Genomic DNA, 57,671 nt, shown 5'->3' on the forward strand with positions numbered 1-57,671 from the left:
TGCCTGTTTGGACAAACTTATTTCTTCTGTTCACGGCATCGGGGTTATCTGCGGGTTTGTGGATAAAAATCCTCGCGAGGAGGGAAATTCTCTTTATAATGCAGCGGTCCTTTTTGAAGACGGCAAAAAGCTGCATCAGACTCATAAAAGACTCCTTCCCACTTATGATATATTTGACGAAGCACGGTATTTTGAACCCGGCAGGGAAGTGAAATCCTATCCTTACAAAGGGCGTAAAATAGGCATTACAATTTGTGAGGATATATGGAATGATAAAGATATATTCAGAACTAGATTCTATCATACGGATCCCGTTCCCCTGATTATAGAGGACGGGGCTGATCTCCTCATCAATATATCCGCGTCTCCTTTTCATCTGGGCAAAAAGGAACTCAGATGGAATATACTCGGCGCGATTTCAAAAAAATACAATGTTCCTTTGGTCTATGCCAACCAGGTGGGCGGTAATGACAGTGTTTTGTTTGACGGGACAAGCGTCGCGTTTGATGCTCATGGAAACATGGCCGCCAGAGCTTATGATTTTGAGGAGGATATTGTGTTTTTTGACACGGAATCCTCAGAGGGCGTGGTTCATGAAGTTACAGATTCAGACACGGAATCTGTTTTAAAAGCGCTGATCATGGGAACCCGTGACTATGTGACAAAATGCGGTTTTTCAAAGGTTGTCATCGGGTTAAGCGGGGGGATTGACTCTGCTCTCACAGCATATATTGCTGTAAAGGCTCTGGGACCGGAAAACGTCCTGACTGTGTTTATGCCCTCACGTTATACTTCCCGGGAAAATTTCGAAGACACGGAGAAGCTTGCGGAGAATTTGGGGACAGAGCTGATGCAAATTCCCATTGACGGCATGTTTAAAGAATTTTTGAAATTTCTTTCCCCTGAATTCGAGGAAAATGAACCCGGAATTACGGAGCAGAACATTCAGGCCAGGATCCGGGGAACGATTCTTATGGGATTATCCAACAAGCATGGTCATCTTGTTCTTTCCACGGGAAATAAGTCAGAGATGGCTATTGGCTATTGCACGCTTTACGGCGATATGAACGGGGGGCTGTCCGTGATTTCAGATGTCCCCAAAACCGTAGTGTATGATATTTCACGGTTTATTAATGCAGAAAAAGAATATATTCCAAAAAGAATTATTGAGAAAGCGCCTTCTGCCGAACTTAAACCGGAACAGACGGATCAGGATGATCTGCCGCCATATGAGGTGCTGGATATTATATTAAAAGGATATGTCGAAGACTTGAAAAGTGTGGACGAACTGGCAGAGATGGGATTTGACAAAAAGCTTGTCGCGGATATTATTTCAAAAGTCCATCGGAACGAATATAAACGGTATCAGGCTGCCCCCGGGCTTAAAGTGACATCAAAGGCGTTTGGTTATGGCAGACGGTATCCGCTTGCCCAGCGATACAGACCTGATTGCTTGTAGATTCTCATTTTCACTCATATTCAGCATGAGAGTAAGAAGAACTTGGGAGTCCCGGAGGGACGGCTGAAAATAGCCCGGCAATTTATTGCCGGGGTTCTGAAAATAGCCCGGCAATTCATTGCCGGGGGTTGGAGAAATATATATTAATGAGATACAATCGTACAAGATTATCATATGGATTTGGTTCCGGATTAACAGTTCTTGGAAGAAAGCTTTTAATCATTTACGGAGTCATTTATGTCTCAGAACTGCTTTTAGAGCATTGGCTGAACATTCCGGTTGTCCGGCATGTTATGCTGTGGCCTTTTGGCGACTCAAATTTTCATATCTGGCAGGTGCTTACTCATCCTTTCATCCACGATCCGCGGTCGCCGATAAGTTTCCTGATAGACTGTATTGTTCTTTATTTCTTTATCGGGCCTGTTGAGAATGCCTTCGGAACCAGACGGTTTCTGATTCTTTTTTACACGGCCGCACTCGGCGGCGCGTTATGCGGACTGGTTTTCAGCAGTGTTTCAGGTCTTAACGCACCGTTTTCAGGGATGATGCCCAGTCTTTTATCGCTTATTGTGATCTTTGGCCTGTTGAATCCCGAAGCAACAATACTGCTCATGTTTGTTTTGCCCATAAAAGCGAAATATCTGAGCTACGGCACGATCATTATCACCTTGCTGACTTTTTTGGCAAAAGCCAATCCTTATGGCGCGTATCATCTCGGGGGCATTCTTTTTGGCTATGTTTTTTTCAAAGGACCGAGAACTCTGTTTGATCCTGAATTTATTCGCTTTAAATATCTTGAATGGCAGTTTAAAAGGAAACGGTCCCGCTTTCAGGTCATAGACGGAGATAAGAACAAGAAAAACAAGGATAAACCAACATATCATTAAATTAATGATATAAAAAAATTTGTTATCATTAGTTTTTTGCCGGACGAAGTTTGCAACCCCGTCCGAAATGTTTACCGACGGTGATCCGGAAAATATCCCGAACAGGTGTTGCAAATCCGACAAAAAAGTTACATGGGGTTCTGCCCCGCTAATTCTGATTTTAAAGGAGGAAAAATGATCGGCGCGATTGCAGGAGATATTATTGGTTCTGTTTTTGAGAGACACCCTGAAAAGACAACAAAATTCAGGCTGTTTAGCCCTTATTCAACATTTACGGATGACACGGTTCTGACAGTGGCGATAGCGTATTCAATTTTAACAGGGAGGGATTATACAACTGCGCTGAAAGCTTTCGGGTCTAAATATCCTGACGCGGGTTACGGAGGTTCCTTTTATGTGTGGATGCTTTCCTGTCACAGCAAACCTTACAACAGTTGGGGAAACGGGTCTGCCATGCGGGTCAGTCCGGTGGGGTTTGCATTTGATTCTGTTGAACACGTATTGGCCGAAGCAAAGAAAAGCGCACAAGTGACACATAATCATCCGGAAGGCATAAAAGGCGCTCAGGCAGCCGCGCTGTCAGTATTTCTGGCCCGCAGCGGTGAGACCAAAGACAGCATCAGAGAAGAGATCAGTGATCGGTTTGACTACGATCTGAATCGGACCATAGAGGAAATAAGACCTGACTATTATTTTGATGTGTCCTGTCAAGGCTCAGTTCCGGAGGCCATTATTGCTTTTTTGGACTCGGAAAACTTTGAAGATGCTCTCCGAAAAGGAATATCCCTTGGCGGAGACAGTGATACCATCGCCTGTATCGCGGGAGGGATTGCCCAGGCATATTATAAAACAATACCCCCGGAAATTATAGCGAAGGTCAGAAACAGACTGCCTGAGGAGTTTTTATCGGTGATTGATGAATTTAACGAGAAATATAAAATCGAATTTACAAGCTGAACCAGACAGGCGACTAACTTTCAGAGGAGGGGTTGCATTTTTCGTGAATGCAGCTTTTGGAAAATATAATGGAAATAAAACAGAGAGGAGTTTGAATTTATCATGGATATCAGACCGACACACGCGTCGGAAAGAAACCTCGGGGGAATGGATTATTTTCTCCTGTGGGCAGGCGTCGCAATATCACTGGCTGAAATATGGGCAGGCGGTTTTCTTGCGCCCATGGGATTCTGGATGGGTGTTCTGGCAATTATTCTGGGGCACATTATTGGCAACACATTTATGGCCTTAGGCGGTGTGATCGGCTCGGACCATGGCATCATGTCCATGGTGTCTGTGCGCCCTTCTTTTGGCATTCGGGGGTCCAATCTGGCTGCGGTTTTAAACATCATTCAGCTTGTGGGATGGGCATCCATCATGCTCATTATCGGTGGTCGTGCAGGGGCCGTATTGGGACAGCCTGTGGGCGGAATTCTGGGCATGAGCCAGTTCTGGATTATTATCATCGGCTTGGGAACCCTGTTATGGGCGCTCTGGACGGGAAAATCTGTCTGGAAAATCATGCAGACAATCGCTGTGATTGCTTTGCTGCTGGTGATTGCAATGATGACCTGGGTATCGTTCGGAGAGTTCGGAACCGGTGTTCTGGCAGTAAAACCAACGGAAATGCACTTTATGACCGGCCTTGATCTGGTCATTGCCATGCCAATCTCATGGCTGCCGCTGGTCGCGGATTACTCCCGTTTTTCAAGAAAAACAAGGCCGGCATTCTGGAATACCTGGTGGGGGTATTTCATTGTTTCATGCTGGATGTATGTCCTGGGGCTGATGGCAACGCTGATGACAGGGGAAACTGATCCGGGGATGCTGATATTGGAGATGATGGGAAAAATCGGTTTTGCCGTTCCCGCACTTATTATGGTGGTTTTTTCCACAATCACCTCAGATTTTCCGGATGTCTATTCCGCGACCTGTTCGGTAATGAATATTTCTCAGAAAATAGGGGCAAAAGCCTTTATGTGGATTGTGGGCATTCTTTCCATATTCGTGGCCCTGGTCTTTCCCATAGACCAGTATGAAAATTTTCTTCTTTTTATCGGAGCCATGTTTGTGCCGCTTTTCGGCGTGGTCCTGACTGATTATTTTGCCATCCGTAAACGCAGGCTGAACACGGAGGAAATTTATAAAACCGGCGGTGAATACTGGTATTTCAAGGGCTTTAATATCACAGCCGTGATCGCGTGGGCCATTGGTTTTATTACTTTTGAACTTATCACGATCATGGAATATCCTGTCGGCGGTTCGCTTCCCTCCATGTTTGTTTCAGGAGCATTGTATTTTTTATTTATGCAGTCGGGAAAAAAGGAGAAAATGAGTGGTGCAAGATAATTACGCAAAAATTGTTCAGGATAACATCGACAAACTTTATAGCAATCTTCCGGAAAATCTCGCGGATTCTTTATCTGCCACGCGTGAGGGAGAGGGATTTGTGTTTGAGGCATTTGGCGAAAGATGCGAGATTCAGCCTGAGGGGATCATGCTCGGAGAGGAAAGACAGACCGGGGTTCCTGGTATCCTGATTTCTCTGTATGCCCTTCATGTTCAGCCGGAGCCGTGCGTGTCAGAGCCGTTGAAAGCGTTCAAGGATTTCCCAAACAGTATGCCTTACGCGGGGGCTTTTGTCACGCATACAGAGCAGATTCTGGTTCCGCATGTGGAGAAAATTCAAAATGCTTCAGAACATATCATGGAACAACTCCGAGGCCAACAGGCTCCCGCAGATGTGGGAGGAGATTTTTCCTTCATGGTCCGTCCGTTGCCCAAAGTGGTTCTGTGCTATATTTTCTATATGGCAGATGAGGATTTCCCGGCATCCGTGACCTGTCTTTTTTCGAACAATGCCTCGTCATTTTTGCCCATAGACGGGCTGGCCGATGTGGGAGAATATACATCAAAGAAGATATTGAGCATACCTGACCGCATAGCGTAACAAGGAGGAGTGCAAAAATTTTATTTTTGCAAAAGCCGCAGGCCCCATGATATGCGAAAATTTTATGGAAAAACTTTTTTTTAAACTCTATATCTGATTTTTCTTATCAGATCATTTGGTGAACATTCGGTGTTCATCAAAAGCGTCACCGTGCTGTTTGGCTGTGCAAAAGGTAAAAATTCCCCGTCTTCACTGACAATCTCATCAATTTTATCTGTTTGCACAGGTCCTTTTTTTGTCAGAATCTCGATTTCATCTCCTTTGAAAATCTTATTTCGAACATTAATGATGGCACGTCCCGGGCCCGCGTTTTCAATCACTTTTGCGACAAAAACATGCTCAGCGGCCTGATAGTTGTTTCCAGTGTAATTCGGGACAACCTGATCAGGGTCTCCGCCGAGATAAAAACCCGTACAATATCCCCTGTAATTCATTTTGGCAAGTTCTTCGGCCATATGTTCTTTTATTTTGTAGTGTTCAGGATTTTTATAATATGTGTCAATGGCTTCCCTGTAAACTTTGACTGCTGACCCCACATAATTGATTCCCTTCATTCGTCCTTCTATTTTAAGAGAAGTTACGCCAGCTTCGATCATTTCAGGAATATGTTCTATCATGCAGAGGTCTTTTGAATTAAAGATATAAGCGCCACGGTCATCCTCTGCTATGGGGAAATATTGGCCTGGTCGCTTTTCTTCCATAAGCGTGTAGCGAAATCTGCACGGATGGCAGCACATCCCCCGGTTACTGTCACGCTTTGCCATGAACGTGCTGAGGAGGCATCGGCCTGAATAGGAAATACATAAGGCACCGTGTACAAACGCTTCTGTTTCCAGTGAACAGTTATCGACAATTTCTTTTATCTCTTTTAAGGATAACTCTCTTGCCACATTGACCCTTTTGGCTCCGAGGCTTTCCCAGAACTGTGCGCTTTTATAGCTGGTTGTATTTGCCTGGGTGCTGAGATGCAGGGGAATTTGCGGTATGAGCTTACGTGCTTCCATGAAAATTCCAGGATCAGCGACAATCACAGCATCCGGATGCATTTCACCTAACATACCAAGATGATCTGCAATGGCTTTTTGTTCATAATTTCTTGGATATATATTACACGCCACATAAACCTTTACGCCGTGTTTATGGGCAAATTTTACAGCCTGTCGCATTTCATCAGGGGTAAAATTTTCGGAAAAATTTCTCAGGCTGAAATCTTTACCTGCGAGATAAACCGCATCTGCCCCGTAGTGTACGGCGATTTCAAGCTTTTCAAAATTGCCTGCCGGTGCAAGAAGTTCTGTTTTTTTATTTGTTTTTGTCATTTTTTTGTTTTTGAAGAGTAAAAGGAAAATGAGAGATCGGTCTTCAGACTAAAGGTAAAAGTATCCTGCCTGAAATATATCTGACATCTGATTTTAATATATTAAAACGAAATCAGATATAAAAAATCTGATCATCAGCTTATATGCTATGGCATTTATGATATAAAATTTAATTGGAAAATAATGTAAATATAAGCAACTATCAAGAAAATTTTTTGCTTTTGTCAGTGATATTTTTTTAACTTCTTATTATAATTAATGATATTATTATAATTTGGGAAAGCTTGTGATTTGCAATTTTCAGCAGTGTTCTAAAAGTGGAGCTAAATTTTGTAACTTTTTGAATTAACTTGACGGATATCGGAAAAAGTCCAGTTTTGGAACATCACCATGTTTCAGATCTGCTGAATATTACTGTCCACATGTTCGGCTGTTTCAATTTCTAAGTAACTGGCCAAAAGTTTTCCGGGATTTCCTGCCATAAGCAGTACAAAATGTCATTCCGCTGAGACTTTAAAAATTAGGGCCAGCTACTCATCATAAAAAGGAATTAACATTATGACCTTGTCATCCGTTAAATTATTTGATTTGGTGAACAGTCTGTCCGTGGCTATGGATATGATAGATCAGGCTGTCAGGAACCATCATACCAGAGTAACGTATATAGCCGCCAGTATTGCTTCAGATATGGGTTTGGACATCAAGGTACAACGAGATTTGATATTAGCGGGCTTGCTCCATGACATAGGGGCATTTTCTTTAAAAAACAGAACAGAGATTCTCCAATTTGAATTCCCAAATCCCCATGAGCATGCAGAAAACGGATTTCGTTTATTGAAAAATTTAAGCGGTTTTTCCGACGCAGCGGCACTTGTCCGATGCCATCATGTGCCATTCAGTCAGGCAGATAGAAAAAACGGTATATCCGAGGCGTGTCAAATTCTTCATCTGTCGGACCGGGCGGATTCACTGATCCATCGCAAAAAACCCATACTCACTCAGATTTCCCGAATCTGTGAAAGAATTCGGAAAGAAGCGGGGAAAGAATTTGCGCCGCATATTGTTGAATGCTTTTTGGAACTGGCATTAAAGGAATATTTCTGGCTGGATATTGTTTCATTATCTGTAAACAAGAGGCTCAGTGAACAGTTTCAATCATCTGATATAATATTAAATTCAGATGAAATACTCATCTTTTCCCGGGCGTTTTCCCGAATAATTGACTTTAAAAGCCGGTTTACGGTCACTCATTCAAGCGGTGTATCTTATATTGCTTCGGCCCTTGGAAAACTGCTGGGATTTTCCAATGAAAGATGCCGGATGCTCGAAATTGCTGCTGATTTGCATGATCTGGGCAAATTGGCTGTCCCGTCAGAACTCCTGGAAAAACCAGGAAATCTGACAGATGAGGATTACTGTGTTATCAAAACTCATCCGTATTATACCTATCAGATTCTGAAATCCATTGAAGGATTTGATGAGATCGCAAAGTGGGCCGGATTTCATCATGAACGTCTTGACGGACGGGGCTATCCGTTCCATCTGACTGCTGAAAAATTGGATCAGGGTTCGCGGATTATGGCTGTTGCAGATATTTTTACGGCAATAACAGAAGATCGTCCTTATAGAAAAGGAATGAAGCAGGATATGGTGAAAAGTGTTTTAAATAATTTTGTGAATGTTTCTGCTTTGGATGGAGAAATTGTTTCTGTTCTGCTATCCCATTATTCCGAAATTGATGAGGGACGCAGGCTTGCCCAGAAAGAAGCATTGCAGGAATATGAAAAATTTCAGTTTGCTGACAAAAACGGATCTGCGAGTTAGCGAATGCTTTTTTTCTCGTTTATATAGGAAATTATTCACTACCGTACACTTTTTATAAGTATCTAAATTTATATTTTAAAATTATACACAACTCAGAGTTGCTTAATATTAATGATTAGCCGGAGGAATCAGATATTTGAAAAGCTACAGGAACAGCTATGTCGTAATCTAAAAAATAGTCTGATAATTTTAAACCTAACTGAAACAAACTTAAATCACAACGGTCAGTGCGATGAATAATTTTATCCCATCCCTGTCTTATGGCCAGTGTCCCCAGAAAAATAATCCGGATATAGGCCAGCAGGCTCCCGTCATAAGACGGCGCAGTCGGTCAGGGTCGGAAAGATGACTTTTATGGATATTAAATCCCCGGCTTTTCTGATCGGAAAAAAATGTTTCGATACGGAATCGCTTGGAATAGTAACGGATGGCCTCCCGGGGTATCCTCATATTCGTGACCAGATATATGGGTTCTTTATTTTTCTCTCCCCACCAGAGGACAACCATCACAGGACCGTATTTCTTATCTGTAAACAGAACGTCCCGTATATATCGGTAACCTCCCGGCGCGCTGAAAGCTCCGAGAATATTAAGACGATGTTCCTCATTGTCCCAAAAAATTTTTACATTATGTGCCGTCCGGCACACATACTTCCAGCCCTGCCCGGACAATGTTCTCTGCAGCTCGGTTCCGTCAGACTCTCCGTCTCCCAGAAAAATCACCTCTTTTGCGGATTCCGGCATAATATTGTAAACTTCCTTAATCAGTTCAATATGAGTTTTCTCCGGAAAATGTCCCTTTTTACCTCTGACCACTATATAAGCAAGGGGCAACGCACGTTTTTTATAAATCACACTGACCATCAGTGTCACGCATCCCCTTCCCACCGTACTTCCGTCCGTCGCCAAAACAACTTCCGCAAGTCCCAGGGTGAGCAGCAGGGCATGTGCGAACGGCAAAAAAAATATCTCCCGTTCAGCCTCCTCATTAATAAGCCATCGTTTTATACGCTTTTCCACACTTGCAGGCACGGCGTTCTCATCCGGCACCTTGCCGGCGATTTTCGGAAGCTGACAGCTTCCGCTCCCTACGATACCGCTTATTATTGCAGCCAGCGTATTCAGATATCGGGCATGGTTTCCTTTCGGCTGGGTCGGGTAAATGTTGTCCAAAGCTTTTCTGATTTCGTTGTATCTTGTTTTATTATCCCCCATGACGGCCTCCTTATATGTTATTTTTTGAAAGCTGTCATATCATTACAACATTATTTTGTCGATATTTTTTATTAATTTCAAATAGTAATATTTACTTAAAAAAGTGTACGGTAGTGAAGTTCTGAATTATAATCAGTTAAGTGGTTCCATCCCCGATTTAAGTGCCCTGACAAACTTGAAAGGTCTTTCCCTGTCTGGTAATCGGTTAAGTGGTTCCATTCCTGATTTAAGTGCTTTGAAAAATTTGGGAACTCTTAGTCTGGGTGGCAATCAGTTGAGTGGTTCTATCCCCGATTTAAGCGCTTTGACAAATTTGGAATCTCTTAGTCTGGATTACAATCAGTTGAGTGGTTCCATCCCCGATTTAAGTGATTTGACAAATTTGAAATTTCTTAATCTGGGTGACAATCAGTTAAGTGGTTCCATCCCCGATTTAAGCGCTTTGACAAATTTGAAAAATCTTGGTCTGTCTGGTAATCAGTTATGCAGAGATAATAACATCGACTATTCTCAATGGTCTGAAGCAATGGAATATCCGATTTGTTCAGAGCCATCAGAGCCATCGGAGCAAATGAAAAAAGTTGATGTAAGATTCTTTGCTTATGATATTGGTCGAGTTACAAGCAATCCACCCGGAATTGACTGCACCAGAGAACCTTGTTCAGCGCAATTTGATGTTGGCACGACAATAACATTGACAGCAACTCCCCTTAGTGGATCTGAAACGGGAAATCATTTTGTCGGTTGGAAATGGAAAAAAGATGGGAAAGAACGAAGAAATACTGAGCCCATACTCACTCTAAATGTTCAAGACTCTATGACTGTTGAGGCGACTTTTAAAATTGAGCGTTGTTTTGGGGCGGTGGGAGCCGGTTGTGGCTTCGGGTGGGATGATAGCTTTGGAAATAAGCAATACGGTCAATATGGACCTGATAATGATAGTAACATAGCAGTGGGAAGTATTCTCCACGATAGCTGTTGCTATGAAAATCCGAATGGGTATAAGTGTGGCTTTGGTGAAAGTGAGCCAAACTCTTGTAGAGCTGAGTGGGATAGGGCTCAAAACAATTGGCTGGGAGGACGAACTTGGTATCCGACCGATGGAGATGGAGAACTGAAGAACTTTTCCGAATGGTGTAAGAAAAACAGACATTGCAAGATGACAGAACTCTTTGAAAAGCTGAATGCGAAGCTCCGGGAATATTACAATTACTACGGAGTCAGAGGAAATTATAAGAGCCTGTCATCCTTTTTCTTTCATGCCATGCGGATTCTGTTTAAGTGGCTGAACAGGAGAAGTCACCGGAAAAGTTACAACTGGGAAGGATTCAGAGAACTGCTGAAATATTTCGGCATTGAAAGACCCCGTATCACGGAGAAAACGGTACGGATTCAGTATAAGCTGTTCAATGCGGCGTAGTGCGCCAAAGCGAGTAATACTGAGGAACCTTGTGCGGTAATTCCGCACGCAGGGGTCTGTGAGGGGGCAGTCGGGTAACTGGCTGTCCTACCTCGATGCTGGTTGAAATTAAACTGATTATAACGGATTTAGGGGAGGGCAGTTTTTTCCATTGACAACCCTCCGTATCTGTTGTAAATTTTCCTCCTTAACTCAGCATTAAGGAGGAAATTCTCATGAACAAAAAAACATCGGAATCTGCCCCGGGGCGGAATCGCACGATCTGCCTCCCTTTTGACCGGGAGACTTATGACGGAACAGTTTCGGACGATTTTCAGTTCAGATTATATATTGATGAGATGTTCTCATCGCATCCGGAACTGTTTCCTCCCGAAACCGGACGCGGCTGGCGGATGAAGGATAAATACATATCAAAGAAACAAAATGTTATGATCCGTCGCATAGAAATTTCCGGAATCGCCCATACAATACGTCCGTGGCGGAGGAATGCGTTCTCGGCGTTTCCGTCACGGACAGCGCCGCTGAGGAATCCCTGAAAGAAGCCTGCGGAACATACAGGGAGGAAGCCCGCAATGTCGCTCCCGATTATTCTCCCGAAACCGTGAACACCGACGAATGGCAGGCCACCATGAACGCATGGAAAAGCCTTTTTCCGTCCGTCACGCTGATTCTGTGCTTCCTTCATATGTTCATCGGCATCCGGGACCGGGCGAAAAAGAAATTCGGAGAAATTTATCAGGAGGTCGCCACGAGGCTGTGAAAATGCTACGGAGCCCCGACCGGAGACTCTTTTTCGCAAAGAGTGAGACGTCTCGCCGAATGGGCGGAAAAAATCTCCGTCCCTTCCGCCATCGCTGACAAAATCGTTAAAATACGGAAGAATATTGATGCGTTTGCGAGGGCATACGCCTTCCCGGGTGCGCACAGAACGAGCAATATGCCCGACCGTCTGATGCGGAGGATGGATCGTCATCTTTTTAACACACAGTATTTTCATGGTTTTATCTTTTCCGCGGAACTCGGCATCCGGGGATGGTCCCTCATTCTCAATTTCGCTCCCTCAAATCCTTATACTGTAAAGAAGTACGACGGATTACAAAGTCCGGCGGAACGTCTTAACGGATTCCGCTATCATGAGAACTGGCTGCACAACCTGCTGATATCGGCTTCATCAGGAGGCTTTCGGGAGCCTCCCCTAAATCCGTTATAATCAGCACAATGTTTTGGATGACCGGTTTGCAAAAGAGGTGAAACCCCGTATGAAAGGGCGGTGTTTCATTATCCGATGGGCGGATGACTTCATCCTCGGGTCTGAGGCAGAATCAGACGCATACAGGGTAATGGATGTCCTGCCGAAACGGTTTGAAAGGTTCGGTCTTTCTCTGAATATGAAAAAGACGAAACTGATAATGTTCGGCAGACCGGACAAAGCCGGGAAATACAAACCCGGAACATTCGACTTTCTCGGATTCGCATTCTGTTGGGCAAAAACCCTCCGGGGGTACCGGGTGATAAAGAAGAAAACAGCAGGGAAGAGACTGTCCCGTTTCCTGAAATCACCGTGGGGCTGGTGCAGAAGGAACCGTCACAAACCGTTGAAAGAACAATATGGGGCATTGTGTGAAAAGCTGCGTGGATATTACCGATATTACGGAGTACGAAGCAACTGCAAAGCACCGGCTGTTGTTCATGAACATGCGGTGAAAGCCTAGCGGTGCTGGCTGAGTCGCCGGAGCCACAAGGGCGGGATAACATGGGAAAATTTCGTGAAGATCAAAGCAGGATTCCCGTTGCCTTTACCCGGGATAATCCATAACATCTGAGAGAAAAAAAAAGGTCTGTGGGCAGCAAAGTCATGCGCCGGACGGGGTGTCGCCTGTCCGGTTTCCGACCCGGTAAAAAGGATCAGAACCGAGGAACCGGATGAGGGAAACCTTCACGTCCGGATCTGTGGGGAGGGCGTCAGGTAACTGATGCCTTTACCCGAAACTTCGGACACGCAGGGTTCCGTTCCGCTACGCTCCGCTCCACCCTGCATGCCGGTGAGCTTATTGGGAAGTGTTCTAAAAATGGAGCTAAACTTTATAACTCTCTGAATCAATTCTGTAAATATTGGGACAAGTCCGATTTTAAAACACTACCCGGAATATTATGTTGTCAAGAAAAAAACTTGAACATCGGGTGACAGGAAATTAAGGCCGAATAAATAATTGGACTTTGGACAAAATATCAACCTAAAATGAAAATGTTATATATCACACTGATTTAATAACATAAAACATTAACTATTTAAAATAATTATAAAATATTATTTATCATTCTATTATATTGATATTTTTGTTAATTATTTATTTGGGAGTTTGAGCAACTGCTGATTTTCCCAAACTCCCGAATAAATATATTTCAATAAAATCAGACCATTATAGCTAAATACAGAAAAATAGCTATAACCGTTTGATATTATTTGCATTTAATGACAATTAAAAATAATGTAATTATTTTAGACAATTGTTTTAAAGCAAATTTGTTTGTCCAAAGTCCAAAAATAAGGGTCTGTAAAAAAATAACCTCCGCAGTTTCCATATTTCTCATTTATCCCTTTGGGAAATGTGAATCTGACTATTTGTTCAAGTTATTTTTTTACAGACCCTAAGTATTGTGTCCTCTGAATTTCTGTGTCCCCTGAATTTCTCGGCTGTCACAGGGCGGACACATTCATCATGCCGGGCGGCATATTTGTAGCAAATCATGCTGGGAATGTGCCGCTCTTACGGGGGACCTGCAAACCTGTTGCCGCAAGTAAGCCGAACTTACGGGCTTGCTCTGCCCTCCCCCTGAATCCGTTACAATCCAATATCGTTCGGCATGATTTTTGCATAGCCGGACGGAAATGCCCGGCATTTCCGCATTTTGGAGAAATTGTTTCCGAAAAACGCCCGGCGGACATTTCGGGATTTCAGTTTTCCGGATATATGAATTCAGTTAGTTACAAATGTATGCAAAAATCGTGCCGAACGGTATTGGTTACAATCAGAAAAATTGTAATAAAATAACTTGAAAATCCTAATGAATTTTATTATGATAATAAAAATTACCCGACCGCCGGATGCCGGACCTTTTCGTTTACAGAGGAAATTGTGAAATCATCATCTAAATATTACAGTCTTCAGCGAACCATGATCATTTATTTTTTGCTGATCGGGTTTGCTTCCTTACTCGTGGGCATCGAATTCATTGTCGAAACCCACGGAAGTGATTTGAAAGAGGAACTCCTTTCCAATTTTGAGATGTATTCAAAAGGTGAAATCGGAACTGACTCGCTTTTCGCTCCCATTGACAAACTGAGAAGCAAAGCCATACTGATGATCTTCATTATCCTGTGCGTTATGATTATCGTTCTGACCATGTTTATCAAAAACATCACAGGCCCCTTGCAACACATGATTGAAATCTCTAAGGAAATATCCAGAGGTGATCTGAGTTATACCGTAGCTGTTCGCTCCAATAACGAACTCTCGGAACTTGGCAATGTTATTAATGAAATGTCGAGCAATTTGCAGGAAATTATTCTGCTTTCCAAAAATCTGTGTTCATCAGGTGATAAATTTGTTGAAAATACATCCGCCATACTGAATGATAAAAAAACGCTGGCTGTTGAAGATATTGAGAATCTGAAGGAAAAAACAGACTATTTGAAAACCGAACTTGAGATGCTGAGTGAAGTTATTGAATATTTCAATTTTTATACGATAAAAAATGATACATGAAACTTGGCTGGCATTTCCCGCAGGAATTCTGATCTCCACGGTAGTATCGTCCATCGGACTTGGGGGCGGTATTTTATGGATGCCTTTTTTTCTGATTATATTAAAATTACGTCCTGAAATTGCCGTGCTGACATCTTTGCTCATACAAACAGCCGGAATGGGATCAGGTGCGCTTGCTTTTTTCAGGCAAAAAAGAGTGGATCACAGGCTTGCGCTGTTTCTGCTTCTGATCGCAGTACCGGGCATTACAGCAGGCGCTCATCTTGCAAAGCGTGTGGATGCTTCTCATATCGAAATCATCTTGGGAATACTGGTCATGACAACCGCGTTTTTATTTGTCTCATCAAATGAAAAATATGATGATCTGGGAGAACCGAAAGCGGAAATCAGAAAAGCTTGGCGATATTCCTGGGTGACAATGCTCGCGTCCGTTGTCAGTGGAATGCTGAGTATCAGTATGAGTGAGTGGCTGATACCGATGATGAGAAGCAAACTGTCCCTGCGGATGAGCATTGCCATCGGAACTTGTATTTTTATCACCTTCGGAACCTGTGTGATCGGGTCGTCTGTGCATCTGCTTATCGGAGGAAAAGCAAATTTTTCAGTTGTATTATGGGGCGTTCCGGGTGTCATCATCGGGGGACAGATCGGGCCGAGAATTACCACAAAAATAGATGAAAGGCTGTTAAAAGAAATTTTTATCTTCCTGCTTACGCTTGTGGGGATCCATCTGATTTATAATTCATATTAAAATAATTGAGAATTAATAACTGAGAATTGAAATCAGGGCTATACGGCCGGGGGGATCAATTCTCCGGTCAATAGCTAAAGCAGCGGTCTCAGTCAACTCAGGCTGAAATCTCATGAAACTCTGAAGGCAGCTTCGGACTGACCGTTTAAGCCTGTTCTCGCTTTAAGCCCCGGATATGATTCCGGTGTGCCGAGCTTAACACCTGACACTTAACACCTAACACCTAACACCTAACACCTAACACCTAACACCTAACACTTAACACCTAACACCCCAAAGGAGATATCCATGAAAGAAAGCATTTCATCCCGGGTTCGGAGGATTATCAGTGGCGGTATTCATCAACTGATTGACGCGTTCGAGAACAGCGCACCCGAAGCTGTCATGGAAAGCGCCATCCTTGAAGTTGACGGTGTCATCGAAGATGTGCGTGCTGAGTTGGGAAAAACTCTTGCCAGTAAGCATATGGCATCAAAACGCCTTTCCGAAGCCAATCATCAGCACAAGGAACTAAGTACTCAGATTGAACTGGCAGTCAGGGAAAACCGGGAAGACTTGGCAGAGGCAGCCATTTCCCGCCAACTTGACATCGAGGCCCAGATTCCGGTTCTGGAATCCGCTCTCGGCGAACTTAATCAAAAAGAAAAAGAACTGGAAGGCTTTGTCAGAGCGCTCCGGGCCAAGAAACGTGAGATGAAACAAGAACTCCGTCAGTTCAGACAATGCCAGGCGAAATCCGAAGTGCCTGCGTCAGCGTCCCCCGGAGAAAATCAGGGTGATGATGTTCAGGCTCGTCTTTCCCGGGCAGAGTCCGCTTTTGACAGAGTGCTGGAAAAACAGACCGGTCTTCCCGGGGAGTCAACGGATTTGAAAACCGCTGCCCAACTTACGGAACTTGAAAAACTTGTACGGAAAAACCGTATTCAGGAGCGCCTCGCGGCAGCCCGGACACGCATGACGGACAAGGTATAAATCACATATGATTGCTTTTATTCTTGCCACGGAAAATATACCCTTTGCCATTGCCCTGGGGCTGATGGTGGGTATCGGCCTGCTTGAAGGTGTGACCACACTTCTGGGATTCGGGGCATCCTCTTTTATTGATTCGTTTTTGCCGGACATGGACGTTGACGTTGATGCGGATATGGATATTGACGCTGACGTCGGAGACATAGGCGCGCCCAATGCGCTGTCAAATTTACTGAGCTGGTTCAATATCGGAAGAGTCCCTGTCCTCGTACTGATGGTGCTGTTCCTGTTCGGCTTCGGGATGACAGGTCTGATCATACAGTCCGCCGCACACGACATTACGGGACAACTGCTTCCGGGTCTTCTTTCGTCTGCCCTGGCATTCGGTGTCGCCATCTTCTTCGTGAAGTTTTCCGGAATGGCAGTGGCAAAGATTATTCCCAAAGATGAAACCGAGGCGGTCTCGGAAACCAGTTTTATCGGGCGGATAGCAGTCATTACCCTGGGCACGGCAAAGCAGGGGCATCCGGCCCAGGCCAAGCTCAGGGATCAGTACGGTCAGACCCATTATGTCATGGTTGAGCCGGACACCGAGAAATCCATCTTTGAGACCGGATCGGAGGTGCTGCTGGTCAGGCAGGCAGGGGCGGTGTTTTATGCTATTCCTAATACCAGCAGTGTTCTCGCGGAATCATCAGAGTGAATTAAAAAGCCGGGTACGCGTGACCCTTACCATTCCGATAAACGGCCATGAGCTGCCTGTCACAACGAAACATGAAAGTTTTACAGTTTTTCCTAACACTTAACACCTGACACTTTCATATAAACGGCCATGAGCGGTCCGCTCACAACGAAACATGAAAGAACTTTTAACTTTATTAACTATAGTCACTTCGGACACTTTCATATAAACGGGCATGAGCGGTCCGCTCACAACGAAACATGAAAGAACTTTTAACTTCAGTCACTTTATTAACTTTAGTCACTTCAGTTCACTTCAGACACTTTCATATAAACTTTGACAAACACACAGGAATCCGTCACCGTGGTTCCGTCCGGCATATGAACAACTGAGGAATGTTTCGGAGGAAGCCCGAATATCCTTCTCTCCATAATCCTGACAGCTTTGAGGAAGATCAATGTTCAGTCTCGTTTTCCTGATTTTTTTTCACAAGCGCGGCCAGTTCCTTGCGGAGCGGGGCAACCATTTCTTCAAACTGTTCTTTTGAGAGCATTTTTTTTATATACATGTTCTCCAGCATCTCAATCTTTCCTTCGATCTTTCCTTCGATCTTACTTTCATGCTGAATATGCTCGGTAATTGTCGTTGCGATGAATTCCATGCTGACCTCCTTTTTTATCCTGTTGCTTGTCTGTTTCGGTACTTTTTTGTAGGCATCCACCCACCGTTCGACAAGGAGATGCTGATCATTTGTGAGAATGTCTTTCATTTCCGAAGCCGCCCGGTAAATCTCACGGATCAGGTGTTCCGGGTCTGTTCCCCTGTCATTGGCCTTCAGTGCGAGGAGCTTGCAGAGAAGGGAATGTTTTTTTATGAGATCGCCGCTCTTCTCGGCTTTCACCTTTATCACGTCAAAATGGTGGGTCTGCTTTCCGTTTATGGCATCAAAACCATACCAAAACGCATCCGGAACCGGCTTTCTCCACACCGCATCGTCCGTATAAATCACAATGCTCCAGATCGGTTTCTGTCTCAGCAGCCAGGCATAGCAGGCATACTCGAACACCCGTCTTGAAACATCCTCCTTTTTGCTCTGATGCTCAATCTGGATGACGATTTCCCGGAGTTCTCCGTCAATTTCCGTCTCCATGATCAGAAACAGATCGCCCCGGATGCTTTCCTTCAGCCTCTCGTACTTTTTCACAAATTCCTTGTCAATGAACTCCCATTTTCCAATTCCGATATCGGGAAAATAATGGGCAAAAAACTCCCGGGTGAACGAAGCAATCAGCCATTTGAACAGGGAGTCATGGGTTTTCGGGTTCGGTTTCAACTTTTTATTTTCCTTAAGAAGATCAAGATTTTCCGGCTTTTTCAGGCTGTTTTCAAAGCGGCACCCTTACCGTCGGAAACAGTGTCTTAACGACTAAATTCTCGTTCATTTTTATTTTATTAAACAATGACACACTGACCTTATGATGTTAAGAGCAGTATATCGCTGGCTTCAGCCCGTTTTCACTTTCAGCATCGGTATTGATTATGGAAGGACAACTGAAAATACTTCGACAATTCATTGCTGGGTGAGTCAAATTGGTAAGTCCCGGAGGAAAGACTGAAAAGTCCGGATTTCTCAGCCATCTCTCCGGGACGGAGGAGAGCTGGTGTCCAGCTTTTTAGGACTGTTTTCAAAAATTCGCTTTCAGTTGGATTTTCTCATTTTTCATCTGCTGACAGTTCTCCAAATTTTAAACAAAGAAATATCGGGCTTTTGTGATGCCGTGACTACCTACAGGTCTTTATTTATTTTCACATCTTTGGCAATTTTTATTGTTTTTGATCTTTGGTTCCCTGATTTCACATCTTGTGCTGTAACATGCAACTCTCGATTTTTGTCAAACGCAAAAGTGACTTTAACTTTGGCTTTTCCAGATCTGATATCCGCAATCCCTCCTAAATTGAGACGTCCATAGAAGGCATTTTTAGCGCATAATTCATCTTCTCCCTCATATATATCCAAAACAAACTTATCTGGGTTTCTGCCAGGGTAGGGAAAAACTCTAGATATTGTTACAGGATAGAATTCATTCCTCTTTAATATTTTGTAAAATCTTCCGCCAAGAAGTTCAATACCTAATGAATGTGATATTATATCTTTTGGTTGAACTTTACCTTCATCATCTGCAATTATAGCGGCTCCCATAGCCACTAATTTTGACAAATCTTTATCGGAATAAGGATTTTTACCAAATAACTCTCTAATATAATTTTGGATTATTGGTATGTAAGATGTTCCACCGACTAAAATAACTTTATCAATCTTTGACGGAGCGATTGAAGCTTCGCTCAGACAGTTATCAATTCTGCGCTCAATTCTCTTTAAAAGAATATTTGACGCATTCTCAAATGTTTCCCTTGATATTTCAGTTGAAAAATCATAATGCTCATTTTTAAAAAGGTTAGGGATGTCAATTGTAACTGCATCAACGCTGCTCAGTTCAATTTTTTTCCTTTCAGCTTCTGTAATCAGTCGTTGTTTGGCTTGAGAAAAATCGTCTTTGTAAAGCCCTGACCTTTCATAATTTGAGAGATCAATACCGACTGTCTGACGAATTTTTTTAAGGCATAAATCCAGGATAATCTCATCGAAGTTATCTCCTCCGAGTTTATTATCTCCGTCAATAGCAAGTGTTGTATATGAATTTCCCTCTGTTTCTAAAATCGAAACATCAAAAGTGCCTCCGCCAATATCAATTACAGCAATTTTCTCATTTAATTTGTCTTCAAATCCATAAGCAATACCTGCCGCCATAGGTTCATGGAAAATTTGTTTAGGAATCGGTATTAAATAACTTTCCCATTTTAATTTATTGGAATTGCACGATAATTCCATTTGGGTAAAATTTTGTCGAATACAATTCGCATTTCTGATTTAAAAGTTTCAGCAACTTTTCGACCGGTTTCATAGACTTTATCAATAACATGGACAAAGACTTTTAGGAATGAGCATGAAATAATATGCCCATTTTGATTTTTATATGTTAAAAAATTGCGTAATCCTGTAAAGTGTATTTCAAAATCACTTTATCAAAAGGAGATTATTATGCAACCCTATTCCTTAGAAGTAGAAGAAATCATGCGGCGATACTATGAGAGTCTGAATGAAAAAGACCGCCGGCGATATGCCGGTATTGAAGCTTTGAAATTGGGACATGGCGGACAAAATTATATTGCCAAAGTCTTGGGTTGCAGCAGGCGGACTGTGCGCAAAGGAGCGATCGAAGTAAGCGGCCTGCCCGGACACATCGTAGCAAAACAAATTGGAAAATCTCCTGCTGAATCTTCTGAAATACGTAAAAAAGGTGGCGGACGCAAACAGTATCTGACTGAGCACCCTGAAATAGACGAGCAGTTTTTGAATGTGGTGCGTGAGCATACAGCAGGAGATCCGATGGATGAAAAGGTACGATGGACAAATCTGAGGGAGTGGGAAATCGCGGAGGCTCTGGAAAAAAAATACGGAGTAAAAGTGAGTCGTAACATTGTCCGTCAATTGCTCAAAAAGCATGACTATCGGTTGCGTAAAGCTCAGAAACGCAAACCTATGAAAAAAAACGTACCAGATCGCGACGCTCAGTTTGACAATATTTTGAAACTCAGATCAGAATACCGGAAGGCCGGTAATCCCGTTATCAGCATGGATACCAAGAAAAAAGAATATCTTGGAAATTTTTACAGGAAAGGCCGACTATATACGCTGGAGGAATTGCAAGTTTTCGATCATGATTTTACAAGTTTTGCCGAAGGTGTCATAATTCCGCATTGTTTTTATGACCTGCGACTCAATATCGGGTATGTTCAGGTGGGAACAAGTCATGATACCAGTGAATTTGCCTGTGACAGTTTCCGTCATTGGTGGTATGGTTACGGTTGCCGAATATATCCAAATGCCACGTCAGTTTTGATATTGTGCGATGGTGGCGGCAGCAACAGTTCCCGACATTACCTTTTCAAACAAGATTTACAAATTCTGGCGGATGAAATCGGGATTGAAATCCGAATCGCTCATTACCCGCCCTATTGTTCCAAATTTAATCCGATCGAACATCGCCTGTTTCCTCATATTACTCGTGCGTGTCAGGGAGTAATCTTTTCAAGTTTGGAGGTGGTGACTGATCTGATAGCCAAAACACATACCAAAAAAGGTTTAAAAGTCTTTGTCCATGTTATTGATAAAGTCTATGAAACCGGTCGAAAAGTTGCTGAAACTTTTAAATCAGAAATGCGAATTGTATTCGACAAAATTTTACCCAAATGGAATTATCGTGCAATTCCAATAAATTAAAATGGGAAAGTTATTTAATACCGATTCCTTAGCTTTTTCTTCCTCCTTCTCCTTTAATACTTTTTTTGCATCATTTGGTGAAATAGTAGTCATCAAATCCCCCCTGAAAAAAATGGTTCTGCTTCACTTTTTTTGTAAAGACTATAAAAAACATTACTGTTAATATCTGTTCCAAGTTGAATACCAATCACATTTTCAGGCAAATGTAATCTGTCTGCTCTGATTTTACCGACAAGCGTTATCTTGCCTGAATTACGCTGATATACATCAACGATGATATCCCTGTCCTGTCTTACATTAAAATACCGAATGTCAGAAAGCATTCCATATTTACTGTTTGATTCAATAAGGAATCGGTATTAAATAACTTTCCCATTTTAATTTATTGGAATTGCACGATAATTCCATTTGGGTAAAATTTTGTCGAATACAATTCGCATTTCTGATTTAAAAGTTTCAGCAACTTTTCGACCGGTTTCATAGACTTTATCAATAACATGGACAAAGACTTTTAAACCTTTTTTGGTATGTGTTTTGGCTATCAGATCAGTCACCACCTCCAAACTTGAAAAGATTACTCCCTGACACGCACGAGTAATATGAGGAAACAGGCGATGTTCGATCGGATTAAATTTGGAACAATAGGGCGGGTAATGAGCGATTCGGATTTCAATCCCGATTTCATCCGCCAGAATTTGTAAATCTTGTTTGAAAAGGTAATGTCGGGAACTGTTGCTGCCGCCACCATCGCACAATATCAAAACTGACGTGGCATTTGGATATATTCGGCAACCGTAACCATACCACCAATGACGGAAACTGTCACAGGCAAATTCACTGGTATCATGACTTGTTCCCACCTGAACATACCCGATATTGAGTCGCAGGTCATAAAAACAATGCGGAATTATGACACCTTCGGCAAAACTTGTAAAATCATGATCGAAAACTTGCAATTCCTCCAGCGTATATAGTCGGCCTTTCCTGTAAAAATTTCCAAGATATTCTTTTTTCTTGGTATCCATGCTGATAACGGGATTACCGGCCTTCCGGTATTCTGATCTGAGTTTCAAAATATTGTCAAACTGAGCGTCGCGATCTGGTACGTTTTTTTTCATAGGTTTGCGTTTCTGAGCTTTACGCAACCGATAGTCATGCTTTTTGAGCAATTGACGGACAATGTTACGACTCACTTTTACTCCGTATTTTTTTTCCAGAGCCTCCGCGATTTCCCACTCCCTCAGATTTGTCCATCGTACCTTTTCATCCATCGGATCTCCTGCTGTATGCTCACGCACCACATTCAAAAACTGCTCGTCTATTTCAGGGTGCTCAGTCAGATACTGTTTGCGTCCGCCACCTTTTTTACGTATTTCAGAAGATTCAGCAGGAGATTTTCCAATTTGTTTTGCTACGATGTGTCCGGGCAGGCCGCTTACTTCGATCGCTCCTTTGCGCACAGTCCGCCTGCTGCAACCCAAGACTTTGGCAATATAATTTTGTCCGCCATGTCCCAATTTCAAAGCTTCAATACCGGCATATCGCCGGCGGTCTTTTTCATTCAGACTCTCATAGTATCGCCGCATGATTTCTTCTACTTCTAAGGAATAGGGTTGCATAATAATCTCCTTTTGATAAAGTGATTTTGAAATACACTTTACAGGATTACGCAATTTTTTAACATATAAAAATCAAAATGGGCATATTATTTCATGCTCATTCCTAAATGGAATAAATTTCTCCCCCACTTTTAAGCCGATGTCATAGCTGCTGACGCTGCCAATCGGAGTAATGATTTCATAGTTTAAATTTCCGGTTAAAAGCCCGCCGCAATAAATTCCCGCTCCTTTGCCGATGAATTCAGCAGGATTTCCAACGAGTTCAGGCTGCTGACCAAAAAAATTCTGAATTTCCGATTGAATGATCGGAATATTGCCGGAACCTCCTGCCAAAATGATTCTGTCAATATCACCTGCCTCATCAAGTGCATCTTGAAGCATCTCTTTTATTCTGCTGATAAATCCGTGTCCGCGAAGCCATTTGTTAAATTCTCTCAAACTGATCTTTCTCTCAAATATCCTTCCGCCATCCAAACCAGAACAGAAAACTTCATCTTCTTCATCTGCACATAAATTTTGTATTACTTCTCTTGCTGCTTCAATCAACATCAGATGATCTTTTCTGCGCTGTCTTTCATCCGGTATCAGTGCCAGTTCGTAACCGATATTTTCTTCAAATTTTTTTATTAGGATATCTTCAATTCTTTTCCCGCCCAGAGCATCAGTTTTTGTGTATAAAAGTTCAATGCCAACGACATTATTTGATTGCCTGAACAGATCAAAAATCGTAATATCAGATGTTTCACCTCCTAAATCAAAAATAAGAACTTTTTCCCTCTTTTTATCAGATAGCTTGTCAAACAATCCGCAGGCAATAGCTATGGCAACAGGCTCTTCAATTAGTTTTATTATGCTTAACCCTACATTTTCAGATGCTGTTTTTAATCTTGAGATTTCTTCACTCTGAAAAGAAAAAGGAATGCCAAGCACAACCCCCTTGACAGGGATGCCGCCATGGATTTGTTCAACACGATTTTTCATTTCTCTGAAAATATCTTCGGTAACTTCCTCAGATGAAAGTTCGCAGCCTAAAGACGGAATCATCTGTTTCCAGTTGTCACGTCCAAGTTTATCCCGAATCCCCTCAACAACATTCAAAGGATCGTCAATACTCCTTTGAAATGCGAGTTTTCCGATCATTCGGTTTTCAGAAGACTCATAATAGATAACATTGTCGAAAAAATTATCGCCCTCCAGCCTTTTGTCAATTCTCACCGGAACAGCGATCTTCCTTTCCGGATCCCATTTTGTGACATAATTTGTCGCTGTTCCGAAATCTATTCCAAGATATAATCCGTCAACCATTGACAACCCTCCACACAACCACTTTACCATCAACTAAAACATGGTTATTGTCAAAAATATATGGCAACTGCCTGACCTCTTTTATGGTATCTGACAACCTATGATCATCAGTTTTATTTTGGTCTGAGGATATTACTTCACAAATTTCAAAATTTATTTTTTGGCCCGCCTCAATCCCCGCAGTATGAACCCCCAGAGCAAACAATAATTTGTTAATATTCCCTAAAAGTGATTCATAAACATCATCAGCCTCTCCGTTTTTCATTCCTATAAAAATAGCTGGAATAACACGTTCTATCAGATTTTCTTTCAAAAGAGGCTTTAAAAAAAGATAAAACTGATATCGGATATCATTAACCGTGACAACATTTTTAATATCAAATCTTTCAATTTGGTATTTGACTGTTTTTAAAAATTGTTGAATGATCCTGGAAATCATATTAACCGGTTCAGCTATTTTACTGTTTTCAGACTGGCGTTCATAATCCTCAGCAATATTATCAACCGAAGTTTCCAAAGTGACAGCTAATTTTTTGAACCTGTTTAACAGACTTTTAATTTCATCAGGACTGTTTAATCTTTCGTAAAACGGTATTTCAGAAGGGATTAACATGAATTTTTTTATAAGACTGCTCGTGTTTTCAATCTTTGGAGATGGGCTTTCTCTGAAAAAAACAGAGAATGTATAGTTTAACGCTTTTATATCTTGAAAAACAATATCCTTCAGATTTTCTTTCTTTTTAATCTCTAAAATAAAATTCTCTTTATTAAAAAGAGAAAAAAACTCCCTGTTTAACTTTTTTATGTCTTGAAAATCAAGATGTTCCAATTTTGTCTCATTGATGCTCATAACAAATCTCTCGTTTTTATAATTTTCACATCAATTATCACTCGCTTTTTCAATACTTACTTCTCCTGTGTCTATTAATTCTTTATTTTCACTGATAATTTTAACATTAACATTTAGAATATCATATTTGTTCAACTCAAAGCTGACCCTGATGGTATCCTGAAAATTCATTGGCGGCAAATTAGAAATTGATATTTTATCAATATAATCAATTCCATCATTAAAAATTCTTGTCTCTGTCTGATATTGCTTACTACGCCGATAAACAGATATACGTAATTCTTTCTGTCTCTCTATTACAGGCGAGTAATTTTTTTCTTTGATTGCTGGCAATTCAGTATCGGCAGGAATTAAACAGTCAAATCTATGACCTTTGAGCTCAATACCAAAATCTGCGACAGTTTTTTCATAGATTATTATTTCTTCCTGAATACCACCCTCAGCATTATCCCATTTGGAACTGGCTACAATTGCAGCACCTTGTGCAATAACAGTTGCGGTGTTCTTCTCACAGTTCGGGGACTTCCCAAAATACCTTCTGACTCTCTCCTGAATGAAGGGCATCAAAGAAGTTCCGCCAGCTAAAACTACAATATCAATGTCCTCTGCATTTAAATCTGCCCCGTTCAGTGTTTTGCCCAAAGCATCAAGAGTTTTTTTAGTTTTGTCTCTGACCAGATTCTCAAATTCATTTCTGGTAACTGTCAGCGACCAAGCCCTTTGTTCTTCCCTGGTATATAATACAGGAAAACTGATCTCTGTTCTTTTAAACTGAGAAAGTCGGATTTTTGAAAGCTCTGCCTCTTCATAAATTTTTGTTTCATTGTAAAGGTATTGTTCTGAAGATAAACCGCTATCTTCAAGACGGTACATATCCAATCCAAGGCTTTCTTCTAATTCATCATAAATAAAATTAATTAGCTCCCGGGTTAAGTCCTCTCCTCCGAGATTTGCATCCCCTCCCGTATTGATGACCCTAAATATTTTATCTGTTTGATCTTCTGTTAATGTTTTATCAGTTTGGACTTTTATTATTGAAACATCAAAAGTGCCGCCCCCAAAATCATAGATTAATATATTTTTATCTTGTTCAACACCTAAACCATAAGCGATGGCAGCCGCTGTTGGCTCTTTTAAAATAGTCACTTCTTCAAAACCGGCTTTCTTAGCAGCCCGTTTTGTGGATTCGATTTCAACATTGTTAAAGTTTGCCGGAACAGTAATAACAGCATTGGAAACCGGGCCAATGGCTTTGCTGGCTTCATCCTTTAAGTATCTTAAAAATAAAGCACTTGCCTCCTCTCCTGTTATTCCAATCGTTTCCCGTTTGTTAATGGAATCCTTTTTGAAATCATTCAAGGATTGAAAACTGATATTATAAGCTTTGCATTTTAGTTGAAATTCTTTATCTGATGTCAGCAATACAGGATTTTTATCTTTTATTTTAAATGCAATCGAAAGGATTAAATTGTCATCGTTCCTTGTGTCCAAATCTTCTGGTAAAAGCGAAGAATCAGAACTTTCAAAAATCAGTCTTTCCTCAAGTTCTTTGATGTTATTGATGGCTACCTTAGCCTGAAATTCAGTTTCAGGCTGTTCCATCCGATATGACAATTCATCAATAACCTTTGCTGAAACGACAATTTCATCATATTTCTGAAAGCATTTCAAAATATCCGGCTCATCTATGAATACATTTGTATCAATGATGTAAGTTTTGGATACTCTGTCCTTGAATTCGATTTTTATTTTGTCTGTTTTATCCTTTAATTTTCTTTTGAACAATCTTGCTACAGATTTAGGGTACTGAAATCCCTTCCGAAGCGCTATCAAGCCGTATAGTAATTCATTTCGATTCTCAAAAAATATCGCTGAAGGTATGATCTCCTCATTCTTTACTCGTAAAATATTTATTTTCCCATTTTCAAGATATGAAACGACAGAGTTGCAGGTTCCCAAGTCTATTCCTATTTCCCTGCCTTTGACAGCTTCAAGGGCTGTATCAGAATTTTCAATTTGCATTGTATTTCCCCCCGATGTTCTGCTTTTATAATAAAAGGAATAACTCTTTACAACATATCCCGAAATTTTGCAACAATTTTCTGACTTCCTTTCAGTCTCTTTACATGGAAACACATACGGTCAAGCTCACCTGATGTCTGAATCATCCCCGAATATTGAAAAAAATGGCAGGTTTCTGACGGCCTTATGGGACGGTCTGAATCTGAGAGACAGATATGAGTCTGCTGATTTCAATCCGACTGTGCTTTTTACCCGACATCCGTGGCCCTTCCGGCTTCTTGACAGCACCCGGAGCCAATGTCATAATAAAACAATGCGTGGTTCTGACGACATACCGTTGGAAACACTGCGGGACTGCCTCGTCGAATTCTTTACTGGCCGAGGCGTTCTCTCCAATTTTAATTACCTGTGGGTCTTGGCGGATATGATAAAAAGACAGAAGTGGCAGTGTCCCGGAACCGGACATAAGTACCTGAGCATAAGTTTTTTCATATTCACCCGGGAAAGAAACCCGGCTTTTTTCCCGGGATGACGCCCCCTCCGGCGGCGGAAAAAGCCGGGTTTCTTTTCTGTCCTCCCGAAAAATATAAAAAACTTTTGCTCAGATACTTAATCTCTGCGATATACTGAATGAATTTAACTCCGGTTTCAGAACACCGCTGATGATTCCGGGTGTATGACCGTGTTCGGATTATCGGAAACACCAATCAGGTCTGTGATCAGTCCGTAAATAAACACTCATAAAAAAGCCGGGTTTTTTGCCCTCCGTTATGAAAATGTTTTCAGATAAAAACCCGGCTTTTAATTTTGTTGAAATCCATGATTCAGGAGTTGTCTGTTCCGCTCCGTTTCAGATGAAAACCGGCAGGAACCTTCCCGGTCGTGAGCCGGACATTCTCTTTGTGAGCCGTGAGAACACGGGACGGCTGAAAGAAACCTTTCTGGACGGCCCCGCGGATATCGCAGCGGAGATCATCAGCCCGGAAAGCCGAACCCGTGACAAAAAAGAGAAGTTTTCAGAATACGAAAAGGGCGGTGTCCGGGAATACTGGCTCATTGATCCGGATGAGGAAAAAGCGGAGCGGAATTTTAACATTCTGAATCAGGAGTTTTCAGGCTCATTCCTATATCCGGACTGACTGGCTCTGGCAGAAACCGCTGCCGCTTTTGCTGACGGTGCTGAAAAAATGGGGCGTGGTGTAATTTTATTGGTTTTATTTGTCAGTTGTCAATTCGTCCCCGGCAATGAATTGCCGGGCTATTTTCACTCGTCCCTTCGGGACTAAATGCGGAAAGCATTGTCAGAGAAGCATTAAGATTTTATTCACTTGAACCGACTCTGCTCCTGCCGGACACTTCTCGTTCTCATACTCTGGGTGGGAACACGCTTTGAAGGCATTCCGAGCCCTGCCATTAGTTCGGATGAGTTTCGGCAGTTATCATTCATTCTCCGGCTCCCCCGGACCGATGAGCGGTAATTCCTTATCAAGCTTGAATATTACAAGAAATTTAGGCCCTTTTGTATCCTCGGCTTCGAGAGAATACGTTTTGCGTCTTAATGAATACAGCCGTTCGGTCTCTTCTTCTTCCCCTGTTTTGGTCAGAAAGAGTCTTATTCCTTTGTACCCGGGGCCTTGTTCCATAAACAGATAGGTGGCGTGCGGATTGGATTGCAGATTCTTATGGGTCAGGCGATCCCGCATGATCATTGCCACCGTGCCATCCTCCAAAATATGAGGTCTTGCGAAAACAGCCGCATCTGTCCTGCCCTCGCTGTCTGCTGTGGCGAGAACGCCGGTTCCTTTTGTATTTTCAAAATAATCTTTCAGATTCATGCGATCCTCCTTTCAGGCACGAAGCATCGTATCTTCGTGCTTTTTTTCATATTTTTGAGATCATAATTTCCGCGCCCACACACCAAAGACGGGATCCGAGTATCTTAACTCATGCGCATATTTGTCACCACTCGGTCTTGGCAGTCCTCGTTGGGAAAACGTGTCCAATTCTTTGAATTTCCCTGATTTCAAAAAATATTCCGTGACCAGACCCACACGCTCAAATTCATGAATATTCTGCCATATTCTTACTACTTTCGGCGGAAACCAGCGGTTGGAAAATGTGACAATAAAATATCCCCCTTGTCTGAGAATTCTCGCCACCTCCTCAAACACTTCAAAAGGTCGTGTCATGTATTCGACAGATACCGTACACACAACAGCGTCATAAGTTTCATCTCCGAAAGGCAGCGAAGAGTTCTCATTAAGATCGTGAATGACATGCTCGGTGAGACGGGGATTATTTTCAAGCTCTTCCCGGTTCAGTCCAAGCCCCGTGACACTGGTAAACGCAAGATCATTGGGAAGATGAGATTTCCAACTGCTCATCAGATCCAGCACTTTCATGCCGGGTTCGAGAAGGTTTTTGTAATGTTCTGTAATAATTTGAATGGCGGTGTCGTCAATGTGTGTGACAAGGCGGGGGGTTTCGTAAAACAAACCATCCGGGGTTTCTTCGGTTCTGACAAACGGGTCATCTGCAAAGAATTCCGTGGGCTTTGCTTTCCATCTGGCCTGCATTCCGGGACCGTGAGTGATGTTTTCCATCCAGTCCGTGCAGGTTCCTCCCCGGTCCGTCGGTTTATCCTGCACCGATACGATGCGAGTGTTCAGGTGTAATTCTTTTTCAGCCAGGGGATGGTTAAAATCCACGATAATCTGAGAATTCACCTCGGCACATCGGAACGGCTCCATGTTCTCCTTAAAGACATTGGGAATCCCCTTGAGAATGCCTTTGGGATAAAACCGTCCGGCCCGGGGTTCGGTAAGCGCGTTGGCATCAAATTCACTGTCAAACTGGCTTTGTTTTATATAAAAAGTCTTTTTGGCATCATAAGCAGATACAATATCACCGGGTTTGAAAACAAGTTCTGCTTCCTGGCCGGCTGATTTTCCCATAAGCATCTCATACAATTCCGAAGGAAAACAATCTCTCCAGAAATTAATTCCCTGTCCGTAATAGCAGTCTGTATGAGCCGCTGAATCGCTTTTCCATCGGACCTGAAACTCAATATTCGCGAGCGCATTTGTATTTGTTGTTCTCATAATAAACACCTCTTCTGTGTTTCCTGAACGCGATTTAATGAGAAGCCGGCTTATAAAATGCGTTAGTAAAAGGTTGACATTTCACTTAACTCATCATACAAAATATAAGTTAATTTTCAGACATGGCAAGCTTTGATTGGCATTTTAACGAAATAAAAAAATATCTGTCGCTCCGGAGTGCCAAACTTACAGTTTGGCAAATGTTTCAGATGATACTCCGAGAGCGGGAGGCTTCTGCCAAACTGCAAGTTTGGCACTCCGAACATCAGAAAGGAAAGGATTCATATGCGCTCAGAGCCTGTTTTAGTCACAGGAGCCACAGGATACGTGGGGGGCCGGCTGATACCATTGCTGCTGGAATCGGGATATCAGGTAAGGGCCATGGGAAGATCGCCGGACAAACTGGGTTCCCGGGACTGGGCCCGGCATCCTCGCATTGAATTGGTAAACGGAGATGTTTTTGATCCCGCGTCCTTATACAAAGCTGCACAAGGATGCTGGGCAGCCTTCTATCTTGTGCATTCCATGGGCCCGGGAGAAAAGGATTTTGAAGAAGCAGATCGAAGAGCGGCCGGCAATATGGCCGCGGCCGCGGCAAAAGCCGGATTAAATCGAATTATCTTTATCGGGGGCCTGGGCGACACTGAAAAAGGCTCCCTGAGCAAACATCTGCGTTCCCGGCACGAAGTCGCCCGAATCCTTCAGGCCGGACCGGTTCCGGCCACGTTTCTCCGTGCGGCCATGATTTTAGGATCAGGCAGCGCTTCCTTTGAAATCATGCGCTATCTCATGGAACGCCTGCCGGTCATCCTTGCCCCCCGATGGGTTCGTACCCTGAACCAGCCCATTGCCATTCGTAATGTCCTGTATTATCTCCGGGGATGCCTTGAAAAAGACGAGACCTTGGGCGGGACCTTTGATATCGGCGGACCTGATATTCTGTCTTATCAGAAACTTTTGGAGATTTATGCAGAAGAAGCAAAACTTCGGAAACGCCGGATTATTCCTGTGCCTTTTCTCACCCCGGGCCTGAGCGCGTACTGGATTCATCTGATCACGCCGGTGCCCGCGTCCCTCGCAGTTCCGCTGACCCAGGGGCTGCGAAACCCGGTGATTTGTAAAGACAACCGGATTCGTGCCATTGTTCCTCAGCGTCTGTTAAGCTGCCGGGAAGCCATCTCTCTGGCTCTGGAAAGAATACGGCAAAAAAATGTTGAAACCTGCTGGTCTGACGCGGGCTGTCTGAAGCCTCCGGAATGGGCCTATTGCGGAGATGCGGATTACACTGGCGGAACGATTTTGGAGTGCGGTTATCGCGCACATCTGAAGGCAGCGCCTGAAGAAGTGTGGGACCCTGTCTGTCGTATCGGAGGAACAACCGGATGGTATTTCGGAAACATCCTGTGGCGGATCCGAGGCAGTATTGACCGCCTGGCAGGCGGTATGGGACTAAGCCGGGGAAAGCGTCATCACCGTCAGACATACGTCGGCGACGCGCTGGACTTCTGGCGCGTTTTGAAAATAGAACCGCCCCGTCGTCTTGTATTGCTTTCGGAAATGAAACTTCCGGGAGAAGCCTTGCTTGAAATTGAAATTACGCCGCTGAAAAATGGCGAAACTGAGCTTCGGCTGCTTTCCCGATTCTTACCCCGGGGACTCGAAGGCTTTCTTTACTGGTTTTCCCTGTATCCTTTTCATCAGTGGATCTTCGCGGGAATGCTGAAATCTATTGCCGAACTTATCCAAAGCCCCATTACGCTGGGGCCGGAACGGTTTACACCGAAAATTCCCGATGACTGTTCTTTCCCTCTGAAATAAACGCGAAATGAGGATTGTCTTGTTTATACTCGATGATCAGGTTTTCTGATTCGGTTCGGACAAAAACCTTGGCTTTCCACGGGAGGAACGGCAGATACCTGTTTGCTTTGTCACAATGGATTCCTGCTTTCGCAGGAATGACATCAGGGGAGGGGAGACGGCTGTCCGCTTGTCACAATGGATTCCTGCTTTCGCAGGAATGACATCAGGGGAGGGGAGATAGCTGTCCGGCCGGCACAATGGATTCCTGCTTTCGCAGGAATGACATCACGGGAGGGGAGACGGCTGTCCGCTTGTCACAATGGATTCCTGCTTTCGCAGGAATGACATCAGGGGAGGGGAGACGGCTGTCCGCTTGTCACAATGGATTCCTGCTTTCGCAGGAATGACATCATGGGGGAGACGGCCGCTGTCCGGCTGGCACAATGGATTCCTGCTTTCGCAGGAATGACATCATGGGGGAGACGGCCGCTGTCCGGCTGGCACAATGGATTCCTGCTTTCGCAGGAATGACATCATGTGAGGGGACACTGCCGCTCTCCGGCTGCCACAATGGATTCCTGCTTTCGGAGGAATGACATCATGGGAGGGGAGACGGCCGCTCCCCGCTTGTCACAATGGATTCCTGCTTTCGCAGGAATGACATCATGGGAGGGGGCACGGCCGCTCCTCGGCTGGCACAATGGATTCCTGCTTTCGCAGGAATGACAGAATGATCATCGAGTTATAACACCATGAAAGACAACACCTCTTCCTCTTTTTTTCCAATCTGTTTTTCCATTGCTTTTACCTGTTGTTCGATATCTCGGACAAATTCGTCATCCTGTATCGAAGCCAGATTGATCTTTACGTTGCAGAGTGCGGAAAGGGCCGCGGACCTGGCCATCATTACGCCCACGGCCCCGTCTGTTGCCGCGTTTTTATTTCCCTTTTTAATGACCTTTCCGGCCAGTTCCATGATATTAAAGGCATCTTTTGCAACTTCCAACGGAACCGAGGCCGCTGTTTTCAGTCCGTTCTGAATGGCCTGATGTCTTTCCCTGTTCTGTTCTTCTGTTTCCTTTGGCAATTTAAACGCGGCCATCACCTGATTGTAGGCATCCGAATCTCTGTCAATATCTCGGATAAGCTTCTCACGATACTCAGCAGCTTCTTTTGCAATCGCTTTCATATCTTCATATGATGATTCATATCCTTTTTTGCCAATAGTCAGATTTGCCACCATCTCCGAAAGACTGGCCCCGAGGGCTGCGCTTAAAGCGGCAACGCTTCCGCCCCCGGGAAGGGCGGAGTTTGAAGCGACCCGGTTTAAAAAATCTTTTATATTGAGATCTGCCAGCATGGTTTTACTCCTTTAGGTTTGAAGTAGGCCGTCTGAAAATGATACTTTTTGTCATTATTTTTTGTCGGATCGGTTCCCTTCGGCAAGCTCAGGGAACGGCATGAGTAAAAAGTCAGTTCCCTTCGGCAAGCTCAGGGAACGGCATGAGTAAAAAGTCAGTTCCCTTCGGCAAGCTCAGGGAACGGCATGAGTAAAAAGACAGTTCCCTTCGGCAGGCTCAGGGAACGGCATGAGTAAAAAGTCAGTTCCCTTCGGCAGGCTCAGGGAACGGCATGAGTAAAAAGACAGTTCCCTTCGGCAGGCTCAGGAAACGGCATGAGTAAAAAGTCAGTTCCCTTCGGCAGGCTCAGGGAACGGCATGAGTAAAAAGTCAGTTCCCTTCGGCAGGCTCAGGGAACGGCATGAGTGACAAGTCAGTTCCCTTCGGCAGGCTCAGGGAACGGCATGAGTAAAAAGTCAGTTCCCTTCGGCAGGCTCAGGGAACGGCATGAGTAAAAAGTCAGTTCCCTTCGGCAGGCTCAGGGAACGGCATGAGTGACAAGTCAGTTCCCTTCGGCAGGCTCAGGGAACTGCATGAGTAACCGCGCCCTGAGCTTGTCGAAGGGCAGTTGGAAACAGGCCAAAAAGCGGACGAAGAAAATTAACGGATTCAGACGGCTTAGGTTTGAAGGGGTCTGCTATTTACTTTTTTATCCTTATCAAACACCAGTCTGCCCTTTTTTATAACTTTCTCCACTGTGCTGACCCCGATGTGGTAGGGGATGTACTGATATGACGGAAACTCAAGGATGATGACATCTCCGAGTTTACCGGGATCCAGGCTTCCGATGGTGTCTGCCCTGTCAATCGCGGCCGCGCCGTTTATGGTCAGAGCGGTAATGGCCTCCTCCGGCGTGATATTCATATAAAGCGCGGCCAGGGCAATAATCAGCGGAACAGACTCGGTAAAGCAGCTCCCCGGATTCATATCTGTTGCCAACGCCACCGCACAGTTATTGTCAATCATATATCGGCCCCTGGCATAGGGTTCCTTTAAACTGAATGCCGTGCCAGGAAGCAATGTCGCGACAACACCTGCTTTGGCCATATCCCTGATGCCTTTGTCAGAAGACTGAAGCAAATGGTCCGCGGATACGGCTCCCAGTTTCGCTGCCAGTTCAGCCCCGCCCAGAGATACCATTTCATCTGCATGAATTTTTAATTTCAGGCCCTGTGCTTTGGCGCTGCGTAACATTCTTTCGGACTGCTGTATTGAAAACACATTCTTCTCACAAAAAATATCACAAAATTCCGCAAGATTTTGTCTGACCACTTCAGGCATGACCGTATCTTTCATAAAATCAACAAACCGGTCCTCCTTGCCTTTGTATTCCGGCGGAACCGTATGCGCACCGAGAAAAGTTCTGACAATATCAACAGGATGATGTCTGTCTAATTCCGCCATGACCTCCAACTGTCTGATTTCCGTATTATGATCCAGACCATAGCCGCTTTTCCCTTCAACCGTTGTCACGCCGAATGACAACATGGAATCCAACCGCTTCAGTCCGGCCTCGGTCAGTTCTGACTTGGCTGCTTTTCTTGTTGCTTTTACTGTGTTCAGAATTCCGCCGCCGCGCTTCATAATTTCCATATAGCCGCGGCCCTGAAGACGCCATGAAAACTCCTCAGCCCTGTATCCGCCAAAAACAAAATGCGTATGCGAATCCACAAACCCGGGTAAGACTGCTTTTCCAGCGGCATCTATAACTACAACATCTGCCTGTGTAGAGGACAAAAAGTCGCGGTGTGAGAAGAAACCCGGCTTTTTGCCTCGGACGGAATTCTCTCCATCGCCGGAAAAAGCCGGGTTTCTGTTCACCATTGTTTTTTCGAACTGAGCAAGCACATCCCGGGTTTTTCCCACGGCTGTAATCCTGCCGTCTTCAATAAGCAGTGCGCCATTTCTGATAATATGCAGATCAGACATTTGCTTTCCCTGTTTTGCCTTAAATCCGCTGCATGTCACCAGCTCGGACGCATTTTTTATCAGTGTGACAGTGTTCATGACATTCACTCCATGATCCTGTATTCAAGAACCTGTTCCATGGAAAAATTCTCCAGCCTCAGATAATATTCGGCCGTGTCAATCAGTGCAGCCATGGGAACAAGCCCGATGATCTCGCTTCCCACGACATTCACACCATATCTTTTTGCTTCTGTTCTGATAAGTTCAAACGTCCTGTAAATCGCTGTTTTCGTGAAATCCGTCATATTCATTGACACCTGAACAATGCGTTTTTCTTTTAATCCGATGCCGATACCTTTGCAATATCGCAGTCCCCCGCTGCTGTATCTGACTTTTTTTGCAATCTCATTGGCGATGGTGAGGTCATCTGTATCCAAATTCACGTTAAAGGCAACCAGCGGCATTCTGGCCCCCACAGCCGTGACACCGGCACTGGGATGAATTTCCCATGGCCCGAAATCCGGCTTCCATTCAGGTCTTTTAATTTTTTCAGCCATTTCCTCGAACTGGCCTTTTCTTATATTTGAAAGATTTTCTCTTTCCGGGGCGGACGCGGATCTTTCATATAAAAATATAGGCAAATTATATTTTTCAGATACCTGTCTGGCAAAGTCCTTTGAAATTTCCACGGCCTCTGTCATGGTGACATTCTTAACCGGAATAAACGGAACCACATCTGCTGCCCCCATCCTGGGATGCTGTCCTTTATGCTGCCGCATGTCAATGCACTCAATCGCGGCTCCTATCGCTTCGGTCACGGCACGTTTTAATGCCTCAGGTTCTCCCACAGCCGTCACCACCAGCCGGTTGTGGTCTTTGTCTGTCTGATAATCCAAAAGTCTGACACCGGGTTTTCCTCGAAACGGATTGACGATTTCCTCAATTTTTTCAGATTTTCTTCCTTCACTAAAATTTGGGACACATTCCAAAATTTTTTTCATATCGGACATGCTCGCCTCCTTAAAATGGACGTATTCAGAATCTGAGAGGGAAGTTTTCCATTATTTCCCCCGGGATATCAAAGAGATACCCTGTTATTGCCCGGGTTCGGCTTGGCAAATCCGAACCAAAATAGCCGGCCGGGTTTGTCAAGCAGGCACGCGCATTTTCAGCCTGCTGAATATTTGTTTCAAAGCGGATTCGGAAACTGGTATGCAAAAAATTAATATCCGACAGACTTGACAACTGTAAGGATAATATACTATTATAATCTAATTTTCAATAAATAAGGTCATTTCAGACATGATAATTGTATCAGACGCATCTTAAATTTTATTTTATCTATAAAAATCATAAGCTTAAAAAACTGAAAATAAATAAGCCAGTGTCCTGTCGGTTCAGATGACCAAATTTTAAACAAAAAGATATTCAGCAGATCGAAAAAAGTTTGTAGTTCCGCTTTCAGACGGTCTGTGATCTCACAGGACCGCCTGAGCGCGGTACTAGGAACCGCCCTGAATTTCTCAGATATTTTCGATCTGCTGATATGAGCCGGTTCTGAGGTTTTTGTATTTTCTTTTGTGATGTTATTGTAATATTTTACTGATGCCGGTGTAAAGTTACTTATGCAGAGACACATAAAAAAAAAGGGGCAACACACGGCCATACCTTCAAATTCTATCCTCGACGATATCAAAAGGACACCGCGCCAATAATGAGGATATTTATACCCCTGAATACAGTTTTCACCTTATTGACTCATCTCTGCAAAGCAGATACTCTGACACTGCAAGTTAAGACAATCCCTTAGAACTATGTTTATTATCGGAGGGTAACCATGAATAATATATTTGATTCAAATCAGGATCAGGACTTCTCTTTGGAAAATCTCACCGAGAAGCTTTTGTCTCCGATTGAGATCGTCGCAAATCAGTTCAGTGCCACGCAAAATTACTATCTTGGCATGACAAAGTATTTAAACGACTTCATAACCCCGTATCTGATTTCTGTAAACTACTTCACGGGTGTGGAACAGGCCAGACTGCTGACCACTTCACCTTTGGACAGTTTTCAGTCTTATATGGATCTCCTGGGGTTCAATCTTGGTGTTACCACCAGGTTTCTTAACGGAACCATGAAGGCGGTCAGCGATTATCATAACAGGGAAATGAAAAATGCGGTCATGGCCTGGTTTAACACTGTTCTGAATCAGGAGGGAGAGGATATGAAAGCCTTCACGGCCCGGCTTGCGACAGTGGCGGACCGGGTGGCCAATATATATCCTCAGAAAATCATGGATATTGAACCTGAATTCGGGTTTCACTTTGAGAACAAGGCCAACGCGATAAAATTTGCCGAGACAGACCGCTTTTTTCTTTATCAGGTGCTTCCCACGGACAAAAGCATTGAAGTGAATGAAAACGGAAAACCTGTCCTTATTCTTCCGCCGTATGTGCTGGGGGCCAATATTCTGGCGTTTCTGCCTGGTGAAAAAAAGAGTTACACCCATTGTTTTGCAAACATGGGAATTCCGACGTATATCAGGGTGCTGAAGGATATCGGCACGACCCCCGCGCTTCAGGTCATGACTGGCGAAGATGATGCGTTGGATACCAAGTTTTTCTGTGAAAAAATCAAAGCCAGACATGGAAAACCCGTGACACTAAACGGCTACTGTCAGGGCGGATACACCGCGGTGTGTGATGTTCTTTCCGGTGAGTTGGACGGGCTGGTGGATGCGTTACTGACCTGTGTTTCTCCCATGGACGGAACCCGCAGCAAAGGGTTGTCCGCTTTTCTTAAAAACCTGCCGCAGCGCTTCAATGATTTGGCATATGGAACCAAGACTCTGCCCAATGGCAACAAAGTTGCTGATGGCACCCTCATGGGCTGGGTTTACAAACTCAAAAGCATAGAAAACGAAGCCCCGCTGGTTGTGTTTTTCCGGGATATGATGATGCTCAGTGCCAGTAACGGCGGCGGTGAGATTAAGGTCAGCAAGACTGCGGCTGCGATTAATTACTGGCTGGCAAATGAGCGGACCGATCTTCCCCTTGGCATTACCCAGATGAGTTTTGATTCTTACAACATACCGATTACCGAGGACGGAACGCTTCCGGTAAAGCTTTTTGGCAAAAAGCTTAATTTCAGACGGATAAAGGAAAAAGGCATCCGGTGGCTGATTTGCTATGGAGAAAAAGATGATCTGGTGGAAAAGGAAACCGCACTGGCCCCGCTGGATTATATTGATGTGGAAATTTCCCCGTTCCCCAAAGGCCATGTTGCCATTGCAACATCCTGGTCCAATCCCAAGTCAGCATACGCGCTTCATACCAGCTTTGGTGAGGAAAAATACCGGGGGCCGGTACGCTTTCAACTGGACTTGGACAGAGAGTTGTCTGAAAAGGAAAATCTGGTCAGGACGTCTTCCAAAGTTCAGGAATCGGTCAAAGATTTATCTGAGTTCAAGACAAAAAAACAGGCCAACGTATAAAATAAACCAGTTTTGCAAAGCGGGCGCTTTCCGGAGTGCAAAAATTTTATTTTTGCAGTTTGCGAAAATTGCATTTTCGCACTCCGGAGCCGCTTTAACCTCCGTCTTTTAGAAAAACCAGGTCAGCCAAAGAAAAACACTGTTCGGAGGCTTTTCAAGGAAATCTGTGTACGGCATCCTGAATCCTCCGAATTCCGTATCTTTTCCCCCATAATACACATTTGCCCCCAAAATGCCCTGAATATCCTGGGTGATATCCCACACTGCCCGGGGCTGAAGCACGCCGGAAGGGTCGGAAAGGTTAGTGAGCAGCGTCAGATAGGTGTTAAACAGCGGGTGTAATTCCAGATGAATCTCACCGGCCAAGTAAGTTTTGCCCAAAGTAAACATTTCCCCCCGCGCCAGTCGCGGAAGAATATCCAAATCAGTCATGGCCTCGGCATACTCATCCTGTCCCAGGCCATTATAATAAAATTCAATCAGGCCGTAAAAATTCTTTTCCCACCAGACCCAGGAATAATCCATATTTGCCACAAGAGAGATAAAGCTGTCCGTGCCGCTTTCCGCATTCAGAAATGTCCATGTGGCATCCATACGCCACGCGGCATTTCCCATATATCCTGTGCTGCCAATTCCCCCGATGTAATCTTTGTAATGTCTGGCGACCATGACATCAAATTCAGTGGTTCCCGCGGCAAAATGCAGTTTTCCTGCCAAAGAAGAACTGTCCCATTCCACATCATGACTCAGCATATCCCGCCTCGGGACATAAAGAAACTGAAACTCCCCTGTTTCTTTGATGGAAAGCTGCCCTGTGAGCATGTCATCCCCGATTTTGTAATCCCGTTCAATATCTGTGGGCGAAAACGGGTTAAACAAATCCATGGGATTAAACAACATACCATTTCCCCACGTCAGGGCCTGGCGGCCGATACAGACCGTTCCCCATTTTGGCTGCAACGTCAGCGAAAGCCGGTCTAGGCGATGATAGAAAATATAATCATCATCCTCATCAATGGTTTTGGTCAAATCCATGAGTCGAAGATCGTCATTCGGATTCCCCCCCAGATTATTCTTGAAAAAATCAGGAGAAAGCCGCTCCAAAAATTTCTTGCTTTGCCAGGTGTCTCCGCCTGAAAGAATTGCTTCATAATGGGTTTCAAAAAATCCCCAGTCCGCGAAGAACGCCTTGGTCTTCAGCCGAAATTCACCAGAGCTGTCATAATAAGGCCCCGTGTCCGCAAGCTGGAAAACAGATTCATCATCCGGCCATGACACAGCTCCGCGGGCGCGGACATGCCCGCCCCATTCAGACTCAGACCACGCCAATGCCGTATTCAGGGTGATCAGTGTCAAAAGAACTATGGTAATTGATAATTGATTATTGATTATTCTGTTTCCAGCCTTCATTTTCAATTCTCAATTCTCCATTTTCAATTTTCTTTGACCACATCATCTGCCACTTGGCCATCTCTGATATGAACCAGCCTGCGGGCATGGTCCATGACCATTTTATCATGTGTGGAAAAGATAAAAGTGACGCTTTTTTTCTGATTCATTTCTCTCATCATTTCCAATAATCCTTTTCCGGTTTCAGAATCAAGATTTGCCGTAGGCTCATCCGCGAGTACAATGGACGGGTTGGACACAATGGCCCTGGCAACTGCCACCCGCTGCTGCTGTCCCCCGGAAAGCTCGGCCGGCCGTCTGTCATATTTACCGCCCAGACCCACATCATCCAGTATGGTTATGGCCCGTTCCCGCCGTTCTTTTGTCGGCACGCCCTGTAAGAGCATGACATATTCGACATTCTCCACTGCGGACAGCACCGGAATAAGGTTATACGACTGAAAGATAAACCCGATTTTGTGCAGTCTCAGATTTGCCAACTCTGACTGATTCATTTTATCAAACGCTTTTCCATCCACGACCACGCTGCCGGAATCTGCCGTGTCCAGCCCGCCCATGATATTCAGCATGGTGGTCTTTCCCGAACCGGAAGGCCCGGCCAAAGCCACAAACTCTCTTTTTTTTATGGACAGGCTCACGCGCCTGAGCGCATGAACATCAACATTGCCTTGGTGGTAAATTTTTTTGATGTCAGTAAGTTCAACAATATTCATATGATTTCTCCCTCACAAATCATCATCTGACAGATGACAACTGAATCAGGTGTGCGCCATAGCCTCCACCGGTGTTATTTTAGCGGCTTTGGCTGCCGGATAAATACTGATCAGAATGCCCAGGATGAATACCACGAGATTCGCCATGAGAATATCTTTGGCCTGAATCACAGGGTAAATTATTCGGGAAATGCCTGCAAATTCTGCTCCGGCTGCAAGAGAGGAAAGATCAATGCCTGTGCCGGACAATGCCAGAACAGTCAGAAAGGACAGGGCGTTTCCAATAGCCATGCCCATAATCAAAAGAAAAAACGATTCTGTGAGAACCTCTCTGATAATCCACCACGGCTTCATGCCCAGGGCCTTGAGAACGCCGAACTCCCGCATTCGTTCAAATACGGCCATCAGCATGGTGTTGACAATGCCGAAGCCCATTGCAATGAATACGACCAGATACCACAGGAACATAAATCCGTCATAGATATCCAGGTATGCCGTGATGATGGGCAGCAATTCCCCCCAAGTGTGAACTTCGTATTCAGAGGGCAGCGCAGCTTTCAGTTCAGCAGCGACTTGGGTGACATCCGCCCCCTTCGGAAGAACAAGGGAGACTTCGGAAATCCCTTTTTTCAGTCCGAGCATATGCTGTGCCGAAGCCATGGTCACAAAGACAAACTGCTTTTCCGTGGCCTCCATTTCCGCTCTGAATACCCCGATGATACGAAACGCCCGGGAAGCGATCTCCTTTCCAGCATCCTGGGACATGAGAACCAGCTTATGCCCTAATTTGGTTTCGAACTTGTCTATTAATGCCTTGCCCACTATAATTCCGTTTTTATCATCGGGCCTGAGATAACGCCCCTCACGAATGGCTTTGTCACCGATAAACGAAACATTTGACTCCTGGTCAGGATCAATTCCTGCCAGAATGATGCCGCTCGAGTGTCGGGCATTACTGGCAATGGCATTGACCCGAACTCTGGATGTCCATTGCGCTCCGGGCGGAAGGGTCTTTCTGAGGGCGGTTTCCACTTCATCAGGCGCGATCATGCTGTTTTCAATGACCGGATCATTTCGATAGCCCTTATGATGAACCTGAATCTCTCCGGTCAGAGTGGCAATGGAATTGCGGATCATGCCATCCATCATCCCCCGGCTCAGGGCACCCATAAAAATCATGGTCCACATTCCGATAATAATGGCGATCATAATAACGGTTGTCCGTCTGGGGTTCCGCCAGATGTTCCGCCAGGCTAATTGAAAATACATATCGGCAACCTTTCGTAATTGGACATCTTTCTGAAAACATACTTAAATCACTTCAAAATATTTTTTATAAAAAGGAATATTTGGAAAAATAAGTTTGCCATCTTTGCTTTGTTCTGTCAAGCTTCAGATAGGAGCATCATGAATTTATCCGGAGTGCGAAAATTTTATTTTCGCAAAACGCAAAAATAAAATTTTTGCTGATTATAACGGATTTAGGGAAGGACTGACTAAGCCCTGTAAGGGCGGCATATTTGTAGCAGCAGGTTTGCAGCCCCCCCCGCCAAGCCCTGTAGGGGCGGCATATTCGCAGCACGATTTGCTACAAATATGTCGCCCCCACAGGGCGTTACCGGCATCTTCTAACTCCGTTATAATCAAAATTTTTGCACTTCGGATTTTAAATTTCAATTTACAGAGGAGGACAAAATGATATATCCGGTTATTCTTGCCGGTGGTTCCGGCACAAGGCTCTGGCCGCTTTCTCGTGAACTGTATCCCAAACAATTGTTAGACCTTGTTGGCGATCATACCATGTTGCAAAGCACGGTTCTGCGTCTCAAAGATTTTAAAGGAATGAGTGATCCCATTGTTATATGCAATGAAAACCACAGATTTATGATTGCAGAGCAGTTTCGTAACATCAGCATCAGCCACGCATCCATTATTCTTGAACCCGTAGGCAGAAACACAGCGCCGGCCGTGGCCGTGGCTGCTTTGCAGGCAACATCCCGGGGAGATGATCCTTTGCTTCTGGTGCTGCCTGCCGACCATTTTATAAAAGATGTTTCCGGACTTCATAATGCGTTGCACACCGGGGTATATTTTGCCCGAAAAGGGCGTCTCATCACCTTTGGCATTGTACCCGAAGCTCCGGAAACTGGCTACGGATATATCAGAAAAGGGAAAAAGCTGGCAAATTCCGATGGAAAGCCGCCTGAGAGGGAGTCCTTGGAAGCTGTTGCCATTGATGAATTTGTGGAAAAACCGGATCTGAAGACAGCCATTGAATATGTGAATTCCGAAAATTACTGCTGGAACAGCGGGATGTTCATGTTCAGAGCCTCGGCTGTGCTGGAGGAGATGAACACATATGTCCCTGAAATCGTAAAAGCCTGTGAAAACGCGGTTCTCAAGGGAAAAGAAGACCTGGATTTCTTCCGTCTTGATGAACAGTCTTTTGAAGCCTGCCCCGGTGATTCCATTGACTATGCGGTCATGGAAAAGACAAAAAACGGGGCCATGGTCCCCATGCAGGCCGGGTGGAATGACCTGGGGTCATGGGAGGCGTTATGGCAGGTGGGAGAAAAAGATGAACATGAGAACGTCATTCACGGAGATGTGCTGATCCATGATGTGAAAAATTCTTTTCTCCACGCCAGCACCCGGCTGTTGGCGGCTGTGGGACTTGAAGATCATATTGTGGTTGAGACTTCCGATGCAGTGCTTATTTCACCGAGAAACAAGGTTCAGGATATAAAAAGCCTTGTCAACATATTAAAAGCCGGTCAGAGAGAAGAGGCCCTTTCTCATAAAAAAGTGTATCGGCCCTGGGGGTCATCCGAGACCATTGTTGTTTCAGATCGTTTTCAGGTAAAACGGGTGATCATCAAACCCGGGGCAAAACTTGCCCTTCAGAAGCATTTTAACAGAGCAGAACACTGGATTGTATTACGAGGCACTGCCCTGGTGAGGAAAGAAGATGAGGAGTTTCTGTTAAAAGAGGATAACTCGACCTACATTCCCTTAGGCGTAGCGCATCGACTGGAAAATCCCGGGAAAATTCCCCTGGAACTGATAGAGGTTCGCTCGGGCAGTTACCTGGGAGAAGATGATATTGTTCGTTTTGAAGATGCTTAGAGAAGCCAGACATCTGTCTGCAATAAAGGTATCCGGCTTACCTTTACATTCTAAGCGGGCACATGGAATCAGATATGGAGACCGGTATGAAACAGGATTTTGAATTCTGAAATTTTGTCAGTGGTCACTTGTTTGCAGTTTATCCCAACGGACAGCAGACAACTGGCCACTGACAAAGCAGGGGAGGTTATGAAATTCCCTTTGGAATGTGTGATTTTTGTGATATTATCACAGGAGGATATTTTTACTTAGACCGCACTGATCAGATTCCGCTGATTGAAGAGGCCAGGCGTGGATGCTTTGGAAGATGTGATCCGGGAAGAACGAAACAGATTAAGCCTGGCAATATCGGAGGATGAATGGGATTTGCTCCGAGCACTGACAAAAAACAAAAAGATTCACAAATACGAAAACTATCATTCCTTGTTGCGGAATCTTTTTGTTCTTGAATACAAGGATGACGATGGTTCATGGTTTGACGTGAATCCTGTTCTGGCAGAGGCCAAAGAATTAGATCGTTGATTGCGCTTCGCTCCCGGATCGCTTGGGATTGGTAAATCCGCAGGGCTTTCGGAACTCAAGTTTCAAGTTTCAAATTTACAGAGGAGGGTAAAATGACAAACATCAATGCGGAAATAGCGGAAAGTTTGTTTGAGGAGGACGAGGATGAGGAGCTTTCAAGAAGCATCGCATCCCTGCCCACCGAGGACGACCTGCCGTGTGATGACGGAGTGCCAATGGAAACACCAAGACACAGGGATCAGATGATCCTGCTTATTGAATCGCTGAAGGCTTACTGGGGAGAGGACAAAAGATATTATGTGGGCGGAAACATGTTTCTGCACTACGAACTGTCAGGGAGCAAAAAGTTCAGAGGCCCGGATGTCTTTCTTGTCATGGATGTGGAAAACAGGGAAAGGAAGTCCTGGGTAGTCTGGCAGGAGGGGATGCGCTTTCCCGATGTGATTATCGAGCTGCTGTCCGACAGCACGAGAACAACTGACAAAACAGTGAAAAAGGAACTTTACAGCCGGATTTTCAGAACACCCGAATATTACATTTACGATCCCTTCAGTCAGGAGTTTGAGGGGTTCTGGCTGAAGAAAAGCACCTATGAGAGCGTGCAGCCGGACAAAGAGAAGAGAATCTATTCGTCCGAAGCTGGTCTTTATCTTGTCATAAAGGATGACTGGCTGAGATGGATGACACCGGACGGGCATGTCTTGCCCACACATCTTGAGCTATACAGGCATTCGGAGCAGAAGCTTGAAAGTGCGGAGCAGAAAATTTACGAGGAGAGGCAAAGAGCCGAAGACGCTGAAAAGCTTCTGGAGAAATATCGCCGTCGTTACGGTGAATTATAAGCATAATGGCATGTCGGAGACATGCTCTTATCTGAAATTCGAGAGACACATCCGGAGGGCACGTCACCGACGTGCCCCTACTATCCGAAATTAAGGAATCAAAGTATGAGGAATGAAACAGAGGTGCAAACCTGGGAAGATGCCCTGTCAGATATGATATGGACCATTGAAGCTTCCGAGGGAGAATTTTCATTGATTCTGGCGGCATGTAATTATGCGGAATTAGGAAAACGTGTGCTGAAACGCCTGCATAAAGCATGTTCCCTCTACATACAGGAGGTCAGGCTCGGTCCTGAGACAACAAATCTTTACCATACACTTTCTCAGGCCGTGGAAAACAAAACCCCGGATGCCATAATTGTGATGGGGTTTGATACATGTGATCATCTTGACGAGCTTTTTGGCGCTGCGAATCAGACCCGGGAGGAATTCCGCCGAGCATTCTCCTTTCCCCTCATTCTGTGGCTCAATGACGAGGCCCTGATAAAACTGATGCGTCTTGCTCCGGATTTGGAGAACTGGTCAGGATCGTATGTTCGCTTTGAACCTTCGGATCAGGAACTTCAGGAGGCATTGCAGGGATATGCTGCACAGTTGTTCAGGGAGATTTTGGGAGAAAAAAAAACCGAATCTTTTGAAAGAAACCGCTTTCTGTGCGACTTGTCAGATACTCAGGAATTTCAATTTTTTTTAAAAGACTTGGAAAACCGCTATTCGGATTCGGACTCGGAACTGAAAGCGAATTTATATCTTTTGCAGGGGGGGCACGAGCAACATAATGAAAAATGGGATTCAGCCATTTGCTTTTATGAAAAAAGCCTGTCTTTTTGGCAGAAAATATCTGCCTCGGAACATCAGGGAGTATTGTTCTGTTTTATGGCCCGATGCCATGAGGGAAAGGGGGATTCAGAAGGGGCAAAATCCGGTTTTCAAAAGTGTATGGAGTGCTTTGAGTCCCGTGGAGAAGTTCTGGCAAAGTGTGCTTGTGAGTTATGCGGGGTTCTGGAAAGATCCGAAGAATGGGAAGAATTGGGAAAGGTGGCGGAAAAGGCGCTGACGCAGAATCAGACCTGCGGCAACACTGCCGAATGTGCGAATTGTTACCGATTTCTGGCAGAAGCAGCATTAAATAAGGGAAAACCGAAAAAAGTCCTCGATTTGGCTGAAAAGGCGTTGGATACGCATTCTCCTGAAATTAGGGACAATGCCCGGCTGATTCTGGCAAAAGCCCACCGATGCTTAAATGAACCTGAAAAAGCCATTGCATATCTTGAAAAAGCAAAGAAACAAGGAGAGCCGGATTTAAATCCCCAACTTTACAGCGACATACTGCTATTGCTGCATGATCTTTATTTTGAGCAGAAGCGTTATCTTGAGGCGTTTCGGATCAAACAAGATCGCTATGTTCTTGAATATCAGTTCGGTTTTCGGGCTTTTATCGGAGCGGGACGACTGAAACCCCGGCGGCAGACTCGTAACAAAAAAGGAGATATTGCTCAGGAGATTCAGGCTTCGGGACGGTGGACTGATGTTAAAAAACTGATGCATCGGCTTGAAAATTCTAAGGATAAGCTGATTGTGCTTCACGGACAGTCCGGCGTGGGAAAGAGTTCAATTTTGGAGGCCGGGCTGGAACCGGCACTGAAAGGCAAGCGCATTCAAGGCCGCTCTGTTCTGCCAGTTCTGATGAGAAGTTATGTCAATTGGATGACGGAATTGAAACTGCGTCTCTCCGAGGCTTTAAAAATCTCCGAGGTTTCAGAAGAAATCTTGGATGAACTGAAGAAAAACGACGAGCGGAATTTTCTGACCGTATTGATTTTTGACCAGTTCGAGGAATTCCTTTTTGCCAATCCGAACCCGGGTGACCGGGAAAAATTTTACGGTTTTTTAAATGACTGCCTTGATAAGATTTCTTTTGTGAAAGTGATATTGTCTCTGAGAGAGGATTATCTGCATTATCTTTTGGAAAGCGAGGGGTTTGTGGAAGCTAATATCATGGATCGGGATATCCTGGCCCGGAAAATCCGCTATCCATTGGGAAATTTTACAAAGAACGATGCCAAAGAGGTTATCCTAAGCCTGACCCAACGCTCTCAATTCCGACTGGAAGATCAGTTGATTGATAACATTGTGGATGATTTGGCTAAAGATTCAAAAGGAGTGCGGCCCATTGAATTGCAGATTGTCGGAACCCGGATTGAGGAAAAGACCATTGATTCTCTGGAGAAATACAGGCCCAAAGAGGAACTGATTTCAGATTTTTTAGAGGAGGCTGTGGGAGACTGCGGAATGGAAAACAAAGATGCGGCCAATCTGATTCTGTATCTGCTTACGGATGAGAATTTCACTCGGCCTCTGAAAACCCGTGCGGAAATAAAAAACGAATTAAAGAGACTATGGCTTGAAATTGATACCCACCAGTTAGATTTCATATTGAAAATATTGCTGGGATCAGGGTTAATTTTTCGGTGGTGTTCTAAAACTGGACTTGCTCCGATATTTACCAAATTGATTCAGAGGGTTAAAAAGTTCAGCTCCACTTTTAGAACATTACCGTTTAGATCATACAATCATGTTATGGAATGCAGAGACTGGTGACTTAATTCATACATTAGAGGGGCATAAAGATTCCGTCAGGGTCGCCAATTTCAGTCCGGATAGCAAAATTCTGGCTTCGGGAAGCTGGGACAATACTGTCAAATTATGGGATTTGGAAAGCGGACGGGAAATCAAAAAATTAGAAGGACATTCTCATTCCGTTACCAGCGTTGATTTTAGTCCGGACGGCAATAGGCTTGCATCAGGCAGTTGGGATAATACAATCAGATTATGGAATATAAAAAATGGCAGGGAGCTTAACGTATTAAAAGGGCATAGCAATTCTGTTACAAGTATTAAATTCAGTCCTGATAGAAAAATTCTTGCCTCAGGAAGTTTTGACTGCACAATCAAAATATGGGATATGGAAAAATTTATTGTTCTCAACACATTAAAAGGTCATTCCAATCCTGTCAACAGCATCAGCTTCAGCCCTGATGGTGATATGCTTGTATCGGGAAGTTGGGACAAAACGATTAAGTTGTGGGATATGAAAAGCAGGAGCGAACGCAAAAAACAAAACGAATGGGATTTGGATTCTCTTTTATTGTGTGCCTGTAAATGGTTGCATGGCTATCTGAAAAACAACCCAAATGTGAGCGAAGAGGATCGGTGTTTGTGTGATGATATCTTAGGGGAATGATTATTTTTTTTTCTCTCTCTACAGGGATTTTCTATAAGAACAGGGATTAATAAGAAACTGAAAACCTCAATGCCAAGCTGAACGAGGAAGAGCGGTGTCTGTGTGATGATATATTGGGGAACAGTGATCCGCCGTTGTCCGAACCCTGATTAAAGGATGAAAAGATTTTCAGGATTTGTGTCCGGCCGGATTCACAGGAATCTTCCTGATGAGCAGGAAAACTGAGATCAGGAAAATCCCTGAATCCTTTAATCTGGGTTCGGACAGCGGGGACAACCGGAGATCGCAAATCGTAAGGAGAATTTAATTTGGATATTTGGCACACCCTGAACGGCTTTGATTTCGTATGGGATGAGAAAAAAGCCCGAAAAAATCTGATATCCCATAACATTTCTTTTGAAGAAGCATGTGAAGTATTCTTTGATCCTTTTTATAAATTGGAAGATGCAAGCCGGCACGGAGAGGAGCGACGGGGACTTATCGGTTACTCGGAATCCGGTCGGATGCTTTATGTCGTTTCAGTAGAAAAAGGAGATGAGGCATGGCGGATCGTATCCGCAAGAAAAGCTGTCAAAAAGGAGAGGAGACAATATGAAGAAGAAAATGATTTTGTCTGAAGACAGACAGGCAACTACAATACAGCTAAAAATACCTGCCGACGTGTCAGATGACCTGGAGCGTGTGGCCCGGGCAAAAGGTATGGCGGATTGTCAGCCGCTTATCCGATTCTATGTGGGGCAGGGACTCCGAAAGGACTTAGCCGAACTTCGGAAAAAGAATGCCGCACAGGAGGCAAGGAAGGTCTTGGGAAAGCACAATGTTGATCCCCGAATCATTGATGAGGTCATGGCTGCTGTGAGCTAACTGACTCTCCGGAAAGTTCCCCTCACCTGATGAAACAAAGGAGATTTTTCATGTTACCCAAAAACAGACCAACCCACCCCGGGGAATTTATCAGAGAAGATATTCTGAAGAAATTATCTGTAACAGAGAAAGAACTGGCGAAAGCGATAGGCGTATCGCCCGAAACCATCAGCAGAATTATTAATGAGGAAGAGCGAATCTCCGCTGACATGGCTCTGCGTCTGGGCAGATTCACAAAAACAACGCCCGAAATGTGGCTGAATCTGCAAGCAGCGGTTGATCTGTGGGATGCCTGCCATTCTCAGCATTTTGAGGAAATCAGAAAAATAGAGCCTTATGCGGCCTGAGATGAAAAATATCCAAGATTTGCCAATGGCTCTACGCTCTTATGTCCAATGCCAAGCTGAACGAGGAGGAGCGGTGTTTGTGTGATGATATATTGGGGGACAGTGATCCACCGTTGTCCGAACCCTGATTAAAGGATGAAAAGATTTTCAGGATTTGTGTCCTGCCGGATTCTCAGGAATCTTCCTGATGATCGGAAAAACCGAAATCAGGAAAATCCCCGAATCTTTTAATCAGGGTTCGGGCAACGGGGACAACCGGAGATCGCAACTCGTAAAATACAAAGGAGGAATTATGCAAAAACGGAGAATTGAATATAATTCGCCTGTGGATGCGCTTACAGCAATAAGCAAACGTCTCACAGGCTATGATAACAAATACAGCATGGATTCGGAGGACTTTTTTGACAAATATGGCAAGGGACTGGCGGAGGACACCGAGGACTTTGTCAACTGGTCAAACGATTATCAGCATTATATGGCAATACTTCCGGGGCTGAGTCTGTTATGATTAAAACATTCAAACAGAATTGGCTTGAAGCTTTTTTTCATGGAGGAAAACACAAGCGGGTTCCTTCTCAGTTGAAACGTCAGTTGAGACATAAGCTTGATATGCTGAATTCAGCTTCAGTGCTGAGAGATCTGGAATCACCACCGGGAAATCATCTTCATCCATTGAGCAGGGAGCGTGAAGGAGAGTATGCGATTTCTGTCAATGGTCCGTGGAGACTCTGTTTCCGATTTGAAAACGGTGATGCCTATGACGTGGAACTCGTACAATATCATTAGGAGACATCATGCTGCCGAAACACAGAAGACCGACACATCCGGGAGAAATTTTAAAATATGAATATCTTGACCTTCTCGGAATGACCGAATCACAACTTGCCGAATTTATTGGAATATCCCTGAACACTGTAAACGAGCTTGTCAGCGGGGAACATCCTGTCAGTTCCGACATCGCATTTCGTCTGGCACGATTCTTCAACACAAGCACAGAATTCTGGCTTAACCTGCAAAGAAATGTTGATTTATGGGACACATTTCAGGCTCACAGCCACGAATATGAGAAAATCAGTCCGCTGAAAACAGTCTGAACCGAGGTTCAGGCATAACACCCCGGTTCAGGGTTCTTTACTAACTGAAAAGCTCCAGTGCCAAGCTGAACGAGGAAGAGCGGTGTCTGTGTGATGATATATTGGCTGACCCCTGATTCACCGTTGTCCGAACCCTGATTAAAGGATGAAAAGATTTTCAGGATTTGTGTCCGGCCGGATTCTCAGGAATCTTCCTTATCATCGGAAAAACCGAAATCAGGAAAATCCCCGAATCTTTTAATCAGGGTTCGGGCAACGGGGATAACCCGATATCAAAACTCATAAAATACAAAGGAGGAATTATGCAAAAACAAAGAATTGAATATGATTCACCTGTGGATGCGCTCATAGCAATAACCAAACGTCTCACAGGCTATGAAAACAAATACAACATGGATTCGGAGGATTTTTTTCACAAATATGGCAAGGGACTGGCGGAGGACACCGCGGACTTTGTCAACTGGTCAAACGATTATCAGCATTATATGGCAGTCAGGAACGAAATAGAAAGGCAATTGAAAAATGCCGCATGACATGATATCCCATTATCTCAGCCAGATCGAATCCGCCATCCGGGGATTAAGAGACGCTTACACAGAACGATATAAAGAAGAAATCCTGGGATATGACCGTGCAAACCTGCGAATCAGAATTCGTTTTCTGAGCGGATATCTTCTGGAACTGAACGAAGCGATCATTCTAAAAGCAGGACAGATAAAATATCTTGACTATCGCTATCATTTTCAGGACAGAGAAAACAACCTTGTTTTCCGATATGACAATACGCCGCATTTTCCAAATATTGACAGCTTTCCTCATCACAAACACCTTAAAAGTGAAGTGATTCCGTCTGACAAACCTTCAATACTCAAGGTGATTGAGGAAGTATCTATGCAGGTTTATTGAAAAAGATCACCCTTTATACTTGTTGGACTAATGTGCTAATGGCTGCATCTCTACCTGAAAAACCCCAATGTCAAGCTGAACGAGGAAGATCGGTGTCTGTGTGATGATATATTGGGGGAATGATTATTTTTTTTTCTCTCTCTACAGGGATTTTCTATAAGAATAGGGATTGATAAGAAAAGGATTGAAATCCCGTTCTTATACGAAATCCTTGTAGCGATGCAGGGTGGGCAAAAGCGAAGCATGGCCCACCATATTCTTTCGGTGGGCATTTCATCCCTGCTCTGCAAACACTGAAGAAAACCAAATGCCAAGCTGAACGATGAAGAGCGGTGTCTGTGTGATGACATATTGGCCTCTGAACCATAGATTGGCTGCATCCTTTTATAATAGCATCCAAATTCTGGAACAAGAAGCTGATTGGGCGGTGAACCAATCAACAAAGGAGAACTGAAAAATGACAACAGCAGTCCGAAACCTTTTTATAACGCGGTCAGGATACACAGGTGTTATAAAAACGGTGGAAAAATCGAGATGCATTTCAAGCTGCTACAAACATGTCGCCCCTATGGGCCTTTGCCGATATCCCCTAAATCCGTTATAATCAGAAAAAACCTTGATCATCGAGTGAAACCTTATTGCATTTCCCTCTTGTTTATTGAGTTTCCAGAGATCGGGCTGCCCCGTAAGCCACCGTAAACTGCGGGTGAGGCAGCACATGAATGTCCCGGAACAATTCATCTTCTATGGCGGTGACCAGTCCCGGGTTATTGGCCGCGCCGCCATCCAGATAAAAATCGTCCTCCATGTCCTGGCTGCCAGCCAGATTGACAATTCGCCGGGCAACGGATTCATGCAGCCCCTGTATAATGCGTTCCCTGGAAATGCCTTTTGCCATCAGAGAAACCATTTCGCTTTCGGCAAAAACAGCGCAGGTGCTGTTGAAGCAGGGCAGGGCATATCCCAGATGAATACCGACTCTGCCGCCGTAGGTGAGCAGCAGAAACATGATATGCTGGGTGATGAAGCGTAATTTGAAAACCATCACCATTGACCTCCTTTTATAAATGACGAACAGGGCAGTGATTATGGCAGTGATGCCCAGAAGCATCAGTCCGGGAACCAGCTTCAGATGGCCGGTGAGGGAGCGGTGCAACAACAAGGTAAATGTTGTGGCATAATCTGTCCCGTCCGCAGTTTCTTCAATCAGAATGAGCGATTCTTTGCGGGCCTGCGGGCCGGACTTGTCCAGGCCGGGATCATGGGTATCACTCATCTGAATCGTTTCATGCCATATACAAACAACCCGAGTATCAGAAAAACAAAAACCGAGGCAAACCACTGAACCCCTGAAGAGGACATGTCCGTGGTATCGTCTTTCTGTTGCATGTCTTCCATTTTATATCCCTCAACATTTTTTGAATCTGCCTCCGATGCTGACGCTGCTTCTTGTTTTTCCGAATCCGCTTTTTTCGAGGATTCTTTGTTTTGTGAGAATTTTTTGTTTTTGTCAAATCCCTCATTCAACTGCTTTTGCAATTCCTTTCTGGCCCGGACCTGTTCTTCCAGAGATTTCTGAGCAGCCTGTTCAATCGCCATTCTGAATTTCTCCACCATTTCCGGCGACATGACACCCGGCAGAGAAATAATATTGACCACCATCTGATTCAGAACCGGATTGTTGCATGTATGATCACAGCAGGCCACGCCTTTTTCAACAACATTCAGAGCATATTCCACGGCCAGCTTCTGCGTCACTTTTTCATCTGCCTGCCAGTATTTTTTGCGAACTGTTTCCAGCATCCGGGCAGTTACGGACTGATATGCCCAGGGATTTTCTTTGTTGAAAAATTCCTTTATATCCAGCCCGTATTTGTCTTCCACATACACCTCATACGTCTGTTCCCACTTGGTTTTATCCACAGCATAGGGAACTGTGACCTGCCATCCCCACATATATTCCACGAATTTCTCAATTTCACGGGCACCGGCATATTTTTCTTTTTTCATGCCTTCAATCCATTTGGGATTGAAATAGCGGCTTCTGAGTTCTCTGCCAATGGTTTTGGCAACATCTTCTATTTCAGCTTTTTCCGGGTCCCGCTGCATACTGATTAAAGTATCCGGTGTTTCTCCGCTTTCCTTTTTCACGGCCAGGGAAAGCCCTCCGAGATATTGGAACACATCGTCATTATCCATGGTGCCATAGACATTGGACGATACAGAATGAATGGCTGTGTTCACATGTTTGAGATTATTTTTAAACACCTCCTGCGCGGGTTCTCCCCATTTTCCCAGTCCGAATGCAAAGCCCACCCGGTTCTCATACACCTTGACAATTTCCTCATCTGATTCCCACACGCCTGAGGCACTGGTCATTTCAGAGACACCGGTTCCGTAGGTTCCGGGCTTTTCTGTGAATATCCTGATTTTTGAAAACAGGTCCGCTTCTTTTTCATCCATGCCCGAGGCGATCAGATGAGACCGCATTTCCTCCGTGTGTTTGCGAATCAGATTCTCAATGTCTTCCTGAACCGCGGCTTTCTGAACCGCATCATCTAAAAACAGCAGCATATTGGGGAAAAGGTCACGATAAAGCCCTGAGGGATTAATCAGCACGTCAATCCGGGGTCTTTTCAGTTCCCTGCCGGGAATCACTTCAACGCGTTTTACCCTGCCGGACTTGTCCCACACCGGTTTCATGCCCATGAGATACAGAATCGTGCTTTCGTTAATGCCTTCGTTTCGGATGGTCTCTGTTGCCCACACCACCACGGCCACTTTTTCAGGATAGGTCTTTTTCTCTTTCAGATGTTTTTCAATAATGTCCTCTGCTGCCTTTTTTCCCAGTTCCCAGGCAACCTTGGACGGAATCTTATCCGGATCAAAACCGAAAAAATTCTTGCCCGTGGGAATGGCAGAGGGATTTCTCACGGGATCATTGCCTTCGCCCGAGGGAATGTAACCGCCATTTAAGCCTTTGATCAGGTGATTAATTTCCCTGGGGCCAGAGGCGGCAAAGCCTTTCCTGAGATCATCCGGATTCACATCATCGTTCCGTTTCAGCACACACTTAACCATGTCCTCCAGTGCGTCGCCGTCAAAGGATTTGCCAAATGTGTGCATTCCGTAAGGCATGAAATTGGTCTTGACTTCCAGCAGATAATGTTCGATCTCCTCAATCCCCTCTTCATCAAAGACCTTGATCTCAAGGTCTTTGTCAATTCCCATTTTCACTGCTTTTTGTTTTATCTTCTCCAATTTGGCTTCCGAGGTTTCGCTTTTCACGGAAACCGAGCGGTTATAACTGCTGATAAGGTCATACAGTTCAGCGTATTCATGATACAGACCGCTTTCTTTCAACGGCGGTGTCAGGTGATCAATGATGACGCCCCGGCCTCTCCGTTTTGCCTGAATGCCTTCGCCCACGTCATCCACAATATAGGGATAAAGATTGGGGATATCCGTAATCAGAACCTCAGGCGGACAGGAATCTGAAAGCCCGGCCTGTTTTCCGGGAAGCCATTCGTGAGTCGCATGGGTTCCGAGGTGAATCATGGCATCCGCGTTGAATTCATATTTTAGCCACAGATAGGCTGCAATATACTGATGATGCGGATAGACCGTGGGATCATGGTACAGCTTCATGGGATCATCTCCCCATCCCCTGGACGGTTCGGGCAGAATGACCACATTTCCCAGCATCACCGCAGGCATGACAAAACTTCCGTCTTTGATCATCATCTTGGAATCCTCGACTTTTCCCCATTGCCGGATGACATTTGCTTTGAATTCCTCGGGAAGTTTTTCAAACCAGGTTTTGTAGGTGGACACGGGCACGCGCACCACTTTTTCCTCTGAAAGCATTTTATCCAGTTCTCCGGGGGACCAGCTTCCGATATTTCTGCCATATTTTAACACCAAATCTTTGATGCCGTCCTCGGTGATCCGCTCATCAAGTGTGACCGCGTATCCTTCCTGTTTCATACGATTCAGAATCAGTTCAAGGCTTCTGAAAACATTCAGATAACTCGCGCCGATATTCTGCTTGCCCTGACTGTGGTTGTAATACAGAATCGCGATCTGTTTTTCTTTGTTTTCCTTTTGTTTTAATGCCACCCATTTCCGAATTCTCGGAATCAGCAGCTCAATATTCTCTTTGATGGGCAGATGAATAAAAAAATCTCTTCCGGATGCTTTGTCAAATATCTTTTTCTTTCCTGACAGCGGCGTGGGTTCGATAATGCCTGATATTTCCGAATTGGCAATGTTCCACATCACATCCATGGGCGGAATGCCCACCGGGTCTTTTCGCCATTCTTCAATGGTGCTGGAATAAAGATTGACCGCATTGATAATCGGGATATTCAGGTCATTGATGAGGGATTTCAGTTCGTCGTCAATAGTCGAGTAAAATTTCAGCGTAAAAGCCAGAATCAGATCCGCTCTGGCATTCCGGTTTTCATCTGCTATGATTTTCCGAAGCACCGTAATATCTTTGCCAAATGCGGGTAATACGTTGAAACCTGCTGTTTCCAGGCGCTGAATCAGATAACTGATATGCGCCATTTGCCCTTCTATCAGAGAAGATCCAAAGCACATGACACCAATCCGAGGCGCGTTTTTTTTATGTCCTGACTGGTCATACCATTTCTCATACGCCTCATATGAGGTAAAAATTTCATCCGCATCCGGATGATACAGTCGGAGTTCCGGGAGTTTGATCACATCATCGTAATGAACCGGGGCATTAAGTTCCCTGTGAATGAGTTTGTAAACAAGATTTCGGATATTTTTCGGTATCAGATGGCTGTAATACTCCTTAATATCCAAGTCAAAGATAAATCCTTTTGCTTTGAGTGCGTCATCATCCCTCGTGCCTCTGACCGCATAAATTTTTTTTCCTTCAAAGCGGATATGCTGAATCAGATATTCGCTGAGTTCCTGCATCATCACATCCACGATAATCACTTCAGATTTGTCAACAAAATCGTTTGCCTGTTTATCTCTGGTCAGGTCTTCGTGGGTAAAATACTTTACTTGGATATTTTCAGGAAGCTCCAGTCCCTTCACAGCTTTATTTACCAGATAAGTATTGGCATCAATCACCAGCAGGGAAACGCTGCCGGCGTTTGTAACCGAAGGAATAAGCAGCAGTATGGTTATGACCAGAAGTTTTCTTAAATTCATTGTGTTCTCCGATTCACAGGATGTCAGGAACAAGTCCCCGATGTGTGCTGAAAAAAATTTCAGCACGCCTCGGGGACTCAGGAACAGGCTCTGCCCGGGTATTTTGCACATCCTCTTATTTCTTCAAAGTTTCTTTGCGTAAAAATAGCTTTCCATTGCAGGGATGATAACCAGCAGGGGAACGAGTGCCAGCAGGGTTCCCAAACTTTTGCTGGAAAATGGGATAAAAAAAGTGATAATTCCGATGAGGATAATCGGCACAGACCATAAGATCATCCGCTTTGCACCATATTTGTTGATCTGATACCAGTTTCTCTCTGATTCGAATGACTT

At 44.3% G+C, this 57,671-nt stretch carries 53 protein-coding genes (2 of these 53 cut by a window edge); 33 read left to right on the plus strand and 20 right to left on the minus strand.

Translation table 11 applies throughout. The features are described from left to right. The 5 genes from dnm_RS20730 to dnm_RS20750 form a co-directional block, all read left to right on the plus strand. On the plus strand, positions 1–1,459 hold the 3' portion of the coding sequence (locus dnm_RS20730) for an NAD+ synthase (protein WP_207678808.1). The gene continues 188 nt to the left of window position 1, outside the view; 1,459 of the gene's 1,647 nt are visible here — the last part of the coding sequence; its start codon lies beyond the left edge, outside the window; the stop codon is at positions 1,457–1,459. A 146-nt stretch (positions 1,460–1,605) separates the two neighbouring features. Then, on the plus strand, positions 1,606–2,346 hold the full coding sequence (locus dnm_RS20735) for a rhomboid family intramembrane serine protease (RefSeq protein ID WP_207678809.1): 741 nt from the start codon (positions 1,606–1,608) through the stop codon (positions 2,344–2,346). A 174-nt stretch (positions 2,347–2,520) separates the two neighbouring features. After that, positions 2,521–3,303 carry an ADP-ribosylglycohydrolase family protein gene (locus dnm_RS20740; RefSeq protein ID WP_207678810.1) on the plus strand — a complete coding sequence of 261 codons (783 nt, stop codon included), beginning with the start codon at positions 2,521–2,523 and terminating at the stop codon, positions 3,301–3,303. Between the two features lie 102 nt (positions 3,304–3,405). Beyond that, entirely contained in the window at positions 3,406–4,692 is a 1,287-nt protein-coding gene (cytX, locus tag dnm_RS20745) for a putative hydroxymethylpyrimidine transporter CytX (RefSeq protein WP_207678811.1), read from the plus strand. Continuing rightward, a complete protein-coding gene (locus dnm_RS20750) occupies positions 4,679–5,293 on the plus strand; it encodes a DUF3786 domain-containing protein (protein WP_246556052.1) in 615 nt (204 codons plus the stop codon). The genes cytX and dnm_RS20750 overlap by 14 nt, the downstream gene beginning before the upstream one ends. A gap of 80 nt (positions 5,294–5,373) precedes the next feature. Here the strand turns inward: dnm_RS20750 and dnm_RS20755 are convergent, their stop codons facing one another. After that, complete coding sequence (locus dnm_RS20755) at positions 5,374–6,612, minus strand: peptidase U32 family protein (RefSeq protein WP_207678812.1); 1,239 nt, start codon at positions 6,610–6,612, stop codon at positions 5,374–5,376. A 558-nt stretch (positions 6,613–7,170) separates the two neighbouring features. Between dnm_RS20755 and dnm_RS20760 the strand changes: the two genes are divergently transcribed. Then, positions 7,171–8,436 carry an HD domain-containing phosphohydrolase gene (locus tag dnm_RS20760; RefSeq protein WP_207678813.1) on the plus strand — a complete coding sequence of 422 codons (1,266 nt, stop codon included), beginning with the start codon at positions 7,171–7,173 and terminating at the stop codon, positions 8,434–8,436. Between the two features lie 258 nt (positions 8,437–8,694). On the opposite strand, the gene dnm_RS20765 is transcribed toward dnm_RS20760, so the two are convergent. After that, entirely contained in the window at positions 8,695–9,651 is a 957-nt protein-coding gene (locus tag dnm_RS20765) for a transposase (RefSeq protein WP_207678814.1), read from the minus strand. A gap of 103 nt (positions 9,652–9,754) precedes the next feature. Here dnm_RS20765 and dnm_RS20770 point away from each other — a divergent pair, with 103 nt between their 5' ends. From dnm_RS20770 to dnm_RS20810, 9 genes are all read left to right on the plus strand, one after another. Beyond that, positions 9,755–11,071: a leucine-rich repeat domain-containing protein gene (locus dnm_RS20770; RefSeq protein ID WP_207678815.1), complete on the plus strand. Its 1,317-nt coding sequence runs from the start codon at positions 9,755–9,757 to the stop codon at positions 11,069–11,071. Positions 11,072–11,286: 215 nt separating this feature from the next. Then, positions 11,287–11,607 carry a hypothetical protein gene (locus tag dnm_RS20775; protein WP_207678816.1) on the plus strand — a complete coding sequence of 107 codons (321 nt, stop codon included), beginning with the start codon at positions 11,287–11,289 and terminating at the stop codon, positions 11,605–11,607. Further along, entirely contained in the window at positions 11,547–11,831 is a 285-nt protein-coding gene (locus dnm_RS20780) for a hypothetical protein (protein ID WP_207678817.1), read from the plus strand. The genes dnm_RS20775 and dnm_RS20780 overlap by 61 nt, the downstream gene beginning before the upstream one ends. 42 nt (positions 11,832–11,873) lie before the next feature. Beyond that, the gene (locus dnm_RS20785; protein WP_246556054.1) at positions 11,874–12,281 is read left to right on the plus strand and encodes a hypothetical protein; all 408 of its coding nucleotides are present in this window, start codon (positions 11,874–11,876) and stop codon (positions 12,279–12,281) included. 13 nt (positions 12,282–12,294) lie between these two features. Then, on the plus strand, positions 12,295–12,783 hold the full coding sequence (locus dnm_RS20790) for a reverse transcriptase domain-containing protein (RefSeq protein ID WP_337833584.1): 489 nt from the start codon (positions 12,295–12,297) through the stop codon (positions 12,781–12,783). A 1,425-nt stretch (positions 12,784–14,208) separates the two neighbouring features. After that, positions 14,209–14,838, plus strand: coding sequence for a HAMP domain-containing protein (locus dnm_RS20795; RefSeq protein ID WP_207678819.1), 630 nt, complete (start codon positions 14,209–14,211; stop codon positions 14,836–14,838). Beyond that, positions 14,828–15,589, plus strand: coding sequence for a sulfite exporter TauE/SafE family protein (locus tag dnm_RS20800; RefSeq protein WP_207678820.1), 762 nt, complete (start codon positions 14,828–14,830; stop codon positions 15,587–15,589). The genes dnm_RS20795 and dnm_RS20800 overlap by 11 nt, the downstream gene beginning before the upstream one ends. Positions 15,590–15,877: 288 nt before the next feature. Continuing rightward, positions 15,878–16,561, plus strand: coding sequence for a PspA/IM30 family protein (locus dnm_RS20805; RefSeq protein ID WP_207678821.1), 684 nt, complete (start codon positions 15,878–15,880; stop codon positions 16,559–16,561). 7 nt (positions 16,562–16,568) lie between these two features. Continuing rightward, the gene (locus tag dnm_RS20810) at positions 16,569–17,261 is read left to right on the plus strand and encodes a YqiJ family protein (RefSeq protein WP_207678822.1); all 693 of its coding nucleotides are present in this window, start codon (positions 16,569–16,571) and stop codon (positions 17,259–17,261) included. A 433-nt stretch (positions 17,262–17,694) separates the two neighbouring features. Here the strand turns inward: dnm_RS20810 and dnm_RS20815 are convergent, their stop codons facing one another. Then, positions 17,695–18,573 (minus strand): RpnC/YadD family protein, encoded by an 879-nt coding sequence (locus dnm_RS20815; RefSeq protein WP_207678823.1) that lies wholly within the window; start codon positions 18,571–18,573, stop codon positions 17,695–17,697. 453 nt (positions 18,574–19,026) lie between these two features. Continuing rightward, complete coding sequence (locus dnm_RS20820; protein ID WP_207678824.1) at positions 19,027–20,130, minus strand: Hsp70 family protein; 1,104 nt, start codon at positions 20,128–20,130, stop codon at positions 19,027–19,029. Positions 20,131–20,340: 210 nt separating this feature from the next. Between dnm_RS20820 and dnm_RS20830 the strand changes: the two genes are divergently transcribed. After that, entirely contained in the window at positions 20,341–21,582 is a 1,242-nt protein-coding gene (locus tag dnm_RS20830; RefSeq protein ID WP_246555998.1) for an ISAzo13 family transposase, read from the plus strand. Between the two features lie 92 nt (positions 21,583–21,674). On the opposite strand, the gene dnm_RS20835 is transcribed toward dnm_RS20830, so the two are convergent. From dnm_RS20835 to dnm_RS20855, 5 genes are all read right to left on the minus strand, one after another. Next, complete coding sequence (locus dnm_RS20835; RefSeq protein ID WP_207678825.1) at positions 21,675–21,905, minus strand: hypothetical protein; 231 nt, start codon at positions 21,903–21,905, stop codon at positions 21,675–21,677. Between the two features lie 54 nt (positions 21,906–21,959). Further along, positions 21,960–23,201 (minus strand): ISAzo13 family transposase, encoded by a 1,242-nt coding sequence (locus tag dnm_RS20840; RefSeq protein WP_246555998.1) that lies wholly within the window; start codon positions 23,199–23,201, stop codon positions 21,960–21,962. Between the two features lie 72 nt (positions 23,202–23,273). Then, on the minus strand, positions 23,274–24,506 hold the full coding sequence (locus dnm_RS20845; protein WP_207678826.1) for an Hsp70 family protein: 1,233 nt from the start codon (positions 24,504–24,506) through the stop codon (positions 23,274–23,276). Beyond that, complete coding sequence (locus tag dnm_RS20850; protein ID WP_207678827.1) at positions 24,499–25,335, minus strand: hypothetical protein; 837 nt, start codon at positions 25,333–25,335, stop codon at positions 24,499–24,501. The genes dnm_RS20845 and dnm_RS20850 overlap by 8 nt, the downstream gene beginning before the upstream one ends. Before the next feature lie 51 nt (positions 25,336–25,386). Beyond that, a complete protein-coding gene (locus dnm_RS20855; RefSeq protein ID WP_207678828.1) occupies positions 25,387–27,378 on the minus strand; it encodes an Hsp70 family protein in 1,992 nt (663 codons plus the stop codon). Between the two features lie 133 nt (positions 27,379–27,511). Between dnm_RS20855 and dnm_RS20860 the strand changes: the two genes are divergently transcribed. Continuing rightward, positions 27,512–27,910: a hypothetical protein gene (locus tag dnm_RS20860; protein WP_207678829.1), complete on the plus strand. Its 399-nt coding sequence runs from the start codon at positions 27,512–27,514 to the stop codon at positions 27,908–27,910. 238 nt (positions 27,911–28,148) lie between these two features. Then, complete coding sequence (locus dnm_RS20865) at positions 28,149–28,517, plus strand: Uma2 family endonuclease (protein WP_207678830.1); 369 nt, start codon at positions 28,149–28,151, stop codon at positions 28,515–28,517. A 300-nt stretch (positions 28,518–28,817) separates the two neighbouring features. On the opposite strand, the gene dnm_RS20870 is transcribed toward dnm_RS20865, so the two are convergent. Next, complete coding sequence (locus dnm_RS20870) at positions 28,818–29,213, minus strand: pyridoxamine 5'-phosphate oxidase family protein (RefSeq protein ID WP_207678831.1); 396 nt, start codon at positions 29,211–29,213, stop codon at positions 28,818–28,820. Positions 29,214–29,273: 60 nt separating this feature from the next. Beyond that, positions 29,274–30,479 (minus strand): methyltransferase domain-containing protein, encoded by a 1,206-nt coding sequence (locus dnm_RS20875; protein WP_207678832.1) that lies wholly within the window; start codon positions 30,477–30,479, stop codon positions 29,274–29,276. A 285-nt stretch (positions 30,480–30,764) separates the two neighbouring features. Between dnm_RS20875 and dnm_RS20880 the strand changes: the two genes are divergently transcribed. Continuing rightward, on the plus strand, positions 30,765–32,297 hold the full coding sequence (locus dnm_RS20880) for an SDR family oxidoreductase (RefSeq protein ID WP_207678833.1): 1,533 nt from the start codon (positions 30,765–30,767) through the stop codon (positions 32,295–32,297). 724 nt (positions 32,298–33,021) lie between these two features. On the opposite strand, the gene dnm_RS20885 is transcribed toward dnm_RS20880, so the two are convergent. From dnm_RS20885 to ftcD, 3 genes are all read right to left on the minus strand, one after another. Further along, the gene (locus dnm_RS20885; protein ID WP_207678834.1) at positions 33,022–33,639 is read right to left on the minus strand and encodes a cyclodeaminase/cyclohydrolase family protein; all 618 of its coding nucleotides are present in this window, start codon (positions 33,637–33,639) and stop codon (positions 33,022–33,024) included. Positions 33,640–34,297: 658 nt separating this feature from the next. Beyond that, on the minus strand, positions 34,298–35,686 hold the full coding sequence (hutI, locus tag dnm_RS20890) for an imidazolonepropionase (protein ID WP_207678835.1): 1,389 nt from the start codon (positions 35,684–35,686) through the stop codon (positions 34,298–34,300). A 5-nt stretch (positions 35,687–35,691) separates the two neighbouring features. After that, the gene (gene ftcD, locus dnm_RS20895; protein ID WP_246556055.1) at positions 35,692–36,597 is read right to left on the minus strand and encodes a glutamate formimidoyltransferase; all 906 of its coding nucleotides are present in this window, start codon (positions 36,595–36,597) and stop codon (positions 35,692–35,694) included. An 827-nt stretch (positions 36,598–37,424) separates the two neighbouring features. Here ftcD and dnm_RS20900 point away from each other — a divergent pair. After that, positions 37,425–39,080 (plus strand): polyhydroxyalkanoate synthase family protein, encoded by a 1,656-nt coding sequence (locus dnm_RS20900; RefSeq protein WP_207678836.1) that lies wholly within the window; start codon positions 37,425–37,427, stop codon positions 39,078–39,080. Between the two features lie 108 nt (positions 39,081–39,188). Here the strand turns inward: dnm_RS20900 and dnm_RS20905 are convergent, their stop codons facing one another. From dnm_RS20905 to dnm_RS20915, 3 genes are read right to left on the minus strand one after another with little or no spacing between them, the layout of a single operon-like run. Then, positions 39,189–40,496 (minus strand): hypothetical protein, encoded by a 1,308-nt coding sequence (locus dnm_RS20905; RefSeq protein WP_207678837.1) that lies wholly within the window; start codon positions 40,494–40,496, stop codon positions 39,189–39,191. Positions 40,497–40,513: 17 nt separating this feature from the next. Then, positions 40,514–41,203, minus strand: coding sequence for an ABC transporter ATP-binding protein (locus tag dnm_RS20910; RefSeq protein ID WP_207678838.1), 690 nt, complete (start codon positions 41,201–41,203; stop codon positions 40,514–40,516). 45 nt (positions 41,204–41,248) lie between these two features. After that, positions 41,249–42,472, minus strand: coding sequence for an ABC transporter permease (locus tag dnm_RS20915; protein WP_207678839.1), 1,224 nt, complete (start codon positions 42,470–42,472; stop codon positions 41,249–41,251). Between the two features lie 426 nt (positions 42,473–42,898). On the opposite strand from dnm_RS20915, the gene dnm_RS20920 reads away from it, so the two are divergent. The 13 genes from dnm_RS20920 (at position 42,899) to tumE (ending at position 52,148) form a co-directional block, all read left to right on the plus strand. After that, entirely contained in the window at positions 42,899–44,329 is a 1,431-nt protein-coding gene (locus dnm_RS20920) for a mannose-1-phosphate guanylyltransferase/mannose-6-phosphate isomerase (protein WP_207678840.1), read from the plus strand. Positions 44,330–44,620: 291 nt separating this feature from the next. Next, entirely contained in the window at positions 44,621–44,851 is a 231-nt protein-coding gene (locus dnm_RS20925) for a hypothetical protein (RefSeq protein ID WP_207678841.1), read from the plus strand. Positions 44,852–44,943: 92 nt separating this feature from the next. Then, on the plus strand, positions 44,944–45,693 hold the full coding sequence (locus tag dnm_RS20930) for a Uma2 family endonuclease (protein ID WP_207678842.1): 750 nt from the start codon (positions 44,944–44,946) through the stop codon (positions 45,691–45,693). A gap of 105 nt (positions 45,694–45,798) precedes the next feature. Further along, on the plus strand, positions 45,799–48,294 hold the full coding sequence (locus tag dnm_RS20935) for an nSTAND1 domain-containing NTPase (RefSeq protein ID WP_207678843.1): 2,496 nt from the start codon (positions 45,799–45,801) through the stop codon (positions 48,292–48,294). Further along, on the plus strand, positions 48,269–48,937 hold the full coding sequence (locus tag dnm_RS20940; protein WP_207678844.1) for a WD40 repeat domain-containing protein: 669 nt from the start codon (positions 48,269–48,271) through the stop codon (positions 48,935–48,937). Before dnm_RS20935 ends, dnm_RS20940 begins: the two co-directional genes overlap by 26 nt. Before the next feature lie 308 nt (positions 48,938–49,245). Further along, positions 49,246–49,554 (plus strand): BrnT family toxin, encoded by a 309-nt coding sequence (locus dnm_RS20945; RefSeq protein ID WP_207678845.1) that lies wholly within the window; start codon positions 49,246–49,248, stop codon positions 49,552–49,554. Beyond that, on the plus strand, positions 49,529–49,801 hold the full coding sequence (locus dnm_RS20950) for a hypothetical protein (protein ID WP_207678846.1): 273 nt from the start codon (positions 49,529–49,531) through the stop codon (positions 49,799–49,801). The genes dnm_RS20945 and dnm_RS20950 overlap by 26 nt, the downstream gene beginning before the upstream one ends. A gap of 50 nt (positions 49,802–49,851) precedes the next feature. Beyond that, positions 49,852–50,148, plus strand: coding sequence for a HigA family addiction module antitoxin (locus tag dnm_RS20955; RefSeq protein ID WP_207678847.1), 297 nt, complete (start codon positions 49,852–49,854; stop codon positions 50,146–50,148). A 292-nt stretch (positions 50,149–50,440) separates the two neighbouring features. Continuing rightward, entirely contained in the window at positions 50,441–50,656 is a 216-nt protein-coding gene (gene tumA / locus dnm_RS20960) for an antitoxin TumA (RefSeq protein WP_207678848.1), read from the plus strand. Beyond that, positions 50,653–50,934, plus strand: coding sequence for a type II toxin-antitoxin system RelE/ParE family toxin (locus dnm_RS20965; RefSeq protein ID WP_207678849.1), 282 nt, complete (start codon positions 50,653–50,655; stop codon positions 50,932–50,934). The genes tumA (dnm_RS20960) and dnm_RS20965 overlap by 4 nt, the downstream gene beginning before the upstream one ends. An 8-nt stretch (positions 50,935–50,942) precedes the next feature. Then, positions 50,943–51,242 (plus strand): HigA family addiction module antitoxin, encoded by a 300-nt coding sequence (locus tag dnm_RS20970; RefSeq protein WP_207678850.1) that lies wholly within the window; start codon positions 50,943–50,945, stop codon positions 51,240–51,242. A gap of 302 nt (positions 51,243–51,544) precedes the next feature. Next, positions 51,545–51,775, plus strand: coding sequence for an antitoxin TumA (gene tumA / locus dnm_RS20975; protein ID WP_207678851.1), 231 nt, complete (start codon positions 51,545–51,547; stop codon positions 51,773–51,775). Continuing rightward, entirely contained in the window at positions 51,765–52,148 is a 384-nt protein-coding gene (gene tumE, locus dnm_RS20980; RefSeq protein ID WP_207678852.1) for a toxin TumE, read from the plus strand. Before tumA (dnm_RS20975) ends, tumE begins: the two co-directional genes overlap by 11 nt. 655 nt (positions 52,149–52,803) lie before the next feature. Here the strand turns inward: tumE and dnm_RS20985 are convergent. The 3 genes from dnm_RS20985 to dnm_RS20995 all read right to left on the minus strand — a co-directional run. Beyond that, positions 52,804–53,424, minus strand: a complete 621-nt coding sequence (locus dnm_RS20985) for a BadF/BadG/BcrA/BcrD ATPase family protein (protein ID WP_207678853.1) — start codon at positions 53,422–53,424, stop codon at positions 52,804–52,806. Further along, complete coding sequence (locus tag dnm_RS20990) at positions 53,421–57,338, minus strand: cobaltochelatase subunit CobN (RefSeq protein WP_207678854.1); 3,918 nt, start codon at positions 57,336–57,338, stop codon at positions 53,421–53,423. Before dnm_RS20990 ends, dnm_RS20985 begins: the two co-directional genes overlap by 4 nt. 123 nt (positions 57,339–57,461) lie before the next feature. Beyond that, positions 57,462–57,671, minus strand: the 3' portion of a protein-coding gene (locus dnm_RS20995; RefSeq protein ID WP_207678855.1) for an SdpI family protein. The gene runs 117 nt beyond the window's last position; only the last 210 of its 327 coding nucleotides appear in the window; its start codon lies off the right edge, out of view; its stop codon occupies positions 57,462–57,464.

Source organism: Desulfonema magnum (assembly GCF_017377395.1).
Lineage (GTDB): Bacteria > Desulfobacterota > Desulfobacteria > Desulfobacterales > 4be13 > Desulfonema_C > Desulfonema_C magnum.

What these genes read in the sequence shown, in the direction of transcription:
- cytX (WP_207678811.1), top strand. Translation starts at nt 3,406, where the DNA reads ATGGATATCAGACCGACACACGCGTCGGAAAGAAACCTCGGGGGAATG.
- dnm_RS20885 (WP_207678834.1), bottom strand. Translation starts at nt 33,639, where the DNA reads ATGCTGGCAGATCTCAATATAAAAGATTTTTTAAACCGGGTCGCTTCA.
- ftcD (WP_246556055.1), bottom strand. Translation starts at nt 36,597, where the DNA reads ATGTCCGATATGAAAAAAATTTTGGAATGTGTCCCAAATTTTAGTGAA.
- dnm_RS20840 (WP_246555998.1), bottom strand. Translation starts at nt 23,201, where the DNA reads ATGCAACCCTATTCCTTAGAAGTAGAAGAAATCATGCGGCGATACTAT.
- dnm_RS20830 (WP_246555998.1), top strand. Translation starts at nt 20,341, where the DNA reads ATGCAACCCTATTCCTTAGAAGTAGAAGAAATCATGCGGCGATACTAT.
- dnm_RS20835 (WP_207678825.1), bottom strand. Translation starts at nt 21,905, where the DNA reads ATGCTTTCTGACATTCGGTATTTTAATGTAAGACAGGACAGGGATATC.
- dnm_RS20735 (WP_207678809.1), top strand. Translation starts at nt 1,606, where the DNA reads ATGAGATACAATCGTACAAGATTATCATATGGATTTGGTTCCGGATTA.
- dnm_RS20990 (WP_207678854.1), bottom strand. Translation starts at nt 57,338, where the DNA reads ATGAATTTAAGAAAACTTCTGGTCATAACCATACTGCTGCTTATTCCT.
- dnm_RS20880 (WP_207678833.1), top strand. Translation starts at nt 30,765, where the DNA reads ATGCGCTCAGAGCCTGTTTTAGTCACAGGAGCCACAGGATACGTGGGG.
- dnm_RS20740 (WP_207678810.1), top strand. Translation starts at nt 2,521, where the DNA reads ATGATCGGCGCGATTGCAGGAGATATTATTGGTTCTGTTTTTGAGAGA.
- dnm_RS20900 (WP_207678836.1), top strand. Translation starts at nt 37,425, where the DNA reads ATGAATAATATATTTGATTCAAATCAGGATCAGGACTTCTCTTTGGAA.
- dnm_RS20965 (WP_207678849.1), top strand. Translation starts at nt 50,653, where the DNA reads ATGATTAAAACATTCAAACAGAATTGGCTTGAAGCTTTTTTTCATGGA.
- dnm_RS20855 (WP_207678828.1), bottom strand. Translation starts at nt 27,378, where the DNA reads ATGCAAATTGAAAATTCTGATACAGCCCTTGAAGCTGTCAAAGGCAGG.
- tumE (WP_207678852.1), top strand. Translation starts at nt 51,765, where the DNA reads ATGCCGCATGACATGATATCCCATTATCTCAGCCAGATCGAATCCGCC.
- dnm_RS20950 (WP_207678846.1), top strand. Translation starts at nt 49,529, where the DNA reads ATGAAGAAGAAAATGATTTTGTCTGAAGACAGACAGGCAACTACAATA.
- dnm_RS20765 (WP_207678814.1), bottom strand. Translation starts at nt 9,651, where the DNA reads ATGGGGGATAATAAAACAAGATACAACGAAATCAGAAAAGCTTTGGAC.
- tumA (WP_207678851.1), top strand. Translation starts at nt 51,545, where the DNA reads ATGCAAAAACAAAGAATTGAATATGATTCACCTGTGGATGCGCTCATA.
- dnm_RS20755 (WP_207678812.1), bottom strand. Translation starts at nt 6,612, where the DNA reads ATGACAAAAACAAATAAAAAAACAGAACTTCTTGCACCGGCAGGCAAT.
- dnm_RS20860 (WP_207678829.1), top strand. Translation starts at nt 27,512, where the DNA reads ATGTCTGAATCATCCCCGAATATTGAAAAAAATGGCAGGTTTCTGACG.
- dnm_RS20800 (WP_207678820.1), top strand. Translation starts at nt 14,828, where the DNA reads ATGATACATGAAACTTGGCTGGCATTTCCCGCAGGAATTCTGATCTCC.
- dnm_RS20870 (WP_207678831.1), bottom strand. Translation starts at nt 29,213, where the DNA reads ATGAATCTGAAAGATTATTTTGAAAATACAAAAGGAACCGGCGTTCTC.
- dnm_RS20910 (WP_207678838.1), bottom strand. Translation starts at nt 41,203, where the DNA reads ATGAATATTGTTGAACTTACTGACATCAAAAAAATTTACCACCAAGGC.
- dnm_RS20940 (WP_207678844.1), top strand. Translation starts at nt 48,269, where the DNA reads ATGTTATGGAATGCAGAGACTGGTGACTTAATTCATACATTAGAGGGG.
- dnm_RS20810 (WP_207678822.1), top strand. Translation starts at nt 16,569, where the DNA reads ATGATTGCTTTTATTCTTGCCACGGAAAATATACCCTTTGCCATTGCC.
- dnm_RS20955 (WP_207678847.1), top strand. Translation starts at nt 49,852, where the DNA reads ATGTTACCCAAAAACAGACCAACCCACCCCGGGGAATTTATCAGAGAA.
- dnm_RS20915 (WP_207678839.1), bottom strand. Translation starts at nt 42,472, where the DNA reads ATGTATTTTCAATTAGCCTGGCGGAACATCTGGCGGAACCCCAGACGG.
- dnm_RS20845 (WP_207678826.1), bottom strand. Translation starts at nt 24,506, where the DNA reads ATGGTTGACGGATTATATCTTGGAATAGATTTCGGAACAGCGACAAAT.
- dnm_RS20930 (WP_207678842.1), top strand. Translation starts at nt 44,944, where the DNA reads ATGACAAACATCAATGCGGAAATAGCGGAAAGTTTGTTTGAGGAGGAC.
- dnm_RS20935 (WP_207678843.1), top strand. Translation starts at nt 45,799, where the DNA reads ATGAGGAATGAAACAGAGGTGCAAACCTGGGAAGATGCCCTGTCAGAT.
- dnm_RS20985 (WP_207678853.1), bottom strand. Translation starts at nt 53,424, where the DNA reads ATGAGTGATACCCATGATCCCGGCCTGGACAAGTCCGGCCCGCAGGCC.
- dnm_RS20760 (WP_207678813.1), top strand. Translation starts at nt 7,171, where the DNA reads ATGACCTTGTCATCCGTTAAATTATTTGATTTGGTGAACAGTCTGTCC.
- dnm_RS20820 (WP_207678824.1), bottom strand. Translation starts at nt 20,130, where the DNA reads ATGGAATTATCGTGCAATTCCAATAAATTAAAATGGGAAAGTTATTTA.
- dnm_RS20865 (WP_207678830.1), top strand. Translation starts at nt 28,149, where the DNA reads ATGAAAATGTTTTCAGATAAAAACCCGGCTTTTAATTTTGTTGAAATC.
- dnm_RS20970 (WP_207678850.1), top strand. Translation starts at nt 50,943, where the DNA reads ATGCTGCCGAAACACAGAAGACCGACACATCCGGGAGAAATTTTAAAA.
- dnm_RS20920 (WP_207678840.1), top strand. Translation starts at nt 42,899, where the DNA reads ATGATATATCCGGTTATTCTTGCCGGTGGTTCCGGCACAAGGCTCTGG.
- dnm_RS20805 (WP_207678821.1), top strand. Translation starts at nt 15,878, where the DNA reads ATGAAAGAAAGCATTTCATCCCGGGTTCGGAGGATTATCAGTGGCGGT.
- dnm_RS20875 (WP_207678832.1), bottom strand. Translation starts at nt 30,479, where the DNA reads ATGAGAACAACAAATACAAATGCGCTCGCGAATATTGAGTTTCAGGTC.
- tumA (WP_207678848.1), top strand. Translation starts at nt 50,441, where the DNA reads ATGCAAAAACGGAGAATTGAATATAATTCGCCTGTGGATGCGCTTACA.
- dnm_RS20775 (WP_207678816.1), top strand. Translation starts at nt 11,287, where the DNA reads ATGAACAAAAAAACATCGGAATCTGCCCCGGGGCGGAATCGCACGATC.
- hutI (WP_207678835.1), bottom strand. Translation starts at nt 35,686, where the DNA reads ATGAACACTGTCACACTGATAAAAAATGCGTCCGAGCTGGTGACATGC.